This is a genomic window from Mesorhizobium sp. WSM1386 (genome assembly GCF_055901595.1).
This window is the reverse complement of record NZ_CM148373.1, coordinates 6,259,887-6,317,557: the sequence shown is the minus strand read 5'-3', so window position 1 is coordinate 6,317,557 and position 57,671 is coordinate 6,259,887. Positions and strand designations below refer to the sequence as shown.

The following is a 57,671-nucleotide window of genomic DNA, read 5'->3' as shown; positions in this document are numbered from 1 at the left end:
TTCATCGGCGGCACCTTTCTCGTGACGCTGCCGCGCGGACGTGCCTCTGCATCGGGCAAACACGACCAGGTCGTCAATTACCGGCATGTCATCCATTCACTGCGTCGCAAACCGATGGCGCTGTTGAACCTGGTCTATCGCGACCAGCTCTTTCCGCGCGAGGCGTATCGGCACACCTTCGACATGCTTATGGAGCGGCTGCCGGAGCGGCAGGCCTGCCGCATCATGGTGGATCTTCTCGCCATGGCTCACGAGCGCGCCTGCGAGAGCGAACTGGCCGACCAACTGGACGCCGCGCTGCAGGCGCGCCGATTGCCCGACATGGCCGCCTTGCGGGAACGCTTCGCCCCCGATCCCTCCCGGCTGCCGAATGTCGTCGTGCGCCTTGCGCCGCTCAATGCCTATGAAGCCCTGCTCGGCGCCAGCCTGACGGGAGACGCGGCATGAAGACCAACACCACTGTCGATACCGCCAAGCTCAGCCTGCTCCTCAACGAACTGCGCTTGCCGGCCATCAAGCTCATGTGGCCGCAATTCGCCGAACAGGCCGACAAGGAAGGCTGGCCCGCCGCCCGCTTTCTGGCCGCGATCACCGAGCATGAACTGGCCGAACGCGACCGCCGCCGCATCGAACGCCACCTCGCCGAGGCCCGCCTCCTGCCGGGCAAGACCCTCGACACCTTCGCCTTCGAGGCCGTGCCGATGATCTCCAAGGCCCAGGTGATGGCGATCACCGCCGGCGACAGCTGGCTGGAGAAGGGGGCGAACCTGCTTCTGTTCGGCCCGCCCGGCGGCGGCAAAAGCCATCTCGCTTCAGCCATCGGCCTTGCGCTCATCGAGAATGGCTGGCGGGTGCTCTTCACCAGAACAACCGACCTCGTCCAGAAGCTTCAGACGGCACGCCGAGACCTGGCGCTCGAGAGCGCTCTGGCCAAGCTCGACAAGTTCCATCTCCTGATCCTCGATGATCTCGCCTACGTCACCAAGGACCAGGCCGAGACCAGCGTGCTGTTCGAGCTCATCAGCGCCCGCTACGAACGGCGCTCGATGCTCATCACCGCCAACCAGCCGTTCGGCGAATGGGGCAAGGTCTTCCCCGACCCCGCCATGACGCTTGCCGCGGTCGACCGCCTCGTCCATCACGCCACCATCTTCGAGATGAATGTCGAGAGCTACAGGCGCCGCGAAGCCATGGAGCGAAAGCGTGGCCCGGGACGCCCCGCGTCCTATGCCACACCCGCCAACAGCGCCGCTGATTGACGCGCCGACAATCAAACCGACAAACCCTCTTGCGCGCGACAATCAATGCCGCGATCATCACCTCCGCCGCGACACCAGATTCTCATCCAGATTGTCGCGCGCTTCTCATCAGAATTGTCGCGCCACAGGAGCCTTCACGCTGGTTGGAAACATTCCGCACGCCCACCTGGATGGACTATCACCGTCTCCATCATCGCCTGACGGCAGCCGATAAGGAACTCGATCACCAGGTTCTTAAGCTGGCCAAGGTAGACTAGCCCTCCGCAACGAGCATCCTGGTCGAGCGACCCACCGCCAGCCGGGGCGGGCTGCCCTGCTTCTTCAACAGACGCTTCAGCAAACGCTTCGCCGCCTTGGTATTACGGCGCGTCTGGACGATCTCATCGACCACGTATCCGTCCTGATCGACCGCCCGCCCAGCTAATGCTTCTGGCCGGAGATGGTGATGACGACCTCATCCAAGTGCCAGACGTTGCGAGGCTTGGCGTCTTGCGCCTGAGACGGCGAGCGAATGCGGACCCGAACTTCAGGCCCCCGCGGCGGACCGTCTCATAGAACACGGCGATGCCGCGCTCGAGCAACATCTCCTCAACCAGCCGCAAGCTCAAGGGAAATCGATAGTACACCCAGACCGCATGGGCGATGATCTCAGCCGGAAAGCGATGGCGTTTGTAGCTGACGGGCTTGTTCATGCCGGACCATCTACACCGCTCGATCTAATGTCCGGGTTAACGTGACAATACCGGATTACCTCCGCTTCAGCGTAAGCGGTGCGCCAAGGCACCCTGCAATAGGCCGATGACCATGGAGCTTTCGCGCCATCACATGGTAGGCGATGTCAAACACGCGTTGAGACCAGCGGCCGGCTGATGTCAGTTGACCACAGCCACGGCTTTCCATTCTGCCATGGCCTGCAGGCGGTGAATATGTGTAGCGAGAGCTGAACGTTTTGAGCGGGCGGGATGAAGAGATTGCGCAGAGCCGGGAAGATCGAACGAAGCGTTGCCCTGGTGACGGGACTGTCACGAATTTCGTGTGCGGGTGGGCATAATGGGTAAAAAGGATTCCCACTATGACCCGACGCAAAGAGCCTGCGATACCAAATGATCTTCTCGACCAGCTTCTGGCGGGAGGCGCAGCCAGTGCAGCCTTCGAACAAGGCGGCCTGCTGGATACGCTCAAGAAGGCTCTGACCGAGCGCGCCTTAAACGCGGAGATGGACCATCATCTGGCGAGCGGCGAAGACGCTGGCAATACGCATAACGGCTACGGCCGCGAGACCGTGACGACGCAGACCGGCAAGCCGGAGATCGACATACCACGTGATCGCCAGGCCAGTTTCGATCCGCAGTTGATCGCCAAGTATCAGCGTCGCTTCCCCGGCTTCAACGAAAAGATCGTGTCAATGTATGCGCGCGGCATGAGCACCCGGGAGATCACCGGGCACCTGCATGATCTGCATGGCATCGACGTGTCGCCGGATCTGATCAGCACGGTGACGGACGCCGTGCTCGATGAAGTCGCCACTTGGCAGCAGCGCGCGCTCGATCCGGTTTATCCGCTCATTTTCTTCGACGCGATCCGGGTCAAGATCCGGGATGAAGGGATGGTTCGCAACAAAGCCATCCATATCGCGCTGGGCGTCCGAGCCGACGGCGCCAAGGAGGTGCTCGGCCTGTGGCTCGAGCAGAATGAAGGCGCCAAATTCTGGCTGCGGGTGATGGACGAGCTCAAGAACCGTGGCGTCGATGATATCCCGCTGGCTGTCGTCGATGGCCTGAAAGGCTTCCCCGACGCGATCACCGCCGTTTTCCCGGAGGCGATCGTTCAGACCTGCATCGTCCACCTGCTGCGCAACTCCATGGACTTCGTCTCCTGGAAAGACCGCAAAGGGCTGGCGACAGCGCTCAAGGACATCTACCGTGCCGTCGACTGCCGGGGCTGCCGAAAAGGCGCTACCGGTGTTCGAGGCCGGCACCTGGGACCCGCGCTATCCCGCCATCGGCCAGAGCTGGCGGCGTCCCTGGGGCGAGGTCATCCCATTCTTTGCATTCCCTGACGAAGTCCGCCTGATCGTCTACACCACAAATGCGATCGAGGCGCTGAACTCGAAGCTTAGGCGGGCTGTTAGCGCCAAGGGCCACTTCCCCAGCATGAGGCGGCCACCAAGCTGCTCGATCTGATCTTGAAGCGGTCCGAAAAAGAGTGGAAAATGCCGCCCCGTGAGTGGTCCATGGTCAAGGCCCAGTTTGCCGTCATCTTCGGCGAGCGCTTCATCAAAGCCATGGCGGCATAATGTTCAACCGCCCACCCGCACACGAAATTCCTGACAGTCCCCTGGTGACCGGAAGCCTTGCATCATCCGCTCCCGTTTTCGCAGCGGCACATGTGCATTCTCCGCCTGCGGTCACATCAAGTGACCTGACACAGCATTGTTCCTTGCCTTGGCTCCATCGTCGTTGCGGTCACTTCTTGCCGTCGCGAACGTTCATGGCCATCAGGCACAGGATTTCAAATCCTAGGTTCGCCGCATGCAGCGATGTAATGTTGCCGTGATCGAGATATGGAGCGACCTCACAAACGTCGGCTCCAATTAAATTTACTCCCTCGAAACCACGCAACATGACTAGAGCGTCCCGCATGGTGAAGCCACCCGGCTCCGGCACGCCCGTGCCAGGGCAATAAATCGAATCCAGTCCGTCAATGTCGAACGACAAGTACGTCGGCGCCTCGCCAACGACTCGACGAGCTTCAGCGATTACCTTGTCTCGCCCCATAGACTCGAAGTCCTCCATGGTGATCACCACCATACCTACGCTCCTCGACCATTCGCAGTCTGCGGGACCGCTCCGGAGCCCGATCTGGACGGTCCGCTTTGGGTCAAGGAGGCCTTCCTCTACAGCTCGACGGAACGGAGATGAATGCGTATACTTAAAGCCTCGAACCAGATCGACTGTATCGCTATGAGCGTCGAAATGGATCATTCCGACTGCTCTATCGTGCGCCAAGCCCCGCAGGACCGGAAGTGATATCGAGTGATCTCCGCCCAAAACCAGCGGCCGGACGGCTTTGTCTTTTATTGCTCGGAAAGCGGCCGCGATAGTGTTGTAACTTTCGTCAAACTGCGAAGGATGAACACCAACATCTCCAAGATCAGCGATCTTAGCTAGTTTGAAGGGGTTGACCCCGGTATAACCGTTGGACATTCGGACGATACGCGACGCTTCACGAATGCTTACGGGAGCAAATCGACTACCTGGCCGAAACGTCGTGCCTAGATCAAAGGGAACTCCGACGATACCGATATCAACTCCGCGAGCCTCCTCCATATCCACTACGCGCGAACGCATAAAACTTCCGATTCCTGCGAATTTGGGAACTTTGTTTGCATCAACGGGCGCGAAGTCGGGAATTTGGTTCGTCACGTTCAACTCCTGAGAATTACCTTGTTTGTAAATTGCCCACAACGGCACCACTGGTTCATAGCGGATTGGCCCCCCGCGCACTAGCCGTCTAGAGTTATTCCGGGGGACACAGATTTATGATCAGAGCCAATCCCTTCTATTACACCGCATCATGGTGGAGGGGCACTGAAACGCGATGTCGACTGCGACAGATTCTTGGGACCTTCTGGGCCGTCATCGCCGGGGTCATGGTCCTTTCCGGGGTCGAATGCCTCATGATGGTGTTCGGGTTGGGCGCCTCAACGTGTGCAACGAAGTTCGAAGTCGACGTCAGCCGATTCAACGAGGTCACCACAACCACCGTCCCGGCGGGGACATCACGGTTTCGGAAGCGGACCCGCGATTGGGATCGAGCGCGGATCTGTCACGCCATCTTTTCGCCGCCCCACTCAAAGCTGGGTGCCGTCAACCCAGAGGCAGTGGAGCAGAACCGCGATCTTGCGAGCAACCGCCACTTTCGCCTTTTTCATACCTATCCGCTTCGACAGGCGAAGGCCCCACGCCTTCAACGAAGACCATTTCTTTGTCCGGTGCAGAGGACGCTGGCCGCTTCGTATAAATAGGTCCGCAACAGCCGATCTCCCCAGCGTGAGACACGGCCGTTGACATCTGTTTCCCCAGATTGTTTTCGCCGCGGTGTCAGACCAAGGTAGGCGCCGACGTCACTGGCCGAGGAAAAGCGCGAAGGATCATCGATCGTGTGGCGGTAGGTCAACGCCGTCACGACGCCGGGAACCGTCATAAGCCGGCGCGTGGTGTCATCCTCACGAGCAAGGCGTCGTACCTGCCGGTCCAGCTTTTCCTGTTCCCCTGCAGGCCTGTTCATGGACGGTCAGAAGCGGCTCGATCACGGATCGAAGCTGATGCCCGTCGACAACCAACGCCACGACCTTTCGCCGAAACTGCGCACCGATTGAGCGACTGAACTGCAGCCCGTACTCTTTCAGCATTGACCGGACTTGGTTCTCGAGATCGCGGCGGATGGCGATAAGTCGCGATCGCGCCACCAGGAGGGATCGGGTTGCCTGGCTCTCTGTGCTTTTGACCTTGACCTCCCGATACCAGCCGACGCGAACCAGCTCGGCCAGACCGCGGGCATCGTTCTCATCACTTTTGTTCATTCGAACTGAAAGTGCCGCCTTCGCATGTCGAGCATCAATGCAGACAACCGGCATTCCGACCCGTTTAAGCTCATGCCAGACCCAGCTGGACATGGCGCCCGTCTCGAATCCGATGCGCGCGGTGCGCGTTTGCGGAGCAACTCGATAGTGCTCCCGGATCGGACTTCACTTTTCCTTGGAAGACAGACCTTCCAGCATCATCGACGACGCAAACACTGGTCTCTCGCGCGACACATCCAATCCGACATATTGCTTCACTGCGGCTCCTCGATCTCAATGGTCGGCGGCTTTTGCCGTCAGCCGAATCTTCGTTCAAAGGAGCGACGGCAGCAATTACGTCATCGTGTGCAAAATTGACCCCATAATGGAGTGCGCCCCTCGGGCCGGACAGATTGAACAAGCGGAATTGACTTGGAAGCCGGGCTTTCGTGACTTATAACACGCACAGCATCGAGTTCAAACGTCAAGTAGTGCAGGAGTACCTCTCCGGCGAGACGCTGCATGGTCTCGCCAAGCGGCACACACTGCCGCGCAACCTGATCCGCATCTGGGTCCAGAAATACGAGGCGGGCTCCTTCGACGAGGACGTGGCGGCGGCCGACACGATGCAGACCTATGAGGCGCGGATCGCAGCGTTGGAGCGGCTGGTAGGCCGGCAAGCCTTGGAAATCGAGTTTCTAGAGGGGCTCTGAAAAGCGCACCACGTCCGAGAGGCGGAACTACATCCGTGATCACCGGCCCGGCAGTGTCTCCATCGCTGAAGGATTCCGGCTGATGAGGATTGCGCGATCAACCTACTACGATCAGCCCGAAACCGCCGTGGATGACACAGCGCTCGTCGAGACAATGGGTGAGATCTACGACAGCCTCGAAGCTTACGGTTATCGCCGCATGCAGGGGGGCTGCGGCAGCGCGGCATCGTCGTCAACCACAAGAAGGTCAGACGGTTGATGCGCGAGCCTGATCTGCAGCCCAGGATTAGGCGGCGACCGCCTGGCTCGCCCGAACCCTTCAGTGCATCGCCGGCGGTTGGCCCAACGCCGAACTCGACCAGCTTCTGCCATTCAACCACCACGCCGGCTGAACGGCCACAGCTTGGCGCTTACAACCAGCTGAAATCAGACGATCGTGCCGTGCTCCGACGGCTCAGGGTGGTATCGCCGTGTTCGCCATCCAAGGCCAGCATATCGCCGCAATCAGCCGAGACGGGTGATGAAATGGCATTCTCCGTCGGCTGCTGCTATTGGGGGGACCAACGTTACCGATTGAATAATCAATCGACTGCCTGAATAACTAATCCTAATTCCCCCTGATCTGTTGTCCATGCGAGGGTCGGATAGCGCTGGCGGCTTTCCGGCCGACACGGCGTTTCTGAGCCGACTGCGTTACTGAGACAATCGAAAAGGAGGAGGAACGAAGCATGACAATCACTAGACGCGAATTGATCAAAGCAGGCGTGGCCGCCGGAACGGCGTTATCAATGCCCACAATCGTTCGGGCGCAGACATCACCGTCGGATGCTCGGACGGTGCGCTGGGTGACCTTCAACGCCCAATACGATCCGATCTTCTCATTAGATGCCGCACAGCACGCTCTAGCGATTTACGACACGCTGTTCGCCAAAGACCTTAAAGGGTTCCCTCAGCCGCAAATGGTGGGAAAGTGGAGCGTTTCCAACGATAAGAAGACTTACACTTTTGAGCTTCGTGATGGCCTAGCCTTCCATGATGGCACCCCGGTTAACGCAGCGGATTGCGTGGCTTCGATCCGACGCTGGGGGCAGGTTGACGCCGGTGGAAAGATGATTATGGAGCGGGCCAAAGACATCTCAAAACGAGATGACAAGACCTTCGCGATCGCACTCACCGAACCGTTTCCATTATTGATACCTTCTCTCGCAGGACAGTATTACCTAGCTATCATGCGCGAGAAAGACGCGAGCCGCGCTGCCACGGAGCAAGTCATTTCGAACATTGGATCCGGGCCATTTAAGTTCAATGAAGCGCTGGCCAAGCCTGGGGCAAGCTTCACCTACGACCGAAATGAGCAATATGTACCCCGTCAAGAGCCGCCAGACGGGTACGCCGGCGGAAAGGTCGTCAAGGTCGATCGGGTGGTCTGGCAAGTTATTTCGGATGAACAGACTGCCCTCGCGGCGCTGCAAGCGGGAGAGGTCGATTTCGTTACAGCACCGGCCTCCGATCTTTATCCGTTGATCGAAAGCGATCCCAACCTCGCACTGGAAAACATGAACGAGTCGGGCTCAGATTTTTACGCGCGCGTGAACTGGCTGCAACCGCCATTCAATAACGTAAAAGCACGCCAGGCGATGCTTCACCTGATTGACCAGGAAGCATTTATGATAGCTGCCGGCTTTAATGCAAAATACATAAACCCCATCACATCAATCTTTGGAAGAAACACGATCTACACTAACGACGAGAATACGGGATGGTATAAAAAGGGAGGCGATCCGGAAAAAGCCAAGCAACTCTTCCAGGACGCGGGATACAAGGGCGAAACGGTTCTCATATTGCAGCCCACGGATTGGGCGCCAGCCAGCAAGGCTGCAGAATATCTGGCATTCACTCTACGAAAGATTGGAGTCAATGCTGAGCTTGCGCCGAGCGACTGGGACGCGGCGGTAAAGCGCGCCGAAAACAAAGGATCGGTCAAGGACGGTGGCTGGAGCGTCTTCATCGGCAGTTGGACCGATGCCAAATTCGATAATCCGATCAGCACGCCGTTGTTACTCGCCAATGGCGAAGGCGCTTTTGTTGGCTGGCCGAAGAACGACGAATACGAGGCTCTCCGTGCTAAATGGGGAGAGGTCGAAACAGTTGAGGAGCGTCAAGCACTGGCCCGCAAAATGCAGCGCCTTGCGTGGGACTTCGTGGGTACGATCTGGCTGGGTCATTCTTTTTCGCCAATCGCTCGCCGAAAATCTCTGACTGGCCTCGTTCATGTTTTGTCGGTGACTTTCCCAATGTGGAATATGCAGAAGGTCTCGCCCTGAGTGAGGACCATTTGTCGCAGAATAGTGTCGACCATCGCCGTGGTGGCGATGGTCGGGACTTTCGTGTTCCTGCTTCTCAGACTGGCGCCCGGCGACCCGGCGGCTATCATGGCCGACAAGTGGGCACGGCGGAGGTGACCGCCGGCATCCGCGAAAAGCTCGGTCTAAACGATCCGATGCCAGTTCGGTTTGTACGCTGGGTGCGCGACATGTTGAGCGGCGATTTCGGCATGATCGCTGAAGCGGATCGACAGACGACGGTTTCATAGCACCGTCGCATCCTGACGCGGGAACTGCTTGCCGCCATTTTACATCTCGCGATCAGGCAAGAGCCAGATGTCTCTGCTAAGCGGCAAGTACACGACAACGGAGTTCACAACATGAGTAACATTCGGGCGCCTTGGCGCATTGGAATCGACGTCGGTGGCACATTCACCGATTTGGTCCTGATCGATGCGGACGGTGCCATCTTCGCCTTCAAGTCGCCCTCCGAACCCGCGAATCCGGCGGTCGGCGTCATCCGGACCATCGAAGGGGCGAGCCGAAAGCTAAAAGTCGATGTTCGCGATCTGCTTTCTGGTTGCTCACATTTCCTCCATGGCACCACCGTTGCCACAAACGTGCTACTCGAGCGCAAGGGTGCGAGAGTCGGGCTCATTACCACCCATGGTTTCCGAGACACACTAGAAATCCGGCGCGGATACCGCGAATTCATGTGGGATCACCGCACACCATGGCAGGACGTGCTCGTGCCGCGGAGCCTGCGTCTGCCCGTCATTGAGCGTGTGGCCCCCGACGGGCGGGAGGAGCAGACGCTTGACCCGCAAAGCGTTGCCGTCGCGGCTGACGTCTTCCGGCGCGAGGGCGTTGAGGCGGTGGCGATCTGTCTGTTGCATTCGTATGCCAATAGTTCCCATGAGCGAGTCTGCGCGGACATCCTAGTGCAGTCCCTGCCCGGCGCGTACATCACCACCTCCTCCAGTCTCGCTCCGATCTTGGGCGAATTCGAACGGACCTCAACCACCGTGGCCAACGCCTACGTTGCGCCTAAAATTCTCCCGTATCTGCGGGAGTTAGCTAATGAACTCAAGAGCCGTGGACTGAAGCGCGATCTTCTGCTTGTTCAGAGCAATGGCGGAGCTATCTCCTTGGAGCAAATTGGTGAGCGCCCTGTGGCTTTGGCGTTGTCCGGTCCCGCTGCGGGCCTTGCTTCTCTCCGACATTTCCAGCAAATCACCGGAAACGACAACCTGATCTCCATCGAGATTGGCGGCACAAGCTGTGATGTGACGGTCGTTAACAGTGGCAAGGTTGCGGAGACGGATACGATTACGGTTGCCGATACCATGATCGCGCTCCCTAGTGTCGAAATACACACGATCGGCACTGGGGGCGGTACCATATGCGGAGTTGACGCAGGCGGATTGATCTTCGTAGGTCCCGAAGGTGCCGGCGCCAAGCCGGGGCCAGCCTGCTATGGGCTAGGGGGCAAGCAGCCGACCGTAACCGATGCGCAGTTGATGCTCGGCCGGCTTCACGAAGGCTCTTATGCTGGTGGTTCATTGAACCTCAGGCGCGAGCTCGCCGAGGCCGCTCTGCACGACGCCTTTGAGAGCGTGCTGGATGATGTCAGGGTCGCAGCCGGCGCGATCATTCAGCTGAGCGATCTCAACATCCGCCAAGCTATCGAGAAGGTCAGCCTGGTCCGCGGACTTGATCCCGCGAAATATGTCCTTGTCGGAGCGGGCGGCGCGGGTGCCCTGCATGTTGCAGATGTTGCACGCAAGCTCGGGATGCGGCGTGCCTTCATTCCGCGGCTCGCGGGCGTTTTCTGCGCATTTGGCATGTGCAACGCCGACGTACGCCACGACTTCATAAGCACGATCGGCGCGCCGCTCGGGAACGATCTTATCTCAAGGTTGGACCAGGCCTTTGCGGCTCTTACCCGGCAGGGCAAAGATCTCCTCCTGGCGGACGGCTTCGCCCCAGAAGAGATCGACTTCGAGCGCCGCATCGACCTGCGCTACGCAGGCCAGCAATGGACCATAGGCTTAACGGTGGACGAACTCGATCCCGCGAGTCTGCGCAGTCGGTTCGAAGCCGAGCACGAGCGAGTCTACGCGTCCGTGCAGCCTGATTCTGTGATAGAGCTCATGACCGCACGTGTGTCCGCCATTGGGCATCTGCCGACTGTAAGGCCGGCTGCCCCCCCGGTCTCTGAGCGCGCGTTGGCGCCAATAGCAAGCCGCCGCACCGTGCAACTGACCGATGAGGCCGAGCCCCGCGCCGATGTACCTATCCTCTCCGGTGTCCATCTTAGGCCCGGCCATCATTTTGTCGGCCCGGCCATAATTGAGGAGGCGACCACGACCATTCTGGTTGGCGCTGGTGACGTAATGGAAGTGGACGCGTTCGGCAACTATCACATCGACATCGCTTTGCCGACTTCGGGACAGAACGCATGACCGACGCTATTCTCACGACGCTTTTGCAAAACCAGCTCGACCACATTTCCAAGCAGATGGGTTGGGTGATGGAGCGCACGGCTCGCAGCCCTATCTTCAGCGAATCCCACGACTTCTCCTGCTTCATCGCCGATGCGCGCGGCCGGCTAGTTTCGGTCGCTGACGGCATCCCTATTCACACCGGTGGCGGTGGGTTCGCCATCGAAGCAGTGCTGCGCGACTATGGCCGGGAGAATGAAATCGCGCCAGGCGACGTGTTCATTCTGAGCGATCCCTATGAAGCCGGCGGCAATCATCTTCCGGATTGGACGATCATTAGACCAGTTTTTGTCGATGACATTCTACTCGCCTTCACGTGTAACCGCGCACACCAGTCCGACATCGGCGGTGGCGCGGCCGGGACCTACAATTCAGCAGCCACAGAAATTTTCCATGAAGGTATCCGCCTGCCGGTGATGAAACTGGTCAGCGCGGGGAAGGTACGGGAAGATGTTTGGCGTCTGCTGAAGCTTAATTCGCGCACACCACATTTGGTCGATGGTGACCTGCGGGCGATGATCGGCTCAACCAAAGTTGGCGAACGGCGAATCCTAGCTTTGGCCGAGGAATTCGATATAGTCGTGGTCGAGCAATGCTTCGACGCCATTCTCGACCACGCCGAGTCATGTATGCACCGGGCACTTAACGCTATTCCAGATGGACTCTACGAAGGCGTGGATGCATCGGACAACGACTGCTTCCGGTCCGTCGAAGTCCCGGTACAGGTCGCGGTCACGGTAAAGGGAGATTCGGTAAAGGTGGATTTCACCGGCAGCGCTCCTCAGATTGCCGGCTTTAAGAACAGTTCGATCGCAAATACTTATTCGGCAGTCTATGTGGCGCTGTTCTCATATTTCGGCGTAACCATTCCGCGCAATTCCGGCGCATTTCGTCCTATCGAGATTATAGCGCCGGCCGGAACTGTGGTGAACGCAAATTTCCCTGCGCCGATGACCGCGAACACTGGGTATCCGGCGGTAGAAATCATCTACGCCATCTGGAAGGCATTAGCGAAGGCAGTGCCGGATCTCGCCTGCGCCGGCTGGGTCAAAGGGAGCAGTTGCGTTACGTCAGGCAGGGACGACGCTGGCGAGACCTACGTCATGTATCATATGCTTGCCTACGGTGGCGCCGGTGCCGTGTCGGGCCGGGACGGCTTTCCATCAATTGGGGGCGTGATTTCGATGGGTGGAATGCGCATCCCAAACGTTGAGGTCTTTGAGCGGAAGTATTCGGTCCGCATCCATCGCCAGGAAATGCGATGTGATGCTGCCGGTGCCGGCCAATATCGTGGCGGCACAGGAATTGATTACGAAGTCAGCGTTTTCGGCCGCGCGTTCTACTCGTTTCGAGGCGAGGACAGTCGCACCGCGAGTGGCTTCGGGATTTGTGGCGGCGGAACCGGCAAGAAGGCCGACATTGTAGTCAGAAATCAAGCTGGCGCGGAAATTGCTACGCCACAATATGGCGTCATGGAGCTGCCGCCGACTAGACTGTCGATCTCATCGGCAGCTGGAGGCGGATGGGGCGACCCACGGGACCGCCCGGCTGACCGCGTATTGCGCGATGTGCGAGACGGCCTAGTAAGCTCTGGTGCAGCGCGCGACATCTATGGGGTCGTCTGCACTCGCGAGGGCATAGACCACATTGCTACGGCAAAACTGCGCAAGAGTTGGGGGCGAGGCACCAGGAAAACTGAGTTCAGCGCTGACCGTGACAGTCCTCACCTTGTGGATGAGCACTCATCGATCAAATGAGTGCTCTTCAGCATTTCGCAGCCAATCTTAGGCCGGACACTGTGCTGTCAAGCAATGGTTCTCGCCGGCCTCCACGGGGCGAGGGTCATGCGGCTTGGAGTACGGCGAGCTTCTTGTGCTTGGGCAGGTCGTCCACGGGCGAGCGCGCGGACCAGGCGCAGGCAAGCTTTGGGCATTGGGAAAATGCGTACGACGTAGGTGCGGCGTCGGATCTCCTCGTTGAGGCGCTCCGGCAGTTGGGAGCGTCAGGTGCTTGTGGTGCTGCCTAGCAGGCGGAAGAAGGAACAAGGTGAGCGTCTGCTCGATGTTCTCCTCGACCAAAGCGGCGAGATTGGACAGCGCGCCTCCGTGAGATCGCAGCGGTCATAGATTTACCCGAGCTCCTGCAGGGAATCGTCGGAATGCTTGCGCGGCGGGATCAAGCACGTTCCTGACGAAGTGCAAATATCAGCGCTGCCAAGCGGCGTCGGCGGCTTCGGCGATCACCTCGCCCATCTTCGCGACGAGCGCGGCGGGATAGTGGGACAGGACCAACTCAGCGTCCTGAGGCCGCTGCACCCCTGCACCTTGAGGTCGAGCAGACGCGTGTACAGTAAGACCGTATGTCCGTCTCTTAGCGGGTTGAAGTCAAGCGCTTGTCGAGCTTTCCGCTTCGCCGGCGCGTGGCGTTTTTCGCGAGGTGATGCTTCTCTGCGGGATCGGCGCTCGGCCGTCGCCTTGATGGGGATCAGAAGAATGGGGCGGAACAATCTCGGAAGCGTCCTGATCGTTGTGATGCGACCGGCACTGCAACCCTCGCGAACTCACCTCATTCATCGTCCCGCGAAGGACGCTCTTTCCATCGGCTGGTGGAACCTTATATAGCGTGATCCTTGTCACGCTGGCCGTGCGATCATGTTTCATCTCCGTGTTCGACTGTTCGACCGTCCCCGACCTAGTTTCGGCTCGGCCGGCGCGCAGTGGCCGGTCAAGGGTGGCCGAAGGTCAGCGCGCCGCGTCTTGCCCTTGACGGGCCACTGCGCGCCGGCAGGCTGCAATGGTCGGGCGCACGATCAGGCGGCCTTCGGTATGATGTCTTGTCGTGTCCAGCGGAACTCTGTGCCGTCGCGCCACATGCGATGCATGATTACCGCCAGCGGCGAGCCAATGCGACAATTGCCTTCTGTCGGCCGCGCCGCCTGGCGACATTCATTGCCCACGCCCTCAGCCGCGACCATTTCGTCACGCGCGTTAGCAGCGTCTGCGCGGCTTCGTAAAGCAGCGTTCGCATCATGCCGTCGCCGCAGCGGGATATCCGGCCGATGCGGCGGCTTTCGCCCGACTCATGGAGCACCGACGTCAGCCCCAAGATCGGTCCGACCGCCTTGGAATTGCGGAAGCGGGCCGGAACGTCGATGGTCGCCATATAGGCCAGCGCCACCACCGGACCGACGCCCGGTATCGTCGTCAGCCGCCGGCAGACCGCATCATCGCGGACGATGGCAAGCAGCTTGCGGTGAAGCGCGGCAAACGTCTCGCGCAGCTTGCTGGGCGCCTCGAGCAGCGGTTCGACGATTTCGGCCAGATCGGGCATGCCTTCGGTGAGCTCGCGGATACGGTGCTCGAATTTGACGGCCCCGATCATGCCGACCTTGAGGCCGAAGTTGCGCAAAAGCCCGCGGATGTCGTTCTGGATGGCGATCGCCTTGTCCTGCAAGAGCTTGCGCGCCGTCAGGAGTGCCCGGCGCTTCTGGCTCGTCAGCGTCTTGATATGGACCGGGCGGAACAGGTTGACCCGCATCATCTGGGCAATGCCGCGGGCGTCAATGCGGTCGGATTTGTTCGGCTGCGCCTCCAGGAAGGCCTTGGTGTGGCGGGTCTCGATGCAGATCACCGGTAGGCCGGCTTCGGCCAGGCCGCTGAACAGCCATTGCGACAGCGGCCCGGCCTCGAGGCCGATCCGCTCAAAGGTCCAGGCAGGATCCGAGAGCACCCGCACAAGATCCTCGGGATGGCTCGGCACCTTCATCTCCCGGCATATCTTGCCTGTTTCGTCGACAATGCAAATTGCGGTCTCTTTTACGGAGACATCCAATCCTGCATAATGTTACATGCTGCGCTTCTCCCTGTGATGCTTGTGGCTGCGGGCATGCAGACCACGTTTAGCCATCAGCTCGTAGCGCAGCACCTTCAACCTATCCACCATGCATTGTCGCCCGAAGATAAGGGCTCAAGCCGAATACCCCATCTCGGTTAGGCCGAGCCGATCCTCATCATAGGAGGACGAGCCGTGGCAGATTATAGAGAAGCTTTTGTAGGGATCGATGTTGCCAAACTGAAGAATGCGATTGCGATTGCCGAATCCGGCCGGGAGGGAGAGGTCCGCTATTTCGGCGAGGTTGACGCTTCGGCGAGGTTGACGCATCGGATGCCGGCATGAGGCGTGTGATCCAGCGAATAGCGACGAAGTTTGACCGGGTGCATTTCTGTTACGAGGCCAGGCCGACCGGTTATGGTCTTTATCGGCTAATCCGATCGCTTGGCCATGGATGTGTGCTTGTCGCTCCATCATTGGTTCCAAGGAAACCGGGCGACAGGGTGAAAACGAACCGTCGAGATGCACTCGCGCTCGTCCGGCTATTGAGGGCGGGCGAGCTCACGGCAGTGTGGGTTCCCCATGAGGGCCATGAGGCGATGCGAGACCTCGTTCGCGCCCGGGCCGCTGCAATCGAGACGTTGCGGGTTCACCGACACCAGATCAGCGCATTCATGCTAAAGCATGTTGTGTCTATCCACGCAAGATGAACTAGACGATGCGATATTTGCGCTGGCTGCCGGAGCAACAGTTCGATCACCCCGCGCATCAAATCGCCTTGCAGGAAATGGTCGAGGCGGTGGGCGTCTCGAAGGAGCGCGTCGAACGACTGGAGAAGGTCATCGAGGAATTCGTCCCGAATTGGTCTCTGGCGACCGGTCGTCCGAGCTCTACAGACGCTACGGAGAAGTCGATCTGATCGTCGCCGTCACCTTATCTCGGCCTGGTACCTGGCGAGCGATCAACGGGTGAAACGGTTCGACGAGGTGCAATTACCAAGGCTGGCAACGGTCGGGTTCGGCAACATGTTGGTTGAGAGCGCCTGGACCTTATCGCTATCCGCCGAAGGTCGGGGCCAAGAAGCTGTATCGTCTAGAGGAAGTGCCGCCGAAAGTGCGGGAGATCGCATGGAAGGCTCAGAGTCGGTTGACGGCTCGTTATCGAATGTTGGCCGGACGAGGAAAGCGAACGACGGTGGTTTGCACCGCCATTGCCCGTGAGCTGACCGGCTTCAAATGGGCTGTTGCAAGGGAGGCGCAGGCGATCAGAACATAGATCACTGCAGCCAACTTGCACCTCGCGCATGGGCCGGGGCGGAGCAACGGCAGGGAACACCCGTCAGACGCTTTGTGGCCGGCACTTGACCGACACCCGCAATAAGATCGGAGCAGCCCCGGACGCACAATCGGGAATGCGGTAGCCAACCCGCGCATCAGAGCTTGATCACCGACGTCCTTGAGTTCCGCCTCCACCCATACGCGATTACCATGAACAGCCGTTCGTTTGGGCGGTCGGTTCCTCGCGCCTAAAGCATTGACAACGGACATCAGAGCGCCGTTCCGGCGGCACCTTTCGCGCGTGGATGTAAGGGACGATGTTCGATGCCTTTGAGGGCTTCGACATATGTTGGTTGAGACAGCGATTGGGCGACCCGCGCCCGGTTGCATAATCAACCACCGTCGCAAATAACTATTTCTGGATTTCTCTGGTCCGTTTTCCATGCGATCCGTAGATTGCCTGGTAGTGATCCAGTTAACCTGTCCTCATCAAGGATGATCTACATGCCGCAAACCACAATCGCCACCTGTGCGTTTCCAGGCACATACGACGTGGACAAAAACCTCGGCTTACACCTATCCTATATCGAGGAGGCTGCTAGTGCCGGCGCTTCCCTTGTCGTCTTTCCTGAGACGAGCTTGCAGGGCTACCCGGCGATCCGGGACTTAGGCAAGCTTGAAGACGTCATCACAAAAGCTCAGGGCATAGCCGAGTCGGTCCCGGATGGCACCTCAGTGCAACGCCTAATAAGCGCTGCCATGAAGCACAACATCCATGTTGTCTTTGGCCTCATTGAGGCTGGCAAGCAGCCAGGCATCCTCTACGATACCTTAGTGCTCGCGGGGCCGCAGGGATATATCGGGTCATATCGCAAGGTCCACCTCACCCTCAGTGAGAACTATATCTTCCGGCCGGGCGACAATTGGCCGGTTTTTGATACGCCCCTTGGCAGAGTCGGCCTGCTGATCTGCTACGACAAATCATCTCCGGAGGGGTGCCGAGAACTTACCCTTTCGGGGGCCGAATTGCTGGTGATAGGTTCCGCGTGGGCCGCAAATCCTGGCCACGGCGACCGCGAAAACAACTCCGCAGTGCGCAGGTACGACCTATTCGACCGTGTGCGAGCTTTAGAAAACAGCCGCTGGCTCATCGCATCAAATTTCGTTGGTGAACTTGGTGGATCGAACTTTATTGGCTTCAGCCAGATTGTCGATCCGCTCGGCGGCATCGTGGCAAGCAGCGGACTTGACCAAATCGGAGTGGTCACTGCGGAGATAGATATCTGTGCCGGACTTGCCGGTGCTTCAGTGGGTTATGGGGGGCCGCGCCTCATTAGGGACCGTCGTGCCGATACCTACAAGGTGCTCAATGGTTCCTTACCAGTCGTGGTGGACGGCTGATCGACGCCTGGGCGAGCATGAAAAGTTTTCGGCCCAAGAACGGTTCGGGGAAACTTCCCGATTCGGGCCGCAATGGCGAGCGGGATTTTCATGGCGAGACGCGCTCCAACGACACGCATGCCTCGACAACCGATCCGGATGCGCGGCTCTACCGTAAGGCCAATGGCCGAGAAAGCCGGCTGTGCTACATGGGCTATGCGCTGATGGAGAACCGTCACGGGCTTGTCGTCGATGCCGAACTGACGCTGGCGACCGGGGTGGCCGAACGCGAGGCGACGCTTGCCAAGCTCGATCGGCGCGGTGCAAAGAGCCGGCGCATCACGCTTGGTGCCGACAAGGCCTATGATGTGGCAGCCTTTCTCGGCGCGCTACGCACCCGCAAGGTCACGCCGCATATCGCCTCAATGGCAGTGTTTCCAAGACCGGCAAGGCCCGCAAAACCGCCATCGACAAGCGCCCGACACACCATCGCCGTACGGCGTCAGCCAACGCTGCCGCAAGCACATCGATAAAGTGTTCGGCTGGATCAAGGCGCAGGCCGATCTGGCCAAGGTCAAGCTCCCTGGCAGGCCGAAAGTCGCCGCCGCGTTCAGATTCGCAATCGCCGCCTACAACCTGATCCGATTGCCAAAACTGATCGCCCAAGCCGCCCGATAGACCGCAAGCCGACCCAGGAAAACCCCGCGCCGACATTAAAATCGGTCGCCGGCTTCATCTGAATACGCAAAAATCACGTCGCCTAGGTCACTCTTCCTTGGATGCCGGCGCATCCCCGTCATCATCATTAACTGGGACGACGCTCGTTGGTCGGACGGCAATTGGGCGACCCGCTACCGATTGCATAATCAATCGCCGCGGCAAATAACTCATCTGAGTTTCACGGTTCCATTCTCCATGCGATGCATAGACATAAACCAGCATTCTTATGCTGCTTGGAAACACTGGTGATAGGGAACCGTCTACAATGCAGCAATCCGCAGAAACTCGGTCTACGATCGACGACGCCGTTGCGCATGATGCATCGTCTATGAAACCTCGAACCTGACGAGCAGACAGAAATTTGAGGCTGTCAAAGACGTCCTGCCTGGCGGCACTGACCGGCAGTTTCGGCTAACGGCGCATTCTGTATGAATTCACTCCTGGCTTGCCGCGTTCCAACCGCCTGATGGGGCCACGACCTTACAAAGAAAGGGCTGATCGAGTGCCAGAAATCTCCAAGCCTTATCGCATTCTCGTTGCCGCCTTCGAACACGAAGCCAATAGGCTGAACCCAAGGCTTGCCGACGAGGAGATCTTCGCGGTGGAACGTGGTCAGGATATCCTAAAGGCGCCAGCTGGCGTGCTGAAAGGGCTGACTGAAACGCTTGTCAATGCGGGCGTGACAATTGAACCGGTCTTTTCGGCGAGCGGGGGCGCCGGCGGCCTTGTCGATCATGATTTCTACTTGCGTATGCGTGAGGAACTTTTGGATGCGGTTCGACGCATCGACCCTGATGCAATTGGTTTAGAACTTCATGGCGCCATGGGAACCACGGAAACGCCCGATGCCGAAGGCGATCTTCTTGAAGCGCTTCGCCATCTCGTTGGCCTCACCGTGCCGATTGGCGTCGGTCTCGACCTGCATGGCCATATCACACCCCGCATGCTCGACAACACCGATATTTGTATAGCCTGCAAGGAAAACCCTCATTCGGACTTTGTTGAATGTGGCCAGAAAGTTGCAGAACTGCTGATCGAGCAACTTGAGGGGCGTCTAAAGCCGGTCACGGTTTCGGCGCGCGTGCCTATGATTCTGCCGGGTGCGGGTGAAACGGGCTCTGGGCCGCTGGCCGAAATCCATGCAAAAGCACGCGGATACGCGGCTATGCATCCATCGATTAAGGATATTTCGATCTACAACGTGTTCCGCTTTACCGATGATGACGAAGTCGGCCAGGTTGTCACCATCTTGAGCAATGGCCCAAGCGCCGACACACCTTCTATCGCCGTAGACCTTGCGACTCGCTTCTGGGTGGAACGCGAGCGTTTTAAGGACGACCTTGTGACGGTTGACGAGGTCTTTGAGCGTGTGCGGAGTTCGCCGGATGAACGGCCATTCGCGATCGGCGATATGGGCGATCGGGTCGCGGCAGGTGCCCCGGGAGACGGCACGATTTTGCTTTCCGCAGCGCTCGATGGTTATCCAGGACTGCGCGGTGCAGTCCCCATCACCGATCCCGTCGCAGCGGCTAGGGCGATAGAGGCTGGTGTAGGTGCGACTGTTACGCTGTCTGTCGGCGCTGGATACACGCCTGGTTTCACGCCTCGATTGGTCACCGGGCTTGTTGAGTACGTAAGTGACGGAAATTTTATCATCGAAGGTCCCGTCGGCAATGGCGCCCATAAGACTATGGGGCCAACGGCCGTCCTCAGGGTAGATGACCGCCTCCAAGTGCTACTGACCACAAAGCCGACGTCCGCCATTGATCCAGCAGCTTTTACAAGCCAGAATGTGGTTATCCGAAATCTCGATTTCGTAGTCGTTAAATCAGGTTTCCACTTTGTTTCGAACTTCGCTGGTCTGGCTACCCCAGTGCTCGTGAATACTCCTGGCGTCGGCTACTACAGGAAACATCAATTCGAGTTCCTGAAAGCGAACTTCTGGCCCGAACACGATATTGCCAGTCCCGTAATCACCGCCCGGCAGCATTCTGTCGGCGCTCTTACAAGAGTCTAGGAGCGACTGGAGCGAATCCTTAAGAACGAAAAACGGGGGAACGAAGCATGACAATCACTAGACGCGAAATTATCAAGACAGGTCTGGCCGTCGGAACGGCGCTATCAATGCCAACAATCCTTCGGGCGCAGACATTACAGGCGGACGCGCGGACGGTGCGTTGGGTCTCTTTCAACATCACTGTGTACGATCCGATCATCTCAGTAGATGCCGGATATCATGCTTATCAGATTTACGACACGCTTTTTGCACTGGATTCCAAGCTTGTGCCGCAGCCGCAAATGGTGGGAAAGTGGGTCCTCTCCGAGGACAAGAAGACCTACACATTCCAACTCCGCGAAGGCCTCACCTTCCACGACGGCAGCCCAGTCACCGCGGCGGACTGTGTTGCCTCGATAAGACGCTGGAGCCAGGTGGATGAAGGTGGAAAACTGATCATGGCAAGGGCCAAGGATATCTCGAAACAAGACGCGAAGACCTTCACGATCACGCTCAACGAACCGTTGCCGCTTCTCATACCTTTGCTCGCGTCCTCCAGCGGGTACTATCTAGCTATCATGCGCGAGAAAGACGCGAGCCGCCCTGCCACGGAGCAAGTCAATTCGAACATTGGATCCGGGCCATTCAAGTTCAATAACGCTCTAGCCAGGCCAGGCGTCAGCTTCACTTACGACCGAAATAAACAATATATACCCCGTCAGGAACCAGAAGACGGGTACGCCGGCGGAAAGGTCGCCAAGGTCGATCGAGTGGTCTGGCAAGTTATTGCTGATAAACAGACTGCCGTTGCGGCGCTCCAAGCGGGAGAAGTCGATTTCGTTGCAACACCGCCATCCGATCTTTATCCGCTGATTGAAAGCGATCCTAACCTCGCATTGGAAAACGTGAACGAGTCGGGCAGAGTCATGTTCGTGAGCATGAATTTTCTGCAGCCGCCGTTTGACAACGTCAAGGCGCGCCAGGCGATGCTTCACCTGATTGATCAGGAGGCGATTATGCTGGCCGCCGGCTTCGATCCGAAATACGTCCGCCCTATCAAATCGATATTTGGAAACAGTACCGCGTATTCCAACCACGAGAATACGGGATGGTACAAAAAGGGGGGCGACCAGGAAAAGGCCAGGAAACTTTTTCAGGAAGCCGGATATACTGGGGAGAAAGTCGTTATTCTCCAATCCACGGATTGGCCGCCAGCCAGCAAGGCCGCAGAATATCTCGCATTCACCCTGCGGACGATTGGAGTCAATGCCGAGCTCGCGCCGAGTGACTGGGGCGGGGTTGCTAAACGCCGTGCAAACAAGGGGCCGATTGAGGACGGCGGCTGGAACATGTATATAAACGATTGGACCGATGCCGAATTCGGTAATCCGATCAGTATGCCTGTGCTCCGCGCGAATGGCGCGGACGCTTTTTATGGCTGGCCGAAGAACGATGAATACGAGGTTCTCCGGGCCAGATGGGTAAAAGTCGAAACACTCGAGGAGCGCAAGGCGTTGGCCCGCGAGATGCAGTACCTCGCTTGGGACTCCGTTAGCACTAGCACTCTCATGTTGGGTCAGTTTTTTGAGCCAATCGCTCGCCGAAAATCCCTGACTGGCCTGGTTCATTTTCAGTCGGCTTATTGGCCGATGTGGAATATGCAGAAAGTCTCGGCATGATGGCGGGCTACATCTTACGCAGATTGGTTTCGGCCATCGCCGTCATGGCGATGGTCGGGGCCTTCGTGTTCCTGCTTCTCAGAATGGCGCCGGGCGACCCGGCGGCGATGATGGCCGGCCGCAACGCGACGGCGGAAGTAATCGCCGGCATTCGCGAGCAGCTGGGGCTGAACGCGCCACTGCCGATTCAATTCATCCATTGGGTGCGCGACATGCTCGGTGGCGATTTCGGCATCTCGATCTTTTCCGGACGACCGGTTCTCGAGCTCATCTCGCAGCGGCTTGAACCGACCCTTTCCCTGTCAATCCTGACAATGGTCCTTTCGGTGTCGGTCGGGGTCTCTTTCGGCATTCTTGCCGCGTGGCGAACTGGCGGGTACGTCGACCGCCTCCTCGCAGCCTTTTCGGCACTCGGTTATTCCGTCCCGGTCTTTGTCATCGGATATTTTCTCATCTACTTCTTCGCCATCAAGATGCATTGGCTACCGGTCCAGGGATATGTCCCGATCAACGAGGGTCTCGGGCTTTGGTTTGTGCACCTGGTCCTGCCCACAGTGGCGTTAAGTCTTGGCTTCATTGCCTTTATTGCCCGGGTCACGCGAGCGAGCATGCTCGAGGTTCTGTCGGAAGACTATATGCGAACGGCCGCTGCCAAGGGCGCTTCGTCCTATGCGATGCTTATCCATCATGCCCTGAAGAATGCCGGCGTCCCGATTCTGACCGTCATCGGCATAAGCTTTGCCTGGCTGATCGGCGGAGTGGTTCTCACGGAAACGGTGTTCAATATACCCGGAATCGGTCGTCTGGTTGTCGATGCGATCAACAATCGCGACTATCCCATCATTCAGAGCGTGCTCATCCTGACTTCGGGTCTGTACGTCCTTATCAACCTCACGGTCGATCTTGCCTATACGCTGATCGATCCCCGGATCCGGTACTGATATGTCCCTCTTTTCCGCACCAGTTGAAACCGCGCCGATCGGTCGGCTGCGACTATCTGGCCTTCCCCGTCTCGCAAGGCGGCACCCGCTGGTCCTGATCGGCGGCGGCTTCCTGGGGCTCCTGATCATCCTGGCCCTCGCCGCACCGCTTTACGCCGGCGATCCGGGGAACATGGATCCGTTCAAGCGCCTGCAGCCGCCTTCCCCCGAAATGTGGTTCGGGAGCGACAATCTGGGCCGTGATGTGTTTGCGCGAACGATCTTCGGCGCCCGCATCTCCCTCCTAGTCGGGCTGCTGTCGGCAGCGACCGCAGCCGTGGTCGGGCTCCTGATCGGTGTCATCGCAGGGTACAGCCGCACGTTCGATAATATTGTCATGCGAGTCATGGACGGCCTGATGTCGATCCCGACGATTCTGCTGGCCATTGCGCTCATCTCTCTGACAGGACCGGGAATCGGCATCCTCATCGTCGCCATCGCAATCCCCGAGACGCCAGCCGTCGCGCGGCTGGTTCGTTCGGTGGTTCTGAGTGTTCGCGAGCGACCCTATGTGGAGGCTGCGCTCTGCGGCGGTGCGCGCCTGCCCAAAGTGCTGTGGCGGCATGTCCTGCCCAGCACCATTCCAGCGCTCATGGTACAGAGCGCCACAGTCTGCGCCAGCGCGATTCTGACTGAAGCCGGGCTGAGCTTCCTTGGCGTGGGCGTGCCGCCGGGGATTCCCAGCTGGGGCAACATGATCGCCAGTTCGCGCCTGTATCTTGCCATCGCTCCATTGACGATCTTCGCCCCCGGTATCTGCCTTGCCGTCACCGTCCTGGCCGTCAACCTGCTGGGGGACGGTTTGCGCGACATGTTCGATCCCCGCTCACAGCGGAGGCGCTAACATGCATATGCATCAAACCGCAGGCAACGACGTGCTTCTCGACGTCCGAAACCTGGAAACACATTTTTACGGCGAGGAAAGCGTCACCCGGGCGTTGGGCGGCATCAGCTTCCAGGTGAAGAAAGGCGAAACGCTCGGCGTGGTCGGCGAATCCGGATGCGGGAAGAGCGTCACCGCCCTCTCCATCCTTCGCCTGCTGCCGAAGCTGTCCGCCAGGACCGTCGGTGGCGAGATTCGTTTTCATGGACGCGACCTCCTTGAGCTGTCCGATCGGGAGATGCGACAGATCCGCGGCGACAAGATCGCCATGATCTTTCAGGAGCCGATGACGAGCCTCAACCCGGTCTATACCGTCGGCCACCAGATCGCCGAAGCGGTGCAGATCCACACAAAAGCGTCCCGCTCTCAGGCCATGGCTAAAGCCGAAGAGATGCTGCGGTTCGTCTGCATCGCAGACCCGGAACGGCGCGTCAGCAACTATCCTCACGAAATGTCGGGCGGCATGCGCCAGCGTGCTATGATTGCCATGGCGCTCGCCTGCTCGCCGGAACTGTTGATCGCCGACGAGCCGACGACGGCGCTTGACGTCACCATTCAGGCGCAGATCCTGCGGCTCATCGTCGATCTGAAAGAGCGCACGGGAACGGCCGTGATGTTCATCACGCATGACCTGGGCGTTGTGGCCGAGACATGCCAACGCGTCATTGTCATGTATGCTGGCCGCATCGTTGAGCAGGCTACCGTAATCGATCTGTTCGCGCGCCCGGCGCATCCCTACACTCAGGGCCTGATGCGATCGGTGCCCGATCCGCGGCGAGGCCGTCAGCGCCGCCTTCCGGAAATCCCCGGCCTCGTGCCAAGTCTGCGCAAGCCCATTGTCGGGTGCAGCTTTGCTCCGCGCTGCCCGTTCGCGATCGATATTTGCCGCGAGAAGACGCCCATCCTACATGATGTCGGGTCAAGCCACACCGCAGCTTGCTGGCGCGCCGAAGAGGTGATGGGCGCATGAACGGTCCTTTGCTGAAAGTCGAGAATCTGACCAAATATTATCCGCTCGGTTCAGGATTTCTGAAGAAGACCATTCCGGTGATCCGGGCGGTGGAGGATGTATCCTTCACCGTCGAGGCAGGCGAGACGCTTTGCATCGTCGGCGAATCCGGCTGCGGCAAATCCACCGTGGCGCGGCTCCTGATGCGGCTCGTCGAGCCGACGGCCGGGCGCGTACTGATCGAAGGAACCGATATTGCAAGCCTCAAGAAGCACGCGCTTCACGCGTGGCGCCGTCGGATGCAGATGGTGTTTCAGGATCCTTACTCGTCGCTGAACCCGCGCCTCACCGCCGGACAGATCATCACCGAGCCTGTGGAGAATTTTGAACGTCTGAGCCGCAAGCAGCGCAACGCGCTCGCCGCGGACCTTCTCCGAAAAGTCGGAATGTCGCCCGAGATGATGCACAGGCTCCCGTCCGAATTGTCGGGCGGCCAGCGCCAGCGTCTCGGCATTGCACGCGCCCTGTCGCTCAACCCCTCGCTCATCATCGCCGACGAAGCGGTGTCAGCACTCGACGTCTCCGTGCAGGCGCAGATTCTGAATCTGCTTCTGGACCTCCAGCAGCAGATGGGTATCGCCTTCGTCTTCATCTCGCACGACCTCGGCGTCGTGGAGCATATCGCGCATCGCGTTGCCGTCATGTATCTGGGGCGGATCGTAGAACTCGCCCCAAGCGAAGCACTCTTCGCGAAACCGGTCCATCCCTACACCGAGGCGCTGATCGCGGCAGCTCCGGTGCCGGATCCGACGCGGGTTCGGCTTAAGGCAGCGGTCGAGGGCGAGGTGCCAAGCCCCATCAACCCGCCGAGCGGGTGCGCGTTTCATCCGCGTTGCCCGCTCGCGGTCGAGAGGTGCCGCATCCAAGTGCCATCTCTGGTGCCAATGGCAGACGGGCGGATTGTGGCCTGTCATGTGCGCGCTCCGGCTACAGAGATCCCGGAAGAGCCGGCTGTGGCGGCCAAATCTGGGCCTGTCGCAAATTCCTGTGCTTAACGGCGTCGATGACCTAAATGCCCGCCGGGTGGAAACTTCGCAATCCTTGGTTGGCACTACGGCAAAACTGAACGGGGTTGATCTACAGATCTGGCTTATCGATGGGCTGGAAATGCTGTTCCCCTGGCATTGGAAGGCGATCGCGATCGGGCGATGAACAATAAGCAACAAGCAACTTGCAGCGGATGTTGAGCAATCGCAAATGCGACCGGCCGACCGACGGCACCATTGGTTTTGAGCGAGGCGGGGCGGGAACCGGCGTCCGTGTCGGAAGTCACTAGACGTTATGACCGTGGTCCGAGCGGCGGCCCGTCCTTAGTCTTTGCAGCTGTAAGCAAACGGGGTTGCTCGGGAATGCCGAGCCGAGCCCCAGCAAAGGAAGGACGAGCCATGGCAGAAGATAAGGATTTTTACGTCGGTGTCGACGTTTCGAAAGCCAAGCACGCGATTGCGATTGCGGAGGGTGGCCGGGAGGGGGAGGTCCGCTATTTCGGCGAGATCGAGGCGACACCGACGGCGGTGGAACGCTTCGTGCGTAAGCTGGAGCGCAAATATCCGCGCCTGCATTTCTGCTACGAGGCCGGCCCAACCGGCTACGGGTTTTGCCGCCAGCTCGTTGAGCTCGGCCACCGCTGCGATGTCGTTGCGCCGTCGCTGATCCCGAAGCGACCGGGCGAACGCGTCAAGACGAACCGACGCGATGCGGTCACCCTGGCACGGCTGCTGAGGGCGGGGGAGCTGACCGGGATCTGGGTTCCCGACGCAGTGCATGAAGCGGTGCGCGATCTAGTGCGCGTTCGGAGCTCGGCGAGCGAGGATCTGCGCAAGAAGCGCCAGCAGCTTCTGTCGTTCCTGCTGCGCCATGGCCGGGTCCTTAGCGGACGCAAGAATTGGAGCCCGGCGCATGCCCGCTGGCTGGCGGCGCAGAAGTTCGACCATCCGGCCCAGCAGATCGTGTTCCAGGATCAGGCCGATGTGATCACCGATGCGCAGAACCGGCTGGAGCGGCTCGATGCCCAACTCGCCGAGCTGGTGCCGAGCTGGTCGATGGCGCCGGTAGTGGCGGCCTATCAGGCGCTGCGTGGTGTCTCCTTCATCGTTGCCGTCACCTTTGTCAGCGAAGTCGGCGATGTGCGCCGTTTCGACAACCCGCGGCAGCTGATGGCCTTTCTCGGTCTGGTGCCGTCGGAGCGGTCAACCGGCGAGACGGTGAAGCGTGGCGGCCTGACGCTTGCCGGCAACCGTCGCGCACGCCGCGTCCTGGTGGAGGGCGCCTGGAGCTACCGCTATCCGGCCCGGGTGACGGAAACCATTCGCATCCGCCTCGAGGGCCTGCCCAAGGCGGTTCGCGAGATTGCCTGGAAGGCGCAGACCCGACTGTGCGCCCGCTACCGGCGCCTGACGGCCTCTGGCAAGAAGAGACCGATCGTCGTGGCGGCGATCGCCCGCGAGATGGCGGCGTTCCTGTGGGCCATCGGCCACCAGGTTGAGCCGGTGCGCTGAAGATGCGGTGCGCTCCCGCGAACATTGAGCTTCCAGCAAACGCTCGTCTCCCACGGGCGCCGCCGGATTGAAGCTAATGGACCGGCTTCAATCCGGCGGAACAACCGGGACAGCACGGAGACGGGATGTGGCCACGGTGGGGAATTCCCGCGCTAGCTATGTGGCTGGGCAACGGCCCAACGCCCGACTCTAGACAAGGATAGCCCAAGACGGATTACGGAAGTGCGGTAGCCAACCCGCGGATAAGAGCATGATCGACCGTCGTCTCAAGGGCTCATCCCGTCCCCATGCTGTCCATCAACGGCAAACATCCTATGGCAAAGACATGGGGCGGAAAAGTTCATCTACCACGCTTGACCACGGTCATAAGACTAGCCGCCTCTGAAGCGATCGTCAAAATCCGCAACTACTACTTCATACCGTGCCGCCCGTGCCGCGCCAACAGAGATTTTGTTCATCCACGCCGCGCAAGCTGAGCCAATGTCAACACGCCAGACCGTGGTGCGTTCGTCGCGCTCGGTTCATCGAACGGCATAAATATTTGCCGGGAGGAATAACACTTATTGCTCGCGTCAGCTCTTACTTCAGTAAATTGTGCTCCCCGTGGCTCGGGAGAACCTCCGCGCCTCACAACTGTCGGCCCTACGTAGTTGATGCGACTGGACAATGTCCTCTCATCAACGTGTCTGGCCATATTAAGGGGCTAATATGAGCAAGATCTATTTGAACCCAGGTTCGGCACTTGAAAATCTGTTGTTCGATGAAATGTTGATCGCTGTGGGTGGCTTCGGCCTTTGCGGCATCCCGGAACTGTTGATCAGTGCGATCCGCAACGCTGGGACCAAGCACCTGACGATTGCCTCAAACAATTGTGGCGTCGACGATTTCGGGCTTGGCGTGCTGCTGAAGACGAAGCAGATCAAAAAGATGATCTCTTCCTACGTAGGCGAGAACGCCGAGTTCATGCGGCAGTATCTCAGCGGCGAGCTTGAACTCGAATTCAATCCGCAGGGGACGCTTGCCGAACGCATGCGGGCCGGTGGCGCGGGCATCGCAGGTTTCTATACGAAGACTGGCGTCGGCACCGTCGTCGCCGAGGCCAAGGAGCATAAGAAGTTCAACGGCGAGACTTACGTCCTCGAGACAGGCATCGTTGCGGATCTGGCGATTGTCAAAGCCTGGAAAGCGGACGCAACGGGCAACCTTGTGTTTCGCAAGACGGCCCGCAACTTCAATCCACCGGCGGCAACCTGCGGCAAGATTTGTGTCGCGGAAGTCGAAGAGATCGTGCCGGTCGGCAGTCTCGATCCCGATCAGATTCACCTGCCTGGGATTTACGTGCACCGCTTGATCCAGGGCCAACACGAAAAGCGCATTGAACAACGCACGACGCGCGCAGCAGCGTAAGGGGAGGGAAGAGATGGCTTGGGATCGAAACCAGATGGCCGCACGGGCGGCGCGAGAACTTGAAGATGGCACCTACGTCAATCTTGGCATCGGCATTCCGACCTTGGTGGCCAATTACATCCCCGATGGCGTTCATGTGACGCTGCAGTCGGAGAACGGCCTGCTCGGCATCGGTCCGTTCCCGACCGAAGCCGAGATCGACGCCGACCTTATCAATGCCGGCAAGCAGACCGTAACGGCCTTGCCGCACTCGGCCTTCTTCGATTCGGCGCAAAGCTTTGCGATGATCCGCGGCGGCAAGATCGCCATGGCGATCCTCGGGGCCATGGAAGTCGCCGAGAACGGCGATCTCGCCAACTGGATGATCCCCGGCAAGCTGGTCAAGGGCATGGGCGGCGCCATGGACCTGGTCGCCGGTGTTAAGCGGGTCATCGCGGTCATGGACCACACCAACAAGGCCGGCGAATCCAAGGTGCTCAAGGCCTGCACGCTGCCGCTGACCGGCAAGGGCGTCGTCGACCGGATCATCACCAATCTTGGTGTCCTAGACGTCGTCGAAGGCGGTTTGAAGCTGGTAGAGCTCGCCAACGGGGTGACCGATAGCGAGTTGCGGGCGGCAACAGAGGCCACGATCATCAACTGACTCGGCCATCATAGGGCTGAGTCCAACCCCAGGTCGAAACCAATCACAATGGAAAAGCTGTCATGAGCAACACCTCGATCGTCGTCGCCAGCGCGGCGCGCACGCCTGTCGGTTCCTTCAACGGCGCTTTCGCCACCACCCCGGCGCACGAGCTTGGCGCCGTCGTCATCAAGGAACTGCTGTCGCGTTCAGGTGTCGAGCCTGGCGAGATCGACGAGGTCATCCTCGGTCAGGTGCTGACCGCCGCCCAAGGCCAGAACCCCGCCCGCCAGGCATCGATCAACGCCGGCCTGCCCAAGGAAACCACCGCCTGGGGCCTCAACCAGGTTTGCGGCTCGGGCCTGCGCGCCATCGCGCTCGGCATGCAGCAGATCGCCGCCGGCGATGCCAAGATGATCCTCGCCGGCGGCCAGGAATCGATGTCGCTTTCGCCACATGCCCAGCATCTGCGCGCCGGCGTCAAGATGGGCGACTACAAGATGATCGACACCATGATCAAGGACGGGCTGTGGGATGCCTTCAACGGCTACCATATGGGCAACACCGCCGAGAACGTCGCGCGTCAGTTCCAGATCACCCGTGACGATCAGGATCAGTTCGCACTGGCCTCGCAGAACAAGGCCGAGGCGGCGCAGAAGGCCGGAAAGTTCAAGGACGAGATCGTCGCCTTCACCATCAAGGGCAAGAAGGGCGACACAACTGTCGATCAGGACGAATACATCCGCCACGGCGCCACGCTGGACGCCATGACCAAGCTGAAGCCGGCCTTCGACAAGGACGGCACCGTGACCGCCGCCAACGCCTCCGGCATCAATGATGGCGCGGCCGGTGCCCTGCTGATGAGCGAGGCGGAAGCCGCGAGGCGCGGCATCACCCCGCTGGCCCGCATCGTTTCCTGGGCGACCGCCGGCGTCGATCCGGCGATCATGGGCACTGGCCCGATCCCCGCCTCGCGCAAAGCGCTGGAAAAGGCCGGCTGGTCGGTCGGCGACCTCGACCTGGTCGAAGCCAACGAAGCTTTCGCCGCGCAGGCCTGCGCGGTCAACAAGGGCATGGGCTGGGATCCCTCGCTCGTCAACGTCAACGGCGGCGCCATCGCAATCGGCCATCCGATCGGCGCCTCGGGTGCCCGCATCTTCAACACGCTGGTGTATGAGATGCGTCGTCGTGGCGCCAAGAAGGGACTGGCCACCCTGTGCATCGGTGGTGGCATGGGCGTCGCCATGTGCGTGGAAGCAATGTGAGGGGGGCCTGATGCCATGCCCGCAACTGCATTCCGCCTCTACGATGTCTCGCTAGGCTGTTCCTTGGGCGGCGCAGATGCGCAGATTTTGCGCGAGCAGGCTCTTGCGGTTACCGAGCTTTTGGAAAGCAACAGCTTCGTCCCGATCGGGCACGACGGTGGTCCCTATCGCCTCAAGATCGACGCAAGAGACGGGCGCCTGGCGTTGCGTGTCACGGACGAAGCGGGCGCGCATATCGTCAGCCACTATCTCTCGCTCACGCCTTTGAGGAGGCTGCTTAAGGACTACACCCGCATGTGCCTGAGCTATCAGCAGGCTATGCGCTGGCCGGGACCCGAGCGGCTGGAAGCGATCGATCTGGGCCGGCGCGGCCTCCATGACGAAGCCGCCGAACTCTTGAGAGAGCGCCTCTCCACCAAAGTCAGTATCGACAAGGACACTGCGCGCCGGCTGTTTACGCTGATCTACGCGCTGCTCAGACGCAGCGCCGATCATCGGAGCATGGTGAGTTGAACCACTCTGCTTCCTCGACGCTCGCGCCCACCGCGACCGGTTCCCATCATCGCCCCTTCAGGAGCAAATAAAAAGTGTATGCTACATCAACACGGTCGAGCGAGATCGGCAAAATGCCGGTCAATTCAGCGGGTTTCCTTGAAAGCGTCGACCAGAACTTTCGTCACGCCATGTCCTTCCTCGATCTGCCGGAGGGACTGGCGGAACGGATCATCCAGTGTAACTCGACCTATACGGTCCGCTTCGGTGTCAGGCTGCGCGGACGCATGTACAGCTTCATCGGCTGGCGCTCGGTCCACAGCGAACACAGCGAGCCGGTCAAGGGCGGCATCCGCTACGCGTCCAGTGCCGACGCAGAAGAGGTGGAAGCGCTTGCGGCCCTGATGACGCTAAAGTGCTCACTCGTCGACGTGCCATTCGGGGGCTCCAAGGGGGCACTGAAGATCGATCCGCGCGAATGGACCGTGCAAGAGCTCGAGCGTATCACCCGACGCTTCACCCAGGAGCTCAACAAGCGGAGCCTGATCGGCCCCGGCGTCAACGTCCCGGCTCCCGACATCGGCACAGGCGAGCGGGAAATGGCGTGGATGATGGACGAATTCCGCCGTGCCAATCCCACCGACGTCGTCAACGCGCGCGCCTGCGTAACCGGTAAGCCGTTGTCGAAGGGCGGCATTGCCGGACGCACCGAGGCAACGGGCAGGGGGGTTCAATTCGCCGTCCAGAGCTATCTTCGCGACGCCCGCACGCCGGGCCTCGATCGCCGGCGCGTTCTTAAAGGCGCCTCCGTCATCGTTCAGGGGCTCGGCAATGTCGGCTATCACGCCGCCAAGTTCCTGTCGGAAGAGGACGGCGCACGCGTAATTGCCGTGGCTGAGCGCGACGGTTATGTCGCCAACCGTGATGGCCTTGCGATCGAGGCGCTCAAGCAGCATCAGCTGCGCACCGGCAGCATTCTCGGCTTCGAAGGCGCGAGCTCCTTTGCCGGCGACATGTTCGGCATCGAACAGCCCTGCGACGTCCTCATTCCGGCGGCGATGGAAAACGCAATCCATGCGGGGAACGCGGAGCGCATCAAGGCGCACCTGATCGTCGAGGCGGCCAACGGTCCCGTCAGCTTTGAAGCCGACAAGATGCTGCGCGCCCGCGGCATAACCATTCTTCCCGATCTCTATGTCAATGCTGGCGGCGTCGTCGTCAGCTACTTCGAATGGGTGAAGAACCTCACGCACATCCCCTTCGGGCTGATGGAGCGGCGCCGGCGCGAGCGGCGCAACCAGACCATCGCCGTGGCGCTCGAGCGGATGACCGGCAAGGACTTCCCCGCCGATATGCGTGACGAGTTCCTTGAGGGGGGCGCCGAGATCGACCTGGTTCGCTCGGGCCTCGAAGACGTCATGCGCGGCACCTGGACCAACATAGCCGATCTGCTTGAGGCGCAGCCTGAGCTGGGCGACTACAGGACGGCTGCCTATGTCACGGCCATTCGCAGGGTTGCTGCTGCCTACGAGGCAATCGGCATTTGAGCATCCGCAATGGCAGAAGCTGTTTGCATCGACTCACGAAAGGAAATTCAGACGCCGCTGCCGTCCGGTCCCTCCCATTGATTGCGACCTGCGCGGCGCGCCCTGCCGGTGCCTCCTCTCCATCGGCAGGGCGCCTAAAATGACACTATCCGTAGACGTCAGAAGAGCGCCGGCACGACCAGCGCACGGCAAGTTCACGGATCGTTGGCCCGAAATGGAGGGCCGGCGTCGCACTCGAGGCACCCTCACGAGTTGTTCGCGGGCCCGGAGGCTTCGCGATCTGCTGTCTCAGGGCGAAGCGCGCATGAGTTGAGCCTTTGGCCGTTCGCGCGCCAATATGGATGGCCGGCTCGGTTCCGCCTTTGCGACTTTCGGCTCTCTATAAACCAGCGGGGCCATGACCGCTTCGTGCCTTGGGACGGCGCTCCTTGGCAGGCGACGATCGAGCTCCACGAGCTTCATTTCATCCAGCTCAGACAAGTGGTCTTTGATCGCCTCGATCGCGTCGCGAGCTTCGCCACCAACTCAACTGCGACGACCTGCATTTCTAATCCTTTTGTAAAACCCCCTCATCGTAAGGGTCGAACCCAAGCAAGGATGTGCTGTTTCACTCAGAGCCATGAATGCGGTGCTTTGACAAAAATCCGCTGCAATGAGCCCGCTGACGCCGCCCCGTGAGCAAGGACCAACTCAGCCGGTCTGACGCAGCGCAAGAGCCTCAGGAGACAGCTGGCCGCTGTTTCACACCAATTTCTCTACTGTTCAGAGCAAGTACTTCCGGCTGAGCACAAGTCGCGTTAAGAAATCCAAGCTCGCATTCCCGGTGCACGCCACTCATAATCGGATCCTACTTGCGACGATGGGCTTAGCTCCTTGTTGCACAGAGATTGATCGTCATGATTTCGACCGAAGAAAACGCGTCCCCAGGCTTGCTGGCGCCGCTGAAGGACCCGACTGCGGCGCGGCAATCAGCCTGCGGAACAGCGTCAATCTGGATGGGAACGTCGCCAGGGACCTCACGGAGGGAGGGCGTAGCCCGACTGGAGGGACGTTCCTGGCGACGGCGCGAACCCAACATAGGGGTTCACGCCGTCTGGTGATCGCGACGTGTCGGGCGCATTTCTTCTTCCCGCTCAAAGGAAGAATGAATGTCCGGCAGACACATCACGGATCAACAATCGAGGCTCTATATGCAAAATCGCCAGAAGCACAGTGTCCCTGTCGCGGCCGCCAAATCAGGTTTCAGCCCATCCACTGGCTATCGGATCGAATCAGATCCGAGAAGCTGCTGGCCGGCGGTATTCCAGCCGGGTTCGCTAACGGGGAGGGCGAAGAGGATGTCGTTGAGGAGCAGGCGTCGTAAGCGCGGCGTTATCGCCTTGCGACCACAGAGTCAGTCGATCACTCAGGACCACGACGATTGGTCGTGCGGTAGCCGGTGATCGGGATCATGGACTGCAACCTGATCGCCTTCGATAGGTTGGCTGGAAAGATCACCAGATTGGCGCCGCCGACGTGACGCAGCGACGGAAACAGGATGCCGCGACGCCCGGCCGTGATGATCAGGTTCGCGAGCTTCCACGGTGGCGAGATCTTCCTGTCGATGCGAGCGATCTGGCGCCAGGCACAATCCCATTCCTGCCAGGCGCCGTCCCAGATGCCCGGGTCGAATCCTGCGAAAGGTCAGCCATCTGGCCAAGCGTGATCTTGTAGGCGGCAAGCGTTGCCGGCGGGACGATGCTGGCGCCCTGCTTGTATTCCTCCAACGCCGTCTGGGTCGAACGGGACAGATAGAGTGCTTCGACCGCCGGTTGAAACGACCGCCGTCGATCGCCGCGCTTGCACCGCTGGTGGGCAGGAAGGCCCATTTGTGTCAGGTAGCGATGGAAGATCTCGTCCGGCCCGACGCGGGTGACCTTCACCCCCGCGCCCTGTTCTCGAGATCCCGGATGAAGGCCATTTAACTGCAGTGCGACATCCTGAGCACCATTTAGCCTGAAATAAAAACTTAAAATAAAATGCAGTATTTTTACGGACAAAGCTCCTTGGCGATATTAGATTCAGCGCGACGAGCCTTGCAAGAGACCTCGTCGAGGGGGCATCTGCCGGTGGTGCGATCGTCCGAGTCCTCGCGCGGCCATCTCTTCGAGGCCGCGGAGTCTGACTTATAGGCCAGATAACAGGGAATGGGTCTCAGACCCGTCAAACTCGGTCCCTAAGACATCGCAGCGCTCCGAATCTTGCCCTGGGGCTGTGTGCCATCCCGGTGGCAAACAGGACCGCGCAGCAGGTCCAGTAGGAGTCGACATGCAAGGGAAAGCGCCGCGCCTCGGCTCCAGGCCATTCCAGGTCACCAACCGGCAGGTCCTGGCGATCGCCGTTCCCATGGCACTCGCATGTCTCACTACTCCGCTGATCGGCTTCGTCGACACGACCGTGGTCGGCCAATTCGGGGATGCCCGGTTGATTGGCGGTCTTGCTGCCGGGGCCGTAGTGTTCGATGTCGTCTTAGCGAGTTTTAGTTTCCTGCTCTCCGGTACGACCGGATTCGCCGCCCAAGCTTTCGGGAGGGGCGACGATCTGGAAGCAAGGGCAGTCCTATGGCGGGCAATTGTCATCGCCGCGAGTTCAGGCTTGGCATTGGTCCTGCTCGCCCCGCTGATTGCCCTGATCGGCGAATGGGTTTTGAACGCGGACCAACCAGTGACCGCCGCGATGGACCTCTATATCCGCATCCGCCTAATCTCGGCGCCTGCCTCTCTTATCAATTATGCGATTCTTGGATACCTTCTGGGTTGCGGCAATGCAGCCCTCGGATTTATCCTGCAGCTTCTCCTCAACGGGGTCAGTAGCGCGTCATCCATCTTCCTAGGTCTTTATCTCGGGTGGGGCGTTGCAGGCGTCGCCTGGGGAGCTGTGTGTGGAGAGGCCGCCGCCACGATGGCCGGCATCGCCATCCTCGTGGGGCGCTTCCGTGCGATGCAAAAAGTGTCGCGCCAGCACACGTTCAACATAGTGGCAGTGAGGCGAATGCTTCACCTCAACGGCGACGTGATGATCCGTTCCTTCGTGCTGACGGGAGCATACGTCCTGTTCGCGCGGCAGGGCGCCCAATTCGGCACGTTGACCTTGGCCGCCAACGCGGTGCTGATGCATTTCCTCATGGCCGCGTGTTATTTGCTTGAGGGGTTCGCGGCGGCGGCCCAGCAACTCGCCGGTCGGGCCATTGGAGCCCGTGATCAGCGGGCGTTCTTGCGCACTGTCAAGCTGACCGCAGGCTGGGGGTTCGCGCTTGCTGCCCTTCCCAGCATCTTAGTCTTCACATTCGGCGAACAGTTACTGGGCGCCATAACGAAGACAGCGGACGTGCGTGCGGAGGCGGTTGTCTATCTACCCTGGGCGGCGTTGGGGAGCCTGAGCGCCGCCCTAGCCATGCAGATGAACGGCATCTTCATCGGCGCCACCTGGTCGCGCGACATACGCAACACGATGCTCATATCTTTCGCTGCCTTTATCGCCGCGTTGCTCACGCTGGAGCCGGTCTTCGGCAACCACGGACTCTGGGCTGCCCTTCACATCTTTCTGCTTGTGCGTGGCATAAGCTTACTTTCCGTCATGCGGCGCCGTGTCCGTTCTGCGTTCGCGGGATGATTGCGTATTTCAGGCGATCGTGAGCACGGATTTCACCGCATCGTGAGCACGGATTTCACGGGATCATGAGCAACGATTTCAGACGATCGTGAGCACCTTTTCGGAGGTGCGGGACGCTTCGGCCGACAACTCAGTCAGTCTACAGGATGCCTCGTTCAAAACGAGGAAGCCTGATGCCAACCCAGAGATTGTCGATGCGCCGGATCAGAGAAGTTTTACGTCTAAGGCATGTCCAGGCCCTGACCGAGCGTGCCATCGCGCACACGCTCGGGGTGAGCAATGGCGTCGTGCATGGTTATCTGCGGCGCGCCCGTCTTGCCGGGCTGAGCTGGCCGCTGCCTGAAGGGATGGATGACGAAGGCCTCGAGCTGCTGCTCTTCCCGGCGCCGAAGGCGGCGTCGCAAAGCCCCAGCCGGCCGGTACCCGATTGGGCCTATGTGGAGAAGGAGTTACGCCGCCGCGGCGTAACGCGGGTGCTCCTGTGGGAGGAGTATCGCGCCGCCAATCCCGACGGCTTTGGCTATACCTGGTTTTGCACAACCTTCGAGGCCTGGAAAGAGCGCGCGCGCCCGACGATGCGCCAGACACACCTGGGCGGCGAGAAGGTGTTTGTTGATTTCGCCGGCGACACCATCGACATCTTCGATCCCGTCACCGGCGAAGCGCACCCCATGAAGCTGTTCGTCGCAACGATGGGCGCCTTACACTTACGCCGAGGCGTGCCCGAGCGAGAGCCTGTCCGACTGGATCGGCGTGCACACAGACCTCTTCACCTTTCTGGGCGGCGTGCCGAAGTTCGTGGTCTGCGATTACGTGCCCGGGCACGTAATCGCAGTTTTGTTCCCAGCCCGGTTATGTGCCCCCGCAGCCTGTTGATCCAAGCGTTCTCAACGACATGGGGTTGGAACAAGAACTGTTCCCAGCGACACGCTAAGGTCGAACCGAGCGTGAACGTCATGCGCGGCGTGGCGTAACCGAGCCGGAAGTCTGAGCGACCGGAAGCCTTCAGGCATCTGATGTTCTGCATCCCAGGTGTAGATGCCGGTCAGATTGATGTGTTCCCAGCTCAGCGGCGAGACGTGCTTGAGCAGATGGTCCGGGATCTCGCGATGCATTTTGCGCAAGTGGGTGACGGCCCGTTCGATATAGACCGTGTTCCAATGCACGATCGCGCTAACGACGAGGTTGAGGCCGGAGGCGCGGAACGCCTGGCTTTCGAATGATCGGTCACGGATTTCACCACGCTCGTGGAAAAAGACGGCGCGCTTCAGCTTATGCGCGGCTTCGCCCTTGTTGAGGCCAGCTTGGCAGCGCCGGCGCAATATCGGACTTGAGTACCATTCGATCATGAAGAGCGATCGCTCGATCCGACCGAGTTCGCGTAGAGCTCTGGCGAGTTGGCTTTCCTTCGGAGGTGCGGACAGCTTCTTCAGGATCGTAGACGGCACCACGGATCGCGTCGTGATCGACGCCGCCAGATGGAGCAGATCGTCCCAATGGTCGAGAATCAGGGTGGTGTTGATCGGTGCCCCGATATGGTTCGACAGCGCCGGGTATGCATCGCCTTTCTCGAATGTGTGAAATTTCCGATCTTTAAGATTGCGCAGTCGCGGTGCGAAGCGTTTGCCGATCAGAGCGAATAGCCCAAAGACGTGATCGCTCGCGCCGCCGGTGTCCGTGAAGTGCTCTTGGATGTCGAGGATTGTGTCCTGGTCGAATAGCCCATCGAGCACATAGGCGGCCTCGCTTTCGGTCGGACTGATGGGCAGAATGCTGAAGTAGCCATACTGATCGGAAAGATGGCTGTAAAATTTCGATCCGGGTTCGCTGCCATAGTGCAGATTGACGTCACCGCGCTTTGCGGCACGGTCGCTCGCGCGGAAGAATTGGCCATCGGACGATGATGTTGTTCCGTTGCCCCACAGTCGAGAATGCGGATGTCGGGTGTGTGCATCGGTGATACATGCTTGCGCCGCCCGATAGGTCTCGGACCGCGCGTGGAAGGTGCGCATCCAGCCGATCTGGTGCGCGCTGATGCCCTTGGACGCGCTCGCCATTCGCTTCGGACCGAGGTTGGTCGCATCGGCCAGCACGCCGGCCAGCATGGCCGAGACATTTCTTGGGACGTCGCCGGTGCGAACATGCGTGAAGAAATCCGCAAAGCCGGTCCATTCATGCACTTCCCTCAGCAGGTCGGGAACTTCGACCAACGGATACAACTCGCTGATCTCGGCATTCAATTCTTCGGCTGCGGCAGGCACCTCACCGGCGATCGGCGTGACGATCAACGTTCCATTTTCAAGACGAACACCTTGGAGCTTTCCGGACCGCGCTCTATGCGCCAGACGCTTCAGGTTGAAGTCGAGCATGTGACGCGCTTCGGCAAGCCACTGCGCGCCGTCACCTTGGACGCCCAGTCCAAGGCGGTCCTCCTCCTTCATGGACGTGAATGTTGACCGCGGCATCAGATGCTCGTCGATCGGCCGGAAGGATCGGCTGCCATCGACCCAAATGTCCGCAGATCTAAGCCGGTCCCGCAAAGCCGCGAGCGTCGCAATTTCATAGAGACGACGATCAGGTTTGTCCTGGCCGAAGATGAGCTTTCGGACTGGCTTAGGTGAGTGACGGGAACGCGATCCGGAAGTGTCCGACGTTCGGAGCAGGCGGTGCCACCCGACTTCCTGATCGAGAACCTCCAATGCGTTCCGGCCATAGTCGTTCGCGGATTGGAGAGCAGTGATGGTTTGGAGGAACATGCGCAGCGCCTTGGCGGTATCCGGCCTGCAGTCCATGTGCCGCTGCTTCTTGCGGTTATTGGCTTGCGAGAACAGCCGACCTATCAGCTTGATGAACATCGACACTGCATCGTCCGTGAGCTTCTGGCCGAGCTTGATAAGCTGCGCCACGATCAGCGCGTGTCGACGGCTGGCATTGAAGTCGTTGGCCAGCCATGCCGGTGTGGCGTTGCCCTCACGGATCATCTGATCCCACCGTCCAGACGATATGCGCATCTGCAATTTCGGATCGATTTCTAGCTTGCGCAGGAAGGCGATCCGTTCGGTCAGCCCAATCAGGTTCGAAGCACCAGGCGCATCCGGCGCCGATCTCAGCCAATGAAAGCGCGTCTGGCCGAGGGCCGGGTCAACCTCCAACAGCCTGTCCAAAAATGTAAGCCATTCGGGCGGGATACCTTCGACGAGTTCTTTCTCAGCCCGTCGGCGAGCTATCGCGCGACCGCCGAGGCCGATCTTCTCGATGGAATGCAGCGAGGGCAGGAGTGCGTTTCGTTTCCGGAACTCGGCAATGACTGCTGTCGCGATCGGCAACCCGTGATCGCCATTGGTCGCCGCATCGATTGCAGCCACAAGGGCGGCGCGGCGATCGTCTCTAGATGCAGTCCGGAGACCGAGGTAAGCCATCAACGATCGGCTGTGATCGAAGCGCGTCTGTACTCGATGCGCATAGAAGGCGTAGAGGCGCGCGCCGATACCAAGCTGATCCGCAAGATAGTCGATCACAGCCGCGGGTGGCTGCTCGTTATCCCACAAGAGCCGCCCCGTTTGTCGCATCGTGCAGAGTTGAACGGCGAAGCCCAGCTTGTTCTGCGGTCGCCGGCGGAGTTCGCATTCCAATCTATCTGCCGGGTCCAGTGTAAAGTGACGGATCAGACTATCCTCGTCCGTCGCTATGCCCAGAAGTATCGCCGCTTCCTTGGAACTGACAAGCCGTCTTCTACCCACTCGCCTTCTCCCTCGGCCCACTAAATTCCAAGGGAATTGGTTCGCCATCGGCCGGAGGCTTTCAACCAGCCCAGTGGCTTCATCTACAGATCTATGCGCGTGTTCGCGCTTCGTTCGACCTTAGCGTGTCTGCGGGAACGGTTCTTGTTCCGACCCCTGCTTGGCTGCGTCGGGCGGTTCCCGATGCGCAAAGCCTTGCTGGAAAAAATGTTAAGGACGTGGCGCTCGTTGCCGGCGCCGCCATCGGCGCACTCGATGCGACGGTTCGGCGGCAGGAGCGGTGGGCCGGCGCCTGGCGGCAGCGGCTGGCAATTTCGGCGGCCGCGGCAACGGCAAAGCAGGCGGGTCGCGTCGAGGAGGAAGCGGCCTTGCGCGATGCCGTATTGCTCACAAGACCGGGCGACAATGTCGGCCCCGCCGGCCTTTTCCTTCTTGCTTGGCGGCGGCTGGCATCTCGGCCAGCGGACGATCTGCTGACGGAAAAAAATGTCGCGGCGGTGTTGGAAGATCTAGGGCTTACGCTCAACGATAAGGCGGTCAGCGATCTGGCGGACGATCTGCGACGGCTTGCCGCCAACACCGGCACGGTCGAAATGCTGGTCGGGGCCTTCGCGGCCGCGGAGCGTTACGGCTTCCGGCGCGTTCTCGGAGCCTGGCTTGCCGATGTGTTGCTCGCGCAGCGGCTAGGCTGGACGCATGCAATCCCTTTGTTGGGCGCCGAAGCGACCTTGGTTGTGGGTACGGGCCGGGCGCGTCGACCAGTGACTGCCGCTCTGGCTGCCGGCGCTGAAACGGAAGCCGATTGGGCCAAAAGCCTGCTTGCCGCGCAGGCGCGCGCTGCGCTGCGCGCCATTGATCTTTTCGCCGAACTTGAGCGCCGCGCGGATCGGCTGCTTGCGGTTGCGCCGAAACTCAGGGCCAAGGCGGCGGACGTCGTCGTGGAAAAGCTGCTCTCTGACGACGCGATCGTCGCCTCGGAACAAATCGCCGGCATGAGCGATCGCGGCCTGCGCCGCCTGTTCGACCGACTGGTCGAGCTCGGTGCCGTGCGTGAATTGTCCGGCCGCGCCACCTTCCGCATCTACGGGCTGTGAAAACAATGGCGGAGAGTGCACGTAGGCGAGGAGGGAGCCGGCCAGATGACCGTCGATCAGCTGACCAGCTGTTTGACCGGGAACTGGATCATCTGCCGCCGGAAGCGCGTTGGCGTGAATGGATGCACCGGGTCGAGGCAACGATTTTCGCCGCTAGCGAGCCGGTCGACCGCGAAATGCTCGCCCGCATCGTCGGGAAAAGCTGCAGCATTGATCTTCTCATCGACGACATCCGCGAGGAGCTGCGCGGCCGCCCTTACGATCTGGTTTCGGTCGCCGGCGGCTGGAAACATTTGACCCGGCCTGCCTATGCAGACGCCATCCGCGCTGCTGTAGGTGGAAGTGGGAAGACCGCCGACCTTACGCAGTCTGAGGTTCTGGTGCTGATGTGCATCGGCTACTTCCAGCCGATCACCCGCGCCGAACTGTCGTCTTTCTTCGGCAAGGAGATCAGCCGCGATTTTATTGGTCATCTGCGCGGTGCCGGCCTGATCGCTTCCGGTCCGCGCAGCCCAACGCCGGGCGCGCCCTACACCTATGTGACGACAAAAGAATTCTTGCTGGAGTTCGGGCTCGACACGCTGCGCGACCTGCCGGATTTCGAGGCACTCGAGGACGCCGGGCTATTGTCGAAGGAGAAGCTATTGGCGGGCGACATCATGCCAGAGTTTTCCGGCGCCGAAGCACAGGGCCTCGGAACCGAAATCGAAGACTAGGCCGGCGGCAATAAGTCATTGAATGACGGAAATGGAGTGGGAAGAAAGCCGACACAGGACGATGATCTTGGCTGTCGCGAAAGTCATCGGCGGAATACGGAAGCCGGCATGAAGGAACTCGATCGCCTCGGCCAGGCAAAGGATTAGATGGAACGTCGACTGAGGAATCGTCGGTCATCGAGCAGCCTTCTCTATGTTCTGGAGCTTGTCCTCGCCCGCCCCATTGTTTCCGCAGCGATGATTGCAGACGCAGCGAAGGTGACCCCTCGTGGAGCGCTTAACCTCGTTTCTGAACTCGGGGTGCGTGAGATGACCGGCCGCGGACCTTACTGGGGTTGGGCAGTCATTTGAATTGGCGCGATGAAACGCGGGCGCAGGGTAGGAGTCCGGATCACTTTTTTCGTCCAACGAATATCCGAAACATTTCAAGAGGATACAATCATGGTGGACGAAATTAACAAATCATTATTGCGTTTTCGTCCACACTGGGCAACATTGCATGCTCATCGAAGGATATCTTTTCATGGCTTCCACCTACGCGGATCTCGATTCCGATCTCGTCAATCTTGCCCGGCTAGCGCTCGCTGGCCGCGTACAAGATATCCAAATGCTGGTCCAACGGATTGCCCGGAAGACGCGAGGAGTTAAGCCTGAGCTGTCGAGTTCGCTCACGTCCCTTCTCAGAGAGGCCCCCACCAAGGACATGCCACTCCGCCGACAGGTTGAGATTCCGATGCCTGTGGATTCGGACTCCCGTCTCCATCTCCTCAGAATCGAGAGCGTTGTCGAACTCGATCATGAACCCATCCTCGCCCCAAATGTTGCGACCCTTCTTAGTCAGCTCGTAGCTGAGCGCCGCCGTATTGAAGCACTCGACGCCGCCGGTCTTGAACCAACCAAGACCGCATTGTTTGTCGGTCCACCAGGCGTTGGGAAGACACTGGCAGCCCGGTGGCTGGCCAAAGAGTTGGGCAAGCCGTTGATCATCCTTGACCTAGCAGCGGTCATGAGCAGCTATCTTGGGAGGACCGGCGCCAATCTCCGGCAGGTCCTCGACTATGCCAAGCAGTCAGATTGCGTGCTACTCCTCGACGAACTGGACGCAATTGCGAAACGTCGAGATGACCGCGGCGAGATAGGTGAATTAAAACGCCTTGTAACGGTTCTACTACAGCAGATAGATGATTGGCCGTCTCGCGGCCTGTTGATCGCCGCGACCAATCATCCGGACCTGCTGGATCCGGCTGTCTGGCGTAGGTTCGAGACCAAAGTCGATTTTCCCATGCCCGACCGATCTGCAATCGAGGAATATGCCGCGCAACTCCTTCAGACCAATCCTGAAGAGGCCAACCGCTGGTCAAAGATCCTTGCAATTGCATTCGAAGGCCACTCCTTCAGCGACATCCAGCAATCCATCGCGCGCGCCCGGCGAGGTGCCGCTGTCTCAGGAGAAGGATTGGCCCTGCAGTTTCACAACTTGATCCAGGTCGAGGGGCAAACGAAATCAAACCGAATTTCCCTCGCAACAATGCTGGTCGAGGCCGGTGTTTCTCAGCGCAGCGCCCAGAAGCTCACGGGTATATCGCGAGATACGGTTCGCAGCCACGCACAAAAACGGGGCACGCCGCTCAAGCAACGGGAGGGATGATTGGGCAAACAAAATTTTCTATTGGGCAAAGGGGAGCGTTTAATTGCGCCCGTGACCGGGGTGAGGGGAGGAGCGCCCAAGCAGCATCCGTACTCCTTCCCTGAGGCGCGCGCGAGACTAGTGCCGATGCTTGTGAACGCGGTGTCGCAGATTGACCTGCTCCCATCAGCGGCCTGTCCTGATGACAAGGCAGTTCTTTCGGTCGTTCTCAATCCCGAATACATTGCGAAATCCTTCTATCCAAGAGAACTATTCGACCGAGTAGGGATCGAAGCCGTCGGGAGTAGAACTCGGCCGATCACACCGGCACAAAGATCCCGCGGTCGCCCTTCAGAGGAAACTCTCACGACCGAAATATTTGTGATGGGACCGCGCGTAGCGTTGCGAAACTGGAGCGCTAGCCTACCTCAATGGAACGATGGCTCTCCGGCGACGCAGGCCATCATCAGCATTGAGGAAATTGATGCACCCAGCGTAGAGGAAAAGAAAAAGGGCGACCTGCCTTCAAAAGGCGATCTCATTTTTGAGGTCGTCCTCCACACCGACGAGCTGCTCGGTGAAAGGTCGATGCTTGAATCGTTCAGGCGTTACGTAGCGGGACTTGGTATCAAAGACGCTATGGGCAGGCGCTTCTACGCGGGCGGTCTATGCTTCGTCGAGCTTTCTGCTCCAGCAGATCTTGCCAACGCTATCGCAACCTTTACGGCGGTGCGCGCCATTCGGGAGATGCCGAGGCTCCGTGTGTTGCGGCCTACCATACGCGCAGCAGCAACGCCCTCGCCGAGGATCGAGTATCCCTCTGGGCCGGTTGTCGATCCAAATATGAAGGTCGCAATTTTTGACGGTGGACTCCCGAATGGCCATCCTTTGACCGCTTGGGCCACGCCTATTGATGCGACGGGCGTCGGCACCTCCCATGATGATCTCCGCCGCCACGGCGTACATGTGACGTCGGCTTTTCTATTCGGTCACATCGACCCGAGTAAACCCCTTCCAACACCGTACGCCTCCGTCAACCATTTTCGTGTCTTAGACACGGATCCGAACCAGGATCCCGAAGGTCTCTACGAGGTGCTCTATAGGATCGACCAAGCGCTCCTGGCCCAGGAATATGACTTCGTCAATCTCAGTCTAGGTCCAAGGCTTCCAGTCGAAGACGACGACGTTCATGCTTGGACCGCAGTGCTTGACGACCACTTTTCGCGAAACGGTACGCTTGCCACCATCGCCGTCGGAAATGACGGTGAAAGAGACGCGGCACTCGGTTTCAACCGAATACAGGTACCCTCCGACTGCGTGAATGCGATGGCGGTGGGTGCGGCTGACAGTCCCGATAAGCCGTGGTCGCGTGCACCCTATAGCTCTGTCGGGCCTGGACGTAGCCCGGGACTCATCAAGCCCGATCTCGTTGATTTTGGTGGTTCGCTTCAGCGGCCCTTCCTGGTCGCCAATCATGACGGCGGACCATCTCTCGAAGTGACTGGCGGAACATCGTTTGCCGCCCCAAGCCTGTTGCGCATAGCGGCCGGAGTCAGGGCACATATTGGACCGAGCATCGACACGCTCGCAATTAGGGCACTCTTAATTCACACCGCAGAAGAATCCGGGCATCCGGCCGAGGAAGTTGGACGCGGACGCGTTGCGCGGTCAATCGACGATATCCTTTTATGTGACGATGACACGGTGCGCGTAATCTATCAGGGCTCGATTTCCGCAAGGAACTATGTTCGCGCGGCTATCCCGTTGCCCAACGGCGAGCTTCCGGGCAAGGTCCGGATTACCGCTACTGTTTGCTACAAGACGCTGACCGATCCCCACCATTCGGGCAATTATACAAGGGCCGGCCTCGAGATCGCGTTTCGCCCGCGAGATGACAAGCGAAAAGACGAGGAAAAACTTCACGCCGATCCCCAAAGCTTCTTCGGAAAGGCCCAGAAAGGTTTGACCGAGGGTCAGCTCCGTCGTGATGCATGGAAGTGGGAAAACACATTGCATGCATCGGTGGGTTTCCTCGGCAAGAGCCTGAAGAATTCCGCGTTCGACATTCACTATAATGCGCGGCTAGAGAGCCGCGACTTCGCGCCGGAAGATGAATTGAGGTACGCGCTGGTTATCAGCGTGAAAGCCAACCGGGTTGCCGATCTCTACGATCAGATTGTCCGCAAGTATCAAGCACAGTTGGAGCCACTGAGGCCGGTTGTAGAAATTCCGGTACGAACCTGAGGGACACCACGTCATTCACACCAGCGAATTCTGCCATTGCGGATGAAGAAATGAGATCGACACCCGATCTTCCTCCAAACTGACGGATGCAATGAGCCGGTTTTGTCGGTTTCGACAGAGGCCCTCCAAACGACCTTGTCGTCTGCTAACAGGTTCATATCCAGGACTGAACCGCACCCACAGGGGCAGCGCATGGTGGCTTGCCAAGCTTCCCCATCTTCATTGAGTATGTAAAGCGTTCGCGGGGCGATCAACTTTGGTAAGCTACCCTCCCGCACGATAGCCCGGTAGGGCCGGCGAAAAAGGTGGCGCATGCTGCCGGCCATATACTGAGCTGCATCCCCCAACCAAGTCATTGCGAGATCTCCCAGAGTTCGGGCAGTCCCAAAAGTGGCGCGATATCGCCATGCCCCAGCCATGGGCGCAGAAGCGTACAGTCTTCCTGTTCCTCGTCTGCGACAAGGCGCAACTGACCAAGACTGAACTCGATTGATGCGACATCGGCATTTGGCATCTGGCGGTAATTATGTACCCGGGCAAGAAAATCATTCGCGGCCAACGCTGCGGCAAACATGTTGATGGTGATGACGGCAGGCCTGCTTACGACGGCACCGCGAATGTATTTGTCGCGAACCTGTTGAGCCGCCGCCGCCGGGTCCGACGTCGCCAAGCCCTCTGCTGCCACGGTGCTCAGAGAGATGACATCCCGGGAGATCAGGCTAGAACGGCCGGGCACCAGATAGTGGACCGTGCCGAAGATATCCAGGATCTTTCCCTTGTCGTCGCCTTCCACAGCTGCATCAAGCATCACACCGATATCGAAATAGGGGATTGTGTGGTAAGTCGATACCAAGTTTGTCAGAAAGCGCCCGGTATGGGTGTCTACGCATCCGAAAATGACATCGCAAACCGAGAGCGCGTGAATCGCCGGCGCCGACATCAACGTTGTTGCCATCTTGATGATCCGGGTTGGAAGGCCGGTTGCAAGCACAGCCGTTTCGGCAACATCCACTTTGAGTCGTGCGGCCTGAGCGTCGGCGACGGAACTATTCAAGATGCGGTTTAGATTGCGATCCTCGACGTGGTCTGGATCGACAATGACTACTTCTCCGAAGCCGAGGCGTACCAACTGCTCGAGCAGTGGACTCCCAGTGCCCGAGATGCCTACGATGCCAGCTCGAAGCTTGGCGAGGGTTGAGGTTGTACCTTCTCCAAAAGCCTGGTCCTGAGATGCACCGAAGGATGGCTCAGCCGCTGTGTTTCTTTGGACATTCGGGAAGAAACGAATGTCGGGACCAGCCACGCTGATCATATCCAAATTATGCATGGCATGACCCTGCCAGAGGTAACGGCCAAACAGGCGACCGCTAGGCAACATGACGATGCTTCCGTGCGGGAGATTGGCGGCAACCCAAGAGCGTACGATGGGCAAAAGCTCTCCGTCGCCCTCGTCGTCGACGGGGGAGAACGCGGAATGGCCGCCCGGATGGCAATGCACTTTGATCACACTAAGGCCAAGCGCTTCGGCAGTGTCGAGATGCGGGACTATCAGGTCGGTCGGCCAGGAAATCCGATCATCGAGCCGTTTGCACTTGTCGTGATCTAACAGGATGACTTCCCGAACTGACAGTCGGTATCGATCGGCGTGCTTAGCACCGCCGCACAGGAGAAGGGCGGCAGCCTCGAGGTTATCGCCAGGGAACAAATGATCGAATAGTTTGTCGTGCTGGTCGACGGATATGCTGAGCGTGACATTCATCGCGCAGCCTCCTTCTCGAAAATCTCTTCGATGAGGAAGACATGAGTCTCGAGACAATCGACACCCGGAATCCACTGATTTTCGCCGGAGCGGTGACGCGACCAGCGCTGGAATATTTTGCCTTCGATGGACTGCTCGACCTGCGTTTGTGGGATTTCGCGGCCGTCCAGCCGAGCAAGCTTCGGAAAGACATACAGCATATCGAGCTGAGTCAGCGGGTATCCCTGCTCGATGCGGATGGCAACCGAGACATGCTGGTGCGTGAAGCCGGGTGGCAGGAGGAAATCGCGCAGAATCACCCACGTAGAGCCGTCTTGGACGATGTCGAACGGAAGGCCATACGAGTCGAGGAACAGCCGGTCGGCGTCCAGGAGCGGCGCATCGCGCCGCTCCTGGACTTCACCATCAGTCTGTTCTTTACGGATCGCGCGGAACTTCTCCGTACCAGGGTGACGGAGATCGACACGCTCATCTAGTTCCACCTTCTGCGGCTTGTGCCCAGCGAGCTTTACGCGCAGCGTGTAATTCTCAGGCGGCGTCAGGCTGGCAAGTGCAAGAACCTCGCGACCGGTGATGTGCGGCTTGTCCCACACGTAAGCGGTGTCGTTGACCTTGAAGCGGTAACGCTTGGCCAATGGCGGGCGCTTGCCATCTTTGGCGTAGGCTTCCAGATCGACGATCTCATCGAGGATCTCCTCAAGAAGCTCCTCGACGCGCGAACTCGAATGTTCAGTTTCAGTCAGTTTCATTTTTAATGCCTCGTCTGTTGCTATTGGCGATCCACCGCGGATATCCAATGTCTGCATGATGAGGCAAGCTTGCTAAGTTTGTCAAGCAAAAGATACGCACGCTTGAGATAATTAGCATGTGCATCGCATGCTTGACTTATCAAGCAGTGGCGGTAAAATGCCTTGCGCCGTGAAACCCAGGTAGTGCTCGGCGCATCATGCACTGCCATGAAAAGAGGAGAGTCGTGAAAGTAACCCTAGGAGAATATATCGGGTCTATCCGCACTGACCGAAAGCTGACCCTCCGTCAAGTTGAGGAAGCCACCAACAAAGAAGTCTCAAATGCCTATCTCAGCCAGATTGAAAACGGAAAGATTCAAAGACCGTCACCGAATATCCTGTATGCACTCTCAAACCTGTACGGCGTGGATTACGACAAACTTATGGAGTTAGCGGGATATATCACTACAGCGCGTACCGATGTTGAGCGCCATGGGAGAGCGGCGACCTTCGCTGAATTGCATTTAACGCAGACTGAGGAGGCAGAGTTATTGAAATACCTCGGTTATCTACGGTCAAAGAAGGATTGATCTTGAGAAAGCCCGATGACAGCTCGCTTTCGCCAAATGAATATACCGCCATCCATCGCGCGGCGATCGACCTGTTGAACAAAGCAAATGCATGGGACCGGCTGCCTACGCCGGTCCCTGATTTATTGAGCGCGGCCAAGCTCCGGGTCTCGCCTCTGAGCGCCTTCGATCCACGAACTCTCCTGCGCTATACTCAGGATCTCGGGGATCGCGCCGCACGATTTGTGAAATCGGCAATCGAGAAGGTGCGAGGGGTATTCGACGTTCAGGCGGATCTCATCCATATCGACACGTCTCTCACCGAGACAAAGCAGAATTTCATCAAACTGCATGAGGCCGGACATAAGCACATCCCCCACCAAGGGCCGATGTTTAAGTGGATACAGGACTGCGACAAGTCCTTGTCGCCGGACATATCCGATCAGTTCGAGCGTGAGGCAAACATCTTCGCTGCGGTAGTCCTTTTCCAGGATTCGCGCTTTGCACAGATGGCGGCTGACAGCAGCTTTGGCATTAAAGTGCCGCTGGCTCTCAGCAAGAAATTTGGAGCCTCAATTTACGCATCGCTGAGAGAGTATGTAAGGCGCAATACCAGAGCCTGCGCGGTTATAGTCCTTAATCCGGTCGAGGTATGTCCTCTCCTGGGGATGACGTCTCCGCTTCGCCGGGTTGAGATATCGCCGCTCTTTCAAAAGCGCTTCGGAGAGTTAATCCTACCCGAACAGATCGATGGTGCGAATCCATTGGCCAGCTTCATTCCCCTAGGCGGTCGAAAGATGTCCAAACCCGGCACACTGCCAATGGAAGACAGGAACGGCCAGATCGTCGAGTTCGTCGCGGAAGGTTTTGGCACTCCGTACAATACCTTTATTCTGATCCATGCGCGGTCCGACTTGAAGACATCGTTTGTCATTCCGCCTGTCGCCCGCGGTTTGTCTCTCGGATTTTCGGCTCGTTCCGCAAAATCCTAAGTGCTGAAATCTCCCAAAAGTTGAGGAAAGCGTGAAATCAATAAGCGAAGCTTTCGATAGTTTTTCGCATGCGTTGCGGATCAATACCGAACATCTCATGCGCGCACCGAAGCTTCTGCAGATCGACCCGCAGGAATGTGCCGGAAACCTGGACCAAGGTCTTTCGGCGATCCTGAATGCATTTCATAGCATCTATGACGCCGCAAAGGACGATCCTCGAATCGTGTTTGAGTGGAACCGAACTGCGCCAACAGCGACACTGTTGGCAATTCGGAACGCCCGACATCATAACCACGCCAACCGAATCAGAAGCCTGGAGACCTTCTTCACAAGGGGGAGCCAGACCGGGAGGTCGAAGAACTACGGGTTGGTTACCTATGGTCCGCCACCGGAAGTAGGGGAGGCGGCCTTTATCCAGGCGATTTCGTGGGAAGATACCGACACTCTGCTCAACATGCCGCACAAAGCCTCCCATCTTAGCGCGGAAAGGGTGACGACCATATATTCCTATGTCGGAGGTGAGGCTATGGCTGCCCTTCTCTTCCCTACACGATGCAAGGCTTCCGATCTTCTTCGATGCCTTGCCGCTTATCGTAAATGCGGCGAAAGCAATAGTGTCGGTGCTCGGGCCACATATTAAAACGCTCTCGGTAGAAAGCGAAACCTTTTTGGATCACTTCAAGTTGGTTCCTAGCGTTGATACCGCTGTTCGACAGGCACGGGTTGAGCTGTTCGAAATCTAAACGCGCGATTGCACCGACGACGCACCGAGGAGCGGCTCAACCGACCTTCTCAGCTCGCGCTTTGACGGCGGCCATTGGCCGCCAGGTCCCGATCGCCGCGCGGGCAGGCGCCCCGGTGCAGGCATCGCTCGCGACCCCTAAAATTCGACGTTCGCAAGGTGCTGGGCAACTACCTGTCAACGCGAAGACCTTACCCAACACATCGCCACTCACCTCGCTCGAACGGCGACCTATAGCTCGAGAGCCAACACCCCGTATCTTGAGATTTTTCCTGTCGAGCCGCAGCCGAACGCCGTTATGCTCGGACCGGAGCCAGTGTCATGCCATTTCGATTCGTTCACACCGCCGACATCCATCTCGACTCACCGCTGCGTTCGCTGGCGTTGCGAAACGGCGACCTTGCTGAACTCGTCGGAGACGCCAGCCGCCAGGCGTTTGTCTCCATAGTTGACCTCTGCCTGGCGGAGCGTGTCGATGCGCTGGTCATTGCCGGCGATCTCTATGATGGCGACCAGACGTCGATGAAAACCGCCCGCTTCCTGGCGTCGCAGATGACACGGCTTCACCAGGCCGGCATCAGGGTTTTCAAGATCCGTGGCAATCATGACGCGCTACCGCGCATATCGAAGCAGCTGGTGTTCCCGGAGACGGTCACGATCTTCGGTGGCCGTCCCCAGTCAGTGCTGCAGACAGCCGGGGGGCTCGACGTCATGTTTCATGGCTTGAGCTTCGCCAGCCCCAAGGCGCCGGACAGCCTGCTGCCCAAGTATTCAGCGCCGCGTGAAGGCGCGGTCAATGTCGGCATCATGCATACCAGCCTGGCCGGATCGCCCGGCCACGACGTCTATGCCCCCTGCAACGCCACCGACCTGCATGCCCATGGCTTCGACTACTGGGCGCTTGGGCACATCCATGTCCGCCAGGTCCATCCCGGGGCGAGCACGGTGGTGATGCCGGGAATTCCACAGGGCAGGGACATCAATGAGGCCGGGGAGAAATCCGTCACCCTGGTGACGATACGAGACGACCGCACCGTAGAGATCGAGGAGAGGCTGACCAGCATCGCGCAATTCGAAAGGGTGAATGTCGACCTGACCGAAACGGTGGAATGGTCCGATGTCGTCGGACGAGTCCGCTCCGCGCTCGAAGATGCGCGCGCCTCCGTCAGGTCCCGTCACGTTGTGGTCCGTCTCGGCCTGACCGGGGTTTCACCCTTATCCTGGGCGCTGATCCGTGACCGCGACCTGCTGCTCGCGGAAGCCGAGCAGGTCGCGGAGCAGATGGGTGACACCTGGGTGGAGAAGCTCGAGCTTAACGTCTCTCCATTCGCGGCCGAACCATCCGAAAAAGCGTCGGAGATGCGCCGCCACGCCCCGAGGCGGCAACTGGGCCTCCATACCGTTTTGCTGATGATGCGGGAAGCACAGATCATCGACGGCATGATTGACCTGCTGGTGGAGACCATCCACAAGATCGGGGTGCGTTCGAAGCGCAAGGTGGTGGCCGGCATCGCGCGTGACATCCAGAAGGTTTACGGCAAGGAGCGGCTGCTGGTCGATATCGCGGGTGCCGCGATCGAGGCGCCGGGTGGCCGGGTCTTCGGGGACAAAACCTTTAGCATGGCGCTCTCCAGTTGAGGTTTGGGGAGCGCCATCCTAGTCTTACTGAGTCAGAAAGTCGCGGCTGTGGGGGGATTCGCGCGGGTCGCGGATTTGTTAGGGTGCTGCTTCGTGATCAGGGAAGCGCCCCGCCATGCCCGACTGGACAGTCGAGAGTGAAGCAGCATTCGACGCCTATATCGATGCTTTGATCGGGGTGATCGGCCACGCCGACCGAGCTGAGCCGCTGAAGGATTATTGCCTGGGACTGCTGATGCCGATGGAGCGCAAGAGCGTGGAACCGTTGGCGGCCGTCACGGCGCCGTCGCGGGTGGCGGCCAAGCATCAGTCTCTGCTGCATTTCGTGGGACAGGCGCCGTGGTCGGACGCGACCTTGCTGGCGCGGGTTCGCGGCTGAGTTCTTCCACGGATCGAGCAGCGTGGACCGATCCGGGCGTGGATCGTCGACGACACGGGCTTTCCCAAGAAGGGCAAGCACTCGGTGGGCGTAGCGCGCCAGTATTGCGGCCAGTTGGGCAAGCAGGACAACTGTCAGATTGCGGTTAGCCTATCGATCGCAAATGACGCAGCCTCGCTTCCGATCGCCTACCAACTGTATCTCCCGCACAGCTGGGCGGAGGATCCGGAACTACGCAAGAAGGCCAAGATTCCGGCGGAGATCACGTTCCAGACCAAGCCGCAGATCGCGCTCGAGCAGATCAGGACGGCCAAGGCCGAGGGCGTCGCGCCCGGCGTGGTTCTGGCCGACGCCGGATATGGGGCCGACGGCGGTTTCCGCGCAGGCCTGTCCGAGCTCGGTCTGACCTATGTTGTCGGCGTTCAGCCCACACTCAGCGTCTGGCGCCCAGGCGAGAGCCCGCTGCCGGGGGATGTCACGTTGTCTGCATATACACGCATTGAGACCTGCAGCCGCTGATGTCAGCTGACCATGGCCACGGCTTTCCATTCCGCCATGGCCTGCAGGCGGTGAATATGTGTAGCGAGAGCGGAGCGTTTTGAGCGGGGCGGGACGAAGAGATTGCGCAGTGCCGAGAAGATCGAAACGAAGCGTTGCAGTGCTCCTGGTGATCGGAAGCCTTGCATAATCCGCTCCCGTTTTCGCAGCGGCACATGCGAATTCTCGGCACGGTTGTTCAATCCCTTATGCGACTGATGCTCGACGTCCGGCATCACCTGTCGCCTGGCTGCTCCATAGGAGCGCAGCTTGTCGGTGATCATGCGCTTCGGCGCGACGCCTTGCTCTTCAGCAGCCGCGTCAGCAAGCACTTGGCCGCTTTGGTGCTGCGGCGGTTCTGGACGATTTCGTCGAGCGGCGCGCCACAACCAGTGTTTCCTGCCGGCGATGGTGATGACGACCTCGTCCAGGTGCCAGACATCGTTTCGGCTGTGCTGCTTGCGGCGCAAGCGGCGAGCGTAATGCGGGCCGAACTTGATGCCCCACCGGCGGATTGTCTCATACGAAACCACGATCCCGCGCTCCAGCAGCATTTCCTTGACCAGACGCAGGCTCAAGGGGAACCTGTAGTAGAGCCAGACCGCATTGGCGATGATCTGCCGCGGGAAACGATGGCGCTTGTAGCTGACGGTTGCGGTGTTCATGACATCGGGTCTATGCCGCAAATCCCTGAACGCGAGTTAAGTTGATAACGCCCGCGCCGATGATGTTCCTTCGATGGCGATCAGCTTGGGACCCGTTCGAGATCCGGATACCGGCCACGCGATTTCGCCAGTTGTTGCCGCGGCGCTGTGCATAAGGCCAAGAGGCCTGCTGACGCCTCGACAAGCAAGGAAAGTCGATGCCCTGAAGCAGGGATCTGACGCATTCGCCGAGATGCGACGCCTGGCAATGCGCTTCAACGGTATCCTTCGGAGCAGGAGGTCGGAAACACTGGACCCCTGGATCGACGATGCAATCGATTCCGACGGGAGGGCCCGTCTCCGTCTCGTTCAGGGCCGACGCCCGACCGCCGCATTTATGACGATGCCTTTCGTGAAGCGCTGATCGTCATCTGGGAGGCGTCGGACCGGATCTGTGGCAAACGATTGAAGGCGCTGGCTCCTATTCTGGTCGAGGCGATGGAACGTCACGGACATCTTCGTTTGACCCGGAAATCCGCACCCGGCTTCTGACGATGAGCGCGGCGACAATCGACCGCGTTCTTGGCGAGGCCCGAAAGACCGCAGGAGGACGGGCACGACGCCGCAGCGCGGTATCCACGGCGCTACGACGGAGCATTCCGATCCGTACTTTATCCGACTGGCAGGACCCTCCGCCCGGATTTGTCGAGGCTGACCTGATGGCGCACAGTGGCCCGGTGGCGAGCGGCAGCTTTATCCAAACGCTTTGTCTCACCGACATTGGAAGCGGGTGGACGGAATGCGCTTCCCTGCTTGTCCGGGAGCAGAAGCTGCTGAGCGAGGTGCTGACGGAACTGCGGCGGCTCCTGCCGTTCCAACTTCTCGGCTTCGACACGGACAATGACAGCGTGTTCCTGAATGAGACTGTGCGCGATTACTGCCGGGACGGCGGCATCGAGTTCACCCGCTGCCGGCCTTACCGGAAGAATGACCAGGGATTTGTCGAGCAGAAGAACGGCGCCGTCGTTCGCCGCATTGTCGGCTATCGCCGGCTGGAGGGACTTGAAGCCGCCGCAGCCCTGGCGCAGCTCTATTCGACGGTGCGGCTGTGTGCCCGCGGCATGCTCGTCGAAGCGGCTCGGGCGGCAGCACGCGCGCCGGCGCCACTGATTTCGCTTGATATACTGACGGCGACCGACCGGTGCCGACCACAGGATCCTACAAACAATACTGTCGCTATTGGCCCACACTGTCGACTATCGAACAGACGCGCCATACGAAACGTGTTGCATTTCGTGCGCAGCCTTCAACGCGAAAAGAAGGAAGAGCGCGACGCGAAGGTGCGCCTGCCAATTTGAGTATCAGCGCGCAGCTACGTCCTCAGGATGGCACCTCACTTGCACATTAACTTGGGGGAGGGCGTTGTAACGGCTTTGCCCCAACCAGCGGATATGACATGGCAATTGGCCCAGAAGTACTGAATTGCCCGTTTCGCAGCGGCTGGTGGGGATTCTCGGCACTGTTGTTGATGCCTAGCGCGCGGTGCTCGCCATTCGTCGTCCAGGTGCCAACCATCATTGGGTCTGGGCCGCCTCGCGCGCAGTCGTCGAACGCACTAGAGGCATACTTCTTCCTTCGGCGGCGGATCGTTTCACAGGAGACGACGATCCCGCGCGCTCCAGAATTTTCTCGACCAGGCGCAGGCCCAAAGGGACCGCTAATAAAGCCACACCGCACGGGGACAATCTCGGCGGTAGAGCGCTGGCGTTTGTAGCTGGTGCGCATGAACCTGCGTACTCCTCACGAGAAGTTACCGCGACAACGCCCTGAATCATAAAGACCCAGGTGGGACATTTTGGACAATTCACTTAGAAAATATCTTTCTGCCGAACTCGCCCGCGGAACCATATCGGTTGAAATCGATCGCAGCCTAATGCCCCCCGATGCAATGTTCGGGTTCGCGGAGCGCATCAATCCTAAACGGTCTTTCCTGTTCGCTTCCAAGCTGCTTGGGCGTCACAGTCCCGTTCGGCCTTCGCTGATGCGAAAGACGTACAAACTTCTGGCCGACCAAATTTCACCCGATCTCGAAGGGCCAATCCTGTTCATAGGCATGGCCGAAACTGCTGTCGGGTTGGGAGCGGGCGTGCACCAGCAATATTCAGAACAATATGACCGGGACGACACCGTTTACATTTGCACTACCAGACACGCGCTAGGTTTGCCCCTAATTTGCGAGTTCCAGGAGGAGCACAGTCACGCCACAGGACATCTCGTCCACTGGCCGCTCGCGCCAGGCCTGGTCTCGATGGTCAAGAATGCCCGGACGCTTGTATTAATTGACGATGAAGCGTCGACTGGAAAAACATTCGGTAATCTGTTCGCAGCTCTGCCTGCCAGCATCAGGTCGACTCTTCGAAATACGGTGCTCGTCACCCTTATGGATTGGTCAGATGGTGCTGCCGAACAGATGATCGCAGCCAACGTGAAGCGCACGTCAATCCTTTCCGGGCGGTATCGCTGGGATGCAAACGGTTTGAACATCGACGCGCCGGAAGTGCCGTTTGTTGAGACAAAAAGGGGTAAAGTCATTTTGCCCGACAAGGATATCGACTGGGCTCGGTTGGGTGTCTCCCGGCACCGTCTTCAACTGGGTGGTGAGGCGGCATCGTCGGGCGCTACGCTGGTACTTGGTACAGGAGAAAACGTATGGCAGCCGTTCCTGCTTGCGGAAAAATTGGAGACGGAAGGAGCTGACGTCCACTACTCATCGGTTACCCGATCACCGCTTTCAGTGGGTCACGCGATTGTAAAGAAAATTGCATTTGAGGACAATTACGGCGGGAATGTTTTTAATTATTTGTACAATGTCGTCCCGTCAGAATACGTGAAAATTCTCCTGTGCTCGGAGACGGATGAAGCGGACGTAAGCCCTATACTTATGCACTTCTTGGAACGGGCAACCGTAGTAATTCCCCAGTAAGTGGTTCCCCATACCATCATTTCACGCGGTGTTGCAGTCGTACGCCTGAAGTTCCGGTAAGTGGCGGAGGAAGGGAAGACTCTGTTGAAGACGCAACGTAAATTCATTTCGGGCACGTATCGCAGCACGGACGTCACGCTGCTTTTGAAGCTCGTTAATTTGGAGCCAATCGACGACGCTTCGAAGGAAACGGCGATACAGTCCGGCCTACGCCATTATTCGGAAATGATTTCGTTCGAAAGCGCGCCCGAAGCCGCCTACATGGCGATATTCTATGAAGCGATGTCAGCTGGCGCTGCCAGAATGGGACGCGAGGTGGCAGCTCTCGCGCGGTCTATCTCAAATCAAACTAAAGGCCCGATCACGTTGGCGAGCCTCGTTCGGGCCGGGGTGCCTTTGGGTGTTCTCCTGAAGCGTGCGTTGTCGCGCTTGGGAAAGGACGTCGAACACTTTGGCATTTCGATCATCCGGGACCGCGGAATCGACAGCAATGCAATGCGCCACATCATTGAGCGGCGGCCCATTGAAGGCCTGCTGTTTGTTGATGGCTGGACCGGCAAAGGCGCTATCGCCACCGAGCTGGAACGGAGCTTCCATTCATTTTCTGCACAGCCGCCAAAGCTGGTGGTTCTGTCTGACCCCTGTGGTCGGGCGTGGCTTGCGGCGTCAGGCGAAGAC

Annotated in this window: 37 protein-coding genes and 18 pseudogenes (2 of these 55 cut by a window edge); 41 read left to right on the top strand and 14 right to left on the bottom strand. The window is 59.3% G+C overall.

Annotated features, from left to right (window positions below):
- The 3 genes and pseudogenes from istA to AC0NIH_RS30765 form a co-directional block, all read left to right on the top strand.
- Positions 1-447, top strand: a pseudogene (gene istA / locus AC0NIH_RS30775) (IS21 family transposase); it begins 1,067 nt to the left of the window's first position.
- On the top strand, positions 444-1,259 hold the full coding sequence (istB, locus tag AC0NIH_RS30770; protein ID WP_473469767.1) for an IS21-like element helper ATPase IstB: 816 nt from the start codon (positions 444-446) through the stop codon (positions 1,257-1,259). Before istA ends, istB begins: the two are co-directional and overlap by 4 nt.
- Before the next feature lie 125 nt (positions 1,260-1,384).
- Positions 1,385-1,513, top strand: a pseudogene (locus AC0NIH_RS30765) (MFS transporter); the annotation flags it as partial.
- 35 nt (positions 1,514-1,548) lie between these two features.
- Here the strand turns inward: AC0NIH_RS30765 and AC0NIH_RS30760 are convergent.
- Together AC0NIH_RS30760 and AC0NIH_RS30755 are read right to left on the bottom strand one after the other, a co-directional pair.
- Positions 1,549-1,951, bottom strand: a pseudogene (locus AC0NIH_RS30760) (IS6 family transposase); the annotation flags it as partial.
- Between the two features lie 180 nt (positions 1,952-2,131).
- Positions 2,132-2,253, bottom strand: a pseudogene (locus tag AC0NIH_RS30755) (IS6 family transposase); the annotation flags it as partial.
- Positions 2,254-2,331: 78 nt separating this feature from the next.
- Here AC0NIH_RS30755 and AC0NIH_RS30750 point away from each other — a divergent pair.
- Positions 2,332-3,555 (top strand): annotated as a pseudogene (locus AC0NIH_RS30750) (IS256 family transposase).
- Between the two features lie 24 nt (positions 3,556-3,579).
- Here AC0NIH_RS30750 and AC0NIH_RS30745 read toward each other — a convergent pair.
- The 3 genes and pseudogenes from AC0NIH_RS30745 to AC0NIH_RS30735 all read right to left on the bottom strand — a co-directional run.
- Positions 3,580-3,663: pseudogene (locus AC0NIH_RS30745) on the bottom strand (IS6 family transposase); the annotation flags it as partial.
- 61 nt (positions 3,664-3,724) lie between these two features.
- Entirely contained in the window at positions 3,725-4,684 is a 960-nt protein-coding gene (speB, locus tag AC0NIH_RS30740; RefSeq protein ID WP_474025102.1) for an agmatinase, read from the bottom strand.
- Positions 4,685-5,087: 403 nt separating this feature from the next.
- Positions 5,088-6,102, bottom strand: a pseudogene (locus tag AC0NIH_RS30735) (IS110 family RNA-guided transposase).
- Positions 6,103-6,272: 170 nt separating this feature from the next.
- Between AC0NIH_RS30735 and AC0NIH_RS30730 the strand changes: the two are divergent.
- The 6 genes and pseudogenes from AC0NIH_RS30730 (at position 6,273) to AC0NIH_RS30705 (ending at position 13,121) form a co-directional block, all read left to right on the top strand.
- Positions 6,273-6,536 (top strand): transposase, encoded by a 264-nt coding sequence (locus AC0NIH_RS30730; protein WP_473468887.1) that lies wholly within the window; start codon positions 6,273-6,275, stop codon positions 6,534-6,536.
- 210 nt (positions 6,537-6,746) lie between these two features.
- The gene (locus AC0NIH_RS30725) at positions 6,747-7,133 is read left to right on the top strand and encodes a transposase (protein WP_473468939.1); all 387 of its coding nucleotides are present in this window, start codon (positions 6,747-6,749) and stop codon (positions 7,131-7,133) included.
- A 131-nt stretch (positions 7,134-7,264) separates the two neighbouring features.
- A complete protein-coding gene (locus AC0NIH_RS30720) occupies positions 7,265-8,860 on the top strand; it encodes an ABC transporter substrate-binding protein (RefSeq protein WP_473468889.1) in 1,596 nt (531 codons plus the stop codon).
- 48 nt (positions 8,861-8,908) lie between these two features.
- Positions 8,909-9,111: pseudogene (locus AC0NIH_RS30715) on the top strand (ABC transporter permease); the annotation flags it as partial.
- A gap of 129 nt (positions 9,112-9,240) precedes the next feature.
- Positions 9,241-11,325: a hydantoinase/oxoprolinase family protein gene (locus tag AC0NIH_RS30710; RefSeq protein ID WP_473468891.1), complete on the top strand. Its 2,085-nt coding sequence runs from the start codon at positions 9,241-9,243 to the stop codon at positions 11,323-11,325.
- Complete coding sequence (locus tag AC0NIH_RS30705) at positions 11,322-13,121, top strand: hydantoinase B/oxoprolinase family protein (protein WP_473468894.1); 1,800 nt, start codon at positions 11,322-11,324, stop codon at positions 13,119-13,121. The genes AC0NIH_RS30710 and AC0NIH_RS30705 overlap by 4 nt, the downstream gene beginning before the upstream one ends.
- Positions 13,122-13,206: 85 nt before the next feature.
- Here the strand turns inward: AC0NIH_RS30705 and AC0NIH_RS30700 are convergent.
- Positions 13,207-13,697, bottom strand: a pseudogene (locus AC0NIH_RS30700) (transposase); the annotation flags it as partial.
- 476 nt (positions 13,698-14,173) lie between these two features.
- Positions 14,174-15,195, bottom strand: a pseudogene (locus AC0NIH_RS30695) (IS110 family RNA-guided transposase).
- Between the two features lie 195 nt (positions 15,196-15,390).
- Here AC0NIH_RS30695 and AC0NIH_RS30690 point away from each other — a divergent pair.
- The 15 genes and pseudogenes from AC0NIH_RS30690 to AC0NIH_RS30620 all read left to right on the top strand — a co-directional run bounded on the left by AC0NIH_RS30690 (position 15,391) and on the right by AC0NIH_RS30620 (position 32,950).
- A pseudogene (locus tag AC0NIH_RS30690) lies at positions 15,391-16,470 on the top strand (IS110 family RNA-guided transposase).
- 497 nt (positions 16,471-16,967) lie between these two features.
- Entirely contained in the window at positions 16,968-17,873 is a 906-nt protein-coding gene (locus tag AC0NIH_RS30685; protein ID WP_474025101.1) for a carbon-nitrogen hydrolase family protein, read from the top strand.
- Positions 17,864-18,530 (top strand): annotated as a pseudogene (locus tag AC0NIH_RS30680) (transposase); the annotation flags it as partial. The gene AC0NIH_RS30685 and the pseudogene AC0NIH_RS30680, both read left to right, overlap by 10 nt.
- A 544-nt stretch (positions 18,531-19,074) precedes the next feature.
- On the top strand, positions 19,075-20,589 hold the full coding sequence (locus AC0NIH_RS30675; RefSeq protein ID WP_473468898.1) for a M81 family metallopeptidase: 1,515 nt from the start codon (positions 19,075-19,077) through the stop codon (positions 20,587-20,589).
- 47 nt (positions 20,590-20,636) lie between these two features.
- Entirely contained in the window at positions 20,637-22,247 is a 1,611-nt protein-coding gene (locus tag AC0NIH_RS30670) for an ABC transporter substrate-binding protein (protein ID WP_473468899.1), read from the top strand.
- Positions 22,247-23,188, top strand: coding sequence for an ABC transporter permease (locus AC0NIH_RS30665; protein WP_473468940.1), 942 nt, complete (start codon positions 22,247-22,249; stop codon positions 23,186-23,188). The genes AC0NIH_RS30670 and AC0NIH_RS30665 overlap by 1 nt, the downstream gene beginning before the upstream one ends.
- Before the next feature lies 1 nt (position 23,189).
- The gene (locus AC0NIH_RS30660; RefSeq protein WP_473468901.1) at positions 23,190-24,071 is read left to right on the top strand and encodes an ABC transporter permease; all 882 of its coding nucleotides are present in this window, start codon (positions 23,190-23,192) and stop codon (positions 24,069-24,071) included.
- A 1-nt stretch (position 24,072) separates the two neighbouring features.
- The gene (locus tag AC0NIH_RS30655; RefSeq protein ID WP_473468902.1) at positions 24,073-25,080 is read left to right on the top strand and encodes an ABC transporter ATP-binding protein; all 1,008 of its coding nucleotides are present in this window, start codon (positions 24,073-24,075) and stop codon (positions 25,078-25,080) included.
- Positions 25,077-26,114 carry an ABC transporter ATP-binding protein gene (locus AC0NIH_RS30650; protein WP_473468905.1) on the top strand — a complete coding sequence of 346 codons (1,038 nt, stop codon included), beginning with the start codon at positions 25,077-25,079 and terminating at the stop codon, positions 26,112-26,114. Before AC0NIH_RS30655 ends, AC0NIH_RS30650 begins: the two co-directional genes overlap by 4 nt.
- A 390-nt stretch (positions 26,115-26,504) precedes the next feature.
- A complete protein-coding gene (locus AC0NIH_RS30645) occupies positions 26,505-27,617 on the top strand; it encodes an IS110 family RNA-guided transposase (RefSeq protein ID WP_473468908.1) in 1,113 nt (370 codons plus the stop codon).
- 708 nt (positions 27,618-28,325) lie between these two features.
- Positions 28,326-29,024 carry a CoA transferase subunit A gene (locus AC0NIH_RS30640; protein ID WP_473468911.1) on the top strand — a complete coding sequence of 233 codons (699 nt, stop codon included), beginning with the start codon at positions 28,326-28,328 and terminating at the stop codon, positions 29,022-29,024.
- Positions 29,025-29,037: 13 nt separating this feature from the next.
- A complete protein-coding gene (locus tag AC0NIH_RS30635; protein WP_473468913.1) occupies positions 29,038-29,667 on the top strand; it encodes a CoA transferase subunit B in 630 nt (209 codons plus the stop codon).
- Positions 29,668-29,729: 62 nt separating this feature from the next.
- Positions 29,730-30,911 carry an acetyl-CoA C-acetyltransferase gene (locus AC0NIH_RS30630; protein ID WP_473468915.1) on the top strand — a complete coding sequence of 394 codons (1,182 nt, stop codon included), beginning with the start codon at positions 29,730-29,732 and terminating at the stop codon, positions 30,909-30,911.
- Between the two features lie 15 nt (positions 30,912-30,926).
- Positions 30,927-31,424, top strand: coding sequence for a UPF0262 family protein (locus AC0NIH_RS30625; RefSeq protein ID WP_473468917.1), 498 nt, complete (start codon positions 30,927-30,929; stop codon positions 31,422-31,424).
- Positions 31,425-31,537: 113 nt separating this feature from the next.
- Positions 31,538-32,950 (top strand): Glu/Leu/Phe/Val family dehydrogenase, encoded by a 1,413-nt coding sequence (locus AC0NIH_RS30620; protein WP_473468920.1) that lies wholly within the window; start codon positions 31,538-31,540, stop codon positions 32,948-32,950.
- A 1,401-nt stretch (positions 32,951-34,351) separates the two neighbouring features.
- Here AC0NIH_RS30620 and AC0NIH_RS30615 read toward each other — a convergent pair.
- Positions 34,352-34,543 carry a hypothetical protein gene (locus AC0NIH_RS30615; RefSeq protein WP_474025278.1) on the bottom strand — a complete coding sequence of 64 codons (192 nt, stop codon included), beginning with the start codon at positions 34,541-34,543 and terminating at the stop codon, positions 34,352-34,354.
- Positions 34,513-34,989, bottom strand: coding sequence for a hypothetical protein (locus tag AC0NIH_RS30610; protein ID WP_473468922.1), 477 nt, complete (start codon positions 34,987-34,989; stop codon positions 34,513-34,515). Before AC0NIH_RS30610 ends, AC0NIH_RS30615 begins: the two co-directional genes overlap by 31 nt.
- A 268-nt stretch (positions 34,990-35,257) precedes the next feature.
- On the opposite strand from AC0NIH_RS30610, the gene AC0NIH_RS30605 reads away from it, so the two are divergent.
- Complete coding sequence (locus AC0NIH_RS30605; RefSeq protein ID WP_473468924.1) at positions 35,258-36,601, top strand: MATE family efflux transporter; 1,344 nt, start codon at positions 35,258-35,260, stop codon at positions 36,599-36,601.
- Between the two features lie 173 nt (positions 36,602-36,774).
- A pseudogene (locus AC0NIH_RS30600) lies at positions 36,775-37,411 on the top strand (IS21 family transposase); the annotation flags it as partial.
- A gap of 149 nt (positions 37,412-37,560) precedes the next feature.
- On the opposite strand, the pseudogene AC0NIH_RS30595 reads toward AC0NIH_RS30600, so the two are convergent.
- Positions 37,561-40,341 (bottom strand): annotated as a pseudogene (locus AC0NIH_RS30595) (Tn3 family transposase); the annotation flags it as partial.
- A 164-nt stretch (positions 40,342-40,505) separates the two neighbouring features.
- On the opposite strand from AC0NIH_RS30595, the gene AC0NIH_RS30590 reads away from it, so the two are divergent.
- From AC0NIH_RS30590 to AC0NIH_RS30570, 5 genes and pseudogenes are all read left to right on the top strand, one after another.
- Positions 40,506-41,435, top strand: coding sequence for a DUF1403 family protein (locus AC0NIH_RS30590; RefSeq protein ID WP_473468944.1), 930 nt, complete (start codon positions 40,506-40,508; stop codon positions 41,433-41,435).
- Between the two features lie 5 nt (positions 41,436-41,440).
- Positions 41,441-42,151, top strand: a complete 711-nt coding sequence (scpB, locus tag AC0NIH_RS30585; protein ID WP_473468947.1) for an SMC-Scp complex subunit ScpB — start codon at positions 41,441-41,443, stop codon at positions 42,149-42,151.
- A gap of 69 nt (positions 42,152-42,220) precedes the next feature.
- Positions 42,221-42,502: pseudogene (locus AC0NIH_RS30580) on the top strand (helix-turn-helix domain-containing protein); the annotation flags it as partial.
- Positions 42,503-42,650: 148 nt separating this feature from the next.
- Complete coding sequence (locus AC0NIH_RS30575) at positions 42,651-43,799, top strand: AAA family ATPase (protein WP_473468926.1); 1,149 nt, start codon at positions 42,651-42,653, stop codon at positions 43,797-43,799.
- A complete protein-coding gene (locus tag AC0NIH_RS30570; RefSeq protein ID WP_473468928.1) occupies positions 43,800-46,022 on the top strand; it encodes a S8 family peptidase in 2,223 nt (740 codons plus the stop codon). It begins immediately after the preceding gene.
- Between the two features lie 11 nt (positions 46,023-46,033).
- Here AC0NIH_RS30570 and AC0NIH_RS30565 read toward each other — a convergent pair whose 3' ends face one another.
- From AC0NIH_RS30565 to AC0NIH_RS30555, 3 genes are read right to left on the bottom strand one after another with little or no spacing between them, the layout of a single operon-like run.
- On the bottom strand, positions 46,034-46,336 hold the full coding sequence (locus AC0NIH_RS30565) for a ubiquitination-like system serine protease family protein (protein ID WP_474025277.1): 303 nt from the start codon (positions 46,334-46,336) through the stop codon (positions 46,034-46,036).
- A gap of 38 nt (positions 46,337-46,374) precedes the next feature.
- Positions 46,375-47,781 (bottom strand): HesA/MoeB/ThiF family protein, encoded by a 1,407-nt coding sequence (locus AC0NIH_RS30560; protein WP_473468931.1) that lies wholly within the window; start codon positions 47,779-47,781, stop codon positions 46,375-46,377.
- Positions 47,778-48,530 carry a multiubiquitin domain-containing protein gene (locus AC0NIH_RS30555; RefSeq protein WP_473468932.1) on the bottom strand — a complete coding sequence of 251 codons (753 nt, stop codon included), beginning with the start codon at positions 48,528-48,530 and terminating at the stop codon, positions 47,778-47,780. Before AC0NIH_RS30555 ends, AC0NIH_RS30560 begins: the two co-directional genes overlap by 4 nt.
- A gap of 224 nt (positions 48,531-48,754) precedes the next feature.
- Here AC0NIH_RS30555 and AC0NIH_RS30550 point away from each other — a divergent pair, with 224 nt between their 5' ends.
- The 5 genes and pseudogenes from AC0NIH_RS30550 to AC0NIH_RS30530 all read left to right on the top strand — a co-directional run.
- Positions 48,755-49,099 (top strand): helix-turn-helix domain-containing protein, encoded by a 345-nt coding sequence (locus tag AC0NIH_RS30550; protein ID WP_246707511.1) that lies wholly within the window; start codon positions 48,755-48,757, stop codon positions 49,097-49,099.
- A 2-nt stretch (positions 49,100-49,101) separates the two neighbouring features.
- Complete coding sequence (locus AC0NIH_RS30545; RefSeq protein ID WP_473468934.1) at positions 49,102-50,070, top strand: ImmA/IrrE family metallo-endopeptidase; 969 nt, start codon at positions 49,102-49,104, stop codon at positions 50,068-50,070.
- 31 nt (positions 50,071-50,101) lie between these two features.
- Positions 50,102-50,710, top strand: a complete 609-nt coding sequence (locus tag AC0NIH_RS30540; RefSeq protein ID WP_473468935.1) for a hypothetical protein — start codon at positions 50,102-50,104, stop codon at positions 50,708-50,710.
- Between the two features lie 423 nt (positions 50,711-51,133).
- Positions 51,134-52,450, top strand: a complete 1,317-nt coding sequence (locus tag AC0NIH_RS30535) for a metallophosphoesterase family protein (protein WP_473468937.1) — start codon at positions 51,134-51,136, stop codon at positions 52,448-52,450.
- A 115-nt stretch (positions 52,451-52,565) separates the two neighbouring features.
- Positions 52,566-53,297: pseudogene (locus AC0NIH_RS30530) on the top strand (IS701 family transposase); the annotation flags it as partial.
- Between the two features lie 53 nt (positions 53,298-53,350).
- On the opposite strand, the gene AC0NIH_RS30525 reads toward AC0NIH_RS30530, so the two are convergent.
- Entirely contained in the window at positions 53,351-54,031 is a 681-nt protein-coding gene (locus AC0NIH_RS30525; protein ID WP_474025100.1) for an IS6 family transposase, read from the bottom strand.
- 43 nt (positions 54,032-54,074) lie between these two features.
- On the opposite strand from AC0NIH_RS30525, the pseudogene AC0NIH_RS30520 reads away from it, so the two are divergent.
- The 4 genes and pseudogenes from AC0NIH_RS30520 to AC0NIH_RS30505 all read left to right on the top strand — a co-directional run.
- Positions 54,075-54,356 (top strand): annotated as a pseudogene (locus tag AC0NIH_RS30520) (ISL3 family transposase); the annotation flags it as partial.
- Positions 54,254-55,119 (top strand): annotated as a pseudogene (locus AC0NIH_RS30515) (transposase); the annotation flags it as partial. The pseudogenes AC0NIH_RS30520 and AC0NIH_RS30515, both read left to right, overlap by 103 nt.
- Positions 55,120-55,865: 746 nt before the next feature.
- Positions 55,866-56,993: a phosphoribosyltransferase domain-containing protein gene (locus AC0NIH_RS30510; protein ID WP_473469781.1), complete on the top strand. Its 1,128-nt coding sequence runs from the start codon at positions 55,866-55,868 to the stop codon at positions 56,991-56,993.
- 84 nt (positions 56,994-57,077) lie between these two features.
- On the top strand, positions 57,078-57,671 hold the 5' portion of the coding sequence (locus tag AC0NIH_RS30505; RefSeq protein WP_473469783.1) for a cysteine protease StiP domain-containing protein. It continues 492 nt past the right edge of the window; the window shows 594 of its 1,086 coding nt (coding positions 1-594); its start codon is at positions 57,078-57,080; the stop codon falls past the right edge of the window.

What these genes read in the sequence shown, in the direction of transcription:
- istB (WP_473469767.1), top strand. Translation starts at nt 444, where the DNA reads ATGAAGACCAACACCACTGTCGATACCGCCAAGCTCAGCCTGCTCCTC.
- AC0NIH_RS30720 (WP_473468889.1), top strand. Translation starts at nt 7,265, where the DNA reads ATGACAATCACTAGACGCGAATTGATCAAAGCAGGCGTGGCCGCCGGA.
- AC0NIH_RS30710 (WP_473468891.1), top strand. Translation starts at nt 9,241, where the DNA reads ATGAGTAACATTCGGGCGCCTTGGCGCATTGGAATCGACGTCGGTGGC.
- AC0NIH_RS30705 (WP_473468894.1), top strand. Translation starts at nt 11,322, where the DNA reads ATGACCGACGCTATTCTCACGACGCTTTTGCAAAACCAGCTCGACCAC.
- AC0NIH_RS30685 (WP_474025101.1), top strand. Translation starts at nt 16,968, where the DNA reads ATGATCTACATGCCGCAAACCACAATCGCCACCTGTGCGTTTCCAGGC.
- AC0NIH_RS30670 (WP_473468899.1), top strand. Translation starts at nt 20,637, where the DNA reads ATGACAATCACTAGACGCGAAATTATCAAGACAGGTCTGGCCGTCGGA.
- AC0NIH_RS30665 (WP_473468940.1), top strand. Translation starts at nt 22,247, where the DNA reads ATGGCGGGCTACATCTTACGCAGATTGGTTTCGGCCATCGCCGTCATG.
- AC0NIH_RS30660 (WP_473468901.1), top strand. Translation starts at nt 23,190, where the DNA reads ATGTCCCTCTTTTCCGCACCAGTTGAAACCGCGCCGATCGGTCGGCTG.
- AC0NIH_RS30655 (WP_473468902.1), top strand. Translation starts at nt 24,073, where the DNA reads ATGCATATGCATCAAACCGCAGGCAACGACGTGCTTCTCGACGTCCGA.
- AC0NIH_RS30650 (WP_473468905.1), top strand. Translation starts at nt 25,077, where the DNA reads ATGAACGGTCCTTTGCTGAAAGTCGAGAATCTGACCAAATATTATCCG.
- AC0NIH_RS30645 (WP_473468908.1), top strand. Translation starts at nt 26,505, where the DNA reads ATGGCAGAAGATAAGGATTTTTACGTCGGTGTCGACGTTTCGAAAGCC.
- AC0NIH_RS30640 (WP_473468911.1), top strand. Translation starts at nt 28,326, where the DNA reads ATGAGCAAGATCTATTTGAACCCAGGTTCGGCACTTGAAAATCTGTTG.
- AC0NIH_RS30635 (WP_473468913.1), top strand. Translation starts at nt 29,038, where the DNA reads ATGGCTTGGGATCGAAACCAGATGGCCGCACGGGCGGCGCGAGAACTT.
- AC0NIH_RS30630 (WP_473468915.1), top strand. Translation starts at nt 29,730, where the DNA reads ATGAGCAACACCTCGATCGTCGTCGCCAGCGCGGCGCGCACGCCTGTC.
- AC0NIH_RS30625 (WP_473468917.1), top strand. Translation starts at nt 30,927, where the DNA reads ATGCCCGCAACTGCATTCCGCCTCTACGATGTCTCGCTAGGCTGTTCC.
- AC0NIH_RS30620 (WP_473468920.1), top strand. Translation starts at nt 31,538, where the DNA reads ATGCCGGTCAATTCAGCGGGTTTCCTTGAAAGCGTCGACCAGAACTTT.
- AC0NIH_RS30605 (WP_473468924.1), top strand. Translation starts at nt 35,258, where the DNA reads ATGCAAGGGAAAGCGCCGCGCCTCGGCTCCAGGCCATTCCAGGTCACC.
- scpB (WP_473468947.1), top strand. Translation starts at nt 41,441, where the DNA reads ATGGCGGAGAGTGCACGTAGGCGAGGAGGGAGCCGGCCAGATGACCGT.
- AC0NIH_RS30575 (WP_473468926.1), top strand. Translation starts at nt 42,651, where the DNA reads ATGCTCATCGAAGGATATCTTTTCATGGCTTCCACCTACGCGGATCTC.
- AC0NIH_RS30565 (WP_474025277.1), bottom strand. Translation starts at nt 46,336, where the DNA reads ATGCGCCACCTTTTTCGCCGGCCCTACCGGGCTATCGTGCGGGAGGGT.
- AC0NIH_RS30560 (WP_473468931.1), bottom strand. Translation starts at nt 47,781, where the DNA reads ATGAATGTCACGCTCAGCATATCCGTCGACCAGCACGACAAACTATTC.
- AC0NIH_RS30555 (WP_473468932.1), bottom strand. Translation starts at nt 48,530, where the DNA reads ATGAAACTGACTGAAACTGAACATTCGAGTTCGCGCGTCGAGGAGCTT.
- AC0NIH_RS30535 (WP_473468937.1), top strand. Translation starts at nt 51,134, where the DNA reads ATGCCATTTCGATTCGTTCACACCGCCGACATCCATCTCGACTCACCG.
- AC0NIH_RS30525 (WP_474025100.1), bottom strand. Translation starts at nt 54,031, where the DNA reads ATGAACACCGCAACCGTCAGCTACAAGCGCCATCGTTTCCCGCGGCAG.